This window comes from Halosolutus sp. YCN4 (assembly GCF_059736495.1).
In genome coordinates this window covers 167,520-222,609 of the sequence record NZ_JCASSM010000006.1, presented here as the reverse complement: position 1 = coordinate 222,609, position 55,090 = coordinate 167,520, and the positions used below count along the sequence as shown (strand labels likewise).

The 55,090-nt window shown below is 65.6% G+C and carries 53 protein-coding genes and 2 pseudogenes; 26 read left to right on the top strand and 29 right to left on the bottom strand.

Going from position 1 to position 55,090, the window contains the following annotated elements; translation table 11 throughout:
* Positions 1-838 precede the first annotated feature (838 nt).
* Positions 839-1,519 (bottom strand): DUF7546 family protein, encoded by a 681-nt coding sequence (locus AC6I6X_RS20580; protein WP_497932434.1) that lies wholly within the window; start codon positions 1,517-1,519, stop codon positions 839-841.
* Between the two features lie 108 nt (positions 1,520-1,627).
* Complete coding sequence (locus AC6I6X_RS20575; RefSeq protein ID WP_497932433.1) at positions 1,628-2,263, bottom strand: metal-dependent hydrolase; 636 nt, start codon at positions 2,261-2,263, stop codon at positions 1,628-1,630.
* Positions 2,264-2,658: 395 nt separating this feature from the next.
* On the opposite strand from AC6I6X_RS20575, the gene AC6I6X_RS20570 reads away from it, so the two are divergent.
* The 6 genes from AC6I6X_RS20570 (at position 2,659) to AC6I6X_RS20545 (ending at position 7,094) form a co-directional block, all read left to right on the top strand.
* A complete protein-coding gene (locus AC6I6X_RS20570) occupies positions 2,659-3,738 on the top strand; it encodes an ABC transporter ATP-binding protein (RefSeq protein WP_497932432.1) in 1,080 nt (359 codons plus the stop codon).
* Positions 3,735-4,583, top strand: a complete 849-nt coding sequence (locus AC6I6X_RS20565) for an ABC transporter permease (protein WP_497932431.1) — start codon at positions 3,735-3,737, stop codon at positions 4,581-4,583. Before AC6I6X_RS20570 ends, AC6I6X_RS20565 begins: the two co-directional genes overlap by 4 nt.
* Positions 4,584-4,639: 56 nt before the next feature.
* Positions 4,640-4,855, top strand: coding sequence for a hypothetical protein (locus tag AC6I6X_RS20560; protein WP_497932430.1), 216 nt, complete (start codon positions 4,640-4,642; stop codon positions 4,853-4,855).
* 111 nt (positions 4,856-4,966) lie between these two features.
* The gene (gene hisD, locus AC6I6X_RS20555) at positions 4,967-6,253 is read left to right on the top strand and encodes a histidinol dehydrogenase (RefSeq protein WP_497932429.1); all 1,287 of its coding nucleotides are present in this window, start codon (positions 4,967-4,969) and stop codon (positions 6,251-6,253) included.
* A gap of 98 nt (positions 6,254-6,351) precedes the next feature.
* Positions 6,352-6,567, top strand: a complete 216-nt coding sequence (locus AC6I6X_RS20550; protein ID WP_250142356.1) for a hypothetical protein — start codon at positions 6,352-6,354, stop codon at positions 6,565-6,567.
* A 152-nt stretch (positions 6,568-6,719) separates the two neighbouring features.
* Positions 6,720-7,094, top strand: coding sequence for a HesB/IscA family protein (locus AC6I6X_RS20545; protein WP_497932428.1), 375 nt, complete (start codon positions 6,720-6,722; stop codon positions 7,092-7,094).
* Positions 7,095-7,268: 174 nt separating this feature from the next.
* Here the strand turns inward: AC6I6X_RS20545 and AC6I6X_RS20540 are convergent, their stop codons facing one another.
* The 4 genes from AC6I6X_RS20540 to AC6I6X_RS20525 all read right to left on the bottom strand — a co-directional run bounded on the left by AC6I6X_RS20540 (position 7,269) and on the right by AC6I6X_RS20525 (position 9,877).
* Positions 7,269-7,469: a dodecin gene (locus tag AC6I6X_RS20540; protein WP_265111664.1), complete on the bottom strand. Its 201-nt coding sequence runs from the start codon at positions 7,467-7,469 to the stop codon at positions 7,269-7,271.
* Between the two features lie 81 nt (positions 7,470-7,550).
* Positions 7,551-8,210, bottom strand: coding sequence for a DUF2238 domain-containing protein (locus tag AC6I6X_RS20535; RefSeq protein ID WP_497932427.1), 660 nt, complete (start codon positions 8,208-8,210; stop codon positions 7,551-7,553).
* A complete protein-coding gene (locus AC6I6X_RS20530) occupies positions 8,203-8,820 on the bottom strand; it encodes a hypothetical protein (protein ID WP_497932426.1) in 618 nt (205 codons plus the stop codon). The genes AC6I6X_RS20535 and AC6I6X_RS20530 overlap by 8 nt, the downstream gene beginning before the upstream one ends.
* 76 nt (positions 8,821-8,896) lie before the next feature.
* Positions 8,897-9,877 carry a metal-dependent hydrolase gene (locus AC6I6X_RS20525; RefSeq protein ID WP_497932425.1) on the bottom strand — a complete coding sequence of 327 codons (981 nt, stop codon included), beginning with the start codon at positions 9,875-9,877 and terminating at the stop codon, positions 8,897-8,899.
* A gap of 186 nt (positions 9,878-10,063) precedes the next feature.
* On the opposite strand from AC6I6X_RS20525, the gene AC6I6X_RS20520 reads away from it, so the two are divergent.
* Positions 10,064-11,275 carry a pyridoxal-phosphate-dependent aminotransferase family protein gene (locus tag AC6I6X_RS20520; protein ID WP_497932424.1) on the top strand — a complete coding sequence of 404 codons (1,212 nt, stop codon included), beginning with the start codon at positions 10,064-10,066 and terminating at the stop codon, positions 11,273-11,275.
* A gap of 13 nt (positions 11,276-11,288) precedes the next feature.
* On the opposite strand, the gene AC6I6X_RS20515 is transcribed toward AC6I6X_RS20520, so the two are convergent.
* The gene (locus AC6I6X_RS20515) at positions 11,289-11,594 is read right to left on the bottom strand and encodes a DUF7116 family protein (protein ID WP_497932438.1); all 306 of its coding nucleotides are present in this window, start codon (positions 11,592-11,594) and stop codon (positions 11,289-11,291) included.
* A gap of 190 nt (positions 11,595-11,784) precedes the next feature.
* A complete protein-coding gene (locus AC6I6X_RS20510) occupies positions 11,785-12,024 on the bottom strand; it encodes a DUF5816 domain-containing protein (RefSeq protein WP_497932423.1) in 240 nt (79 codons plus the stop codon).
* 149 nt (positions 12,025-12,173) lie between these two features.
* Here AC6I6X_RS20510 and AC6I6X_RS20505 point away from each other — a divergent pair, with 149 nt between their 5' ends.
* The gene (locus tag AC6I6X_RS20505) at positions 12,174-12,584 is read left to right on the top strand and encodes a universal stress protein (protein WP_497932422.1); all 411 of its coding nucleotides are present in this window, start codon (positions 12,174-12,176) and stop codon (positions 12,582-12,584) included.
* Positions 12,585-12,595: 11 nt separating this feature from the next.
* Here the strand turns inward: AC6I6X_RS20505 and AC6I6X_RS20500 are convergent, their stop codons facing one another.
* Positions 12,596-13,036, bottom strand: a complete 441-nt coding sequence (locus AC6I6X_RS20500; RefSeq protein ID WP_497932421.1) for a universal stress protein — start codon at positions 13,034-13,036, stop codon at positions 12,596-12,598.
* Between the two features lie 84 nt (positions 13,037-13,120).
* Complete coding sequence (locus AC6I6X_RS20495) at positions 13,121-14,107, bottom strand: mechanosensitive ion channel family protein (RefSeq protein WP_497932420.1); 987 nt, start codon at positions 14,105-14,107, stop codon at positions 13,121-13,123.
* A gap of 129 nt (positions 14,108-14,236) precedes the next feature.
* Here AC6I6X_RS20495 and trmB point away from each other — a divergent pair, with 129 nt between their 5' ends.
* The 3 genes from trmB to AC6I6X_RS20480 all read left to right on the top strand — a co-directional run bounded on the left by trmB (position 14,237) and on the right by AC6I6X_RS20480 (position 16,849).
* Complete coding sequence (gene trmB / locus AC6I6X_RS20490; RefSeq protein ID WP_497932419.1) at positions 14,237-15,301, top strand: HTH-type sugar sensing transcriptional regulator TrmB; 1,065 nt, start codon at positions 14,237-14,239, stop codon at positions 15,299-15,301.
* Between the two features lie 503 nt (positions 15,302-15,804).
* Complete coding sequence (locus tag AC6I6X_RS20485; protein ID WP_497932418.1) at positions 15,805-16,389, top strand: DUF7344 domain-containing protein; 585 nt, start codon at positions 15,805-15,807, stop codon at positions 16,387-16,389.
* A gap of 322 nt (positions 16,390-16,711) precedes the next feature.
* On the top strand, positions 16,712-16,849 hold the full coding sequence (locus AC6I6X_RS20480; protein ID WP_497932417.1) for a hypothetical protein: 138 nt from the start codon (positions 16,712-16,714) through the stop codon (positions 16,847-16,849).
* A 127-nt stretch (positions 16,850-16,976) separates the two neighbouring features.
* Here AC6I6X_RS20480 and AC6I6X_RS20475 read toward each other — a convergent pair whose 3' ends face one another.
* Positions 16,977-19,232 carry a choice-of-anchor W domain-containing protein gene (locus tag AC6I6X_RS20475; RefSeq protein WP_497932416.1) on the bottom strand — a complete coding sequence of 752 codons (2,256 nt, stop codon included), beginning with the start codon at positions 19,230-19,232 and terminating at the stop codon, positions 16,977-16,979.
* A gap of 422 nt (positions 19,233-19,654) precedes the next feature.
* Between AC6I6X_RS20475 and AC6I6X_RS20470 the strand changes: the two genes are divergently transcribed.
* The 5 genes from AC6I6X_RS20470 to AC6I6X_RS20450 all read left to right on the top strand — a co-directional run bounded on the left by AC6I6X_RS20470 (position 19,655) and on the right by AC6I6X_RS20450 (position 25,659).
* Entirely contained in the window at positions 19,655-21,124 is a 1,470-nt protein-coding gene (locus AC6I6X_RS20470) for an extracellular solute-binding protein (protein WP_497932415.1), read from the top strand.
* Complete coding sequence (locus AC6I6X_RS20465) at positions 21,114-22,193, top strand: carbohydrate ABC transporter permease (RefSeq protein ID WP_497932414.1); 1,080 nt, start codon at positions 21,114-21,116, stop codon at positions 22,191-22,193. The genes AC6I6X_RS20470 and AC6I6X_RS20465 overlap by 11 nt, the downstream gene beginning before the upstream one ends.
* Positions 22,193-23,239, top strand: a complete 1,047-nt coding sequence (locus tag AC6I6X_RS20460) for a carbohydrate ABC transporter permease (protein ID WP_497932413.1) — start codon at positions 22,193-22,195, stop codon at positions 23,237-23,239. Before AC6I6X_RS20465 ends, AC6I6X_RS20460 begins: the two co-directional genes overlap by 1 nt.
* Before the next feature lie 13 nt (positions 23,240-23,252).
* Positions 23,253-24,440, top strand: coding sequence for an ABC transporter ATP-binding protein (locus tag AC6I6X_RS20455; protein ID WP_497932412.1), 1,188 nt, complete (start codon positions 23,253-23,255; stop codon positions 24,438-24,440).
* Positions 24,441-24,579: 139 nt separating this feature from the next.
* Positions 24,580-25,659: a Gfo/Idh/MocA family protein gene (locus AC6I6X_RS20450; RefSeq protein ID WP_497932411.1), complete on the top strand. Its 1,080-nt coding sequence runs from the start codon at positions 24,580-24,582 to the stop codon at positions 25,657-25,659.
* Between the two features lie 402 nt (positions 25,660-26,061).
* Here AC6I6X_RS20450 and AC6I6X_RS20445 read toward each other — a convergent pair.
* From AC6I6X_RS20445 to AC6I6X_RS20430, 4 genes and pseudogenes are all read right to left on the bottom strand, one after another.
* Positions 26,062-26,202, bottom strand: a pseudogene (locus tag AC6I6X_RS20445) (HalOD1 output domain-containing protein); the annotation flags it as partial.
* Positions 26,203-26,425: 223 nt separating this feature from the next.
* Positions 26,426-27,832, bottom strand: a complete 1,407-nt coding sequence (locus tag AC6I6X_RS20440) for a cryptochrome/photolyase family protein (protein ID WP_497932410.1) — start codon at positions 27,830-27,832, stop codon at positions 26,426-26,428.
* A 124-nt stretch (positions 27,833-27,956) separates the two neighbouring features.
* Positions 27,957-28,829 carry a phosphatase PAP2 family protein gene (locus AC6I6X_RS20435; RefSeq protein ID WP_497932409.1) on the bottom strand — a complete coding sequence of 291 codons (873 nt, stop codon included), beginning with the start codon at positions 28,827-28,829 and terminating at the stop codon, positions 27,957-27,959.
* An 81-nt stretch (positions 28,830-28,910) separates the two neighbouring features.
* Positions 28,911-30,656: an ABC transporter substrate-binding protein gene (locus AC6I6X_RS20430; RefSeq protein WP_497932408.1), complete on the bottom strand. Its 1,746-nt coding sequence runs from the start codon at positions 30,654-30,656 to the stop codon at positions 28,911-28,913.
* A gap of 351 nt (positions 30,657-31,007) precedes the next feature.
* Between AC6I6X_RS20430 and AC6I6X_RS20425 the strand changes: the two genes are divergently transcribed.
* The 3 genes from AC6I6X_RS20425 (at position 31,008) to AC6I6X_RS20415 (ending at position 34,519) form a co-directional block, all read left to right on the top strand.
* Complete coding sequence (locus tag AC6I6X_RS20425) at positions 31,008-32,165, top strand: tubulin/FtsZ family protein (RefSeq protein WP_497932407.1); 1,158 nt, start codon at positions 31,008-31,010, stop codon at positions 32,163-32,165.
* A gap of 236 nt (positions 32,166-32,401) precedes the next feature.
* The gene (locus AC6I6X_RS20420) at positions 32,402-33,412 is read left to right on the top strand and encodes a TIGR04024 family LLM class F420-dependent oxidoreductase (protein ID WP_497932406.1); all 1,011 of its coding nucleotides are present in this window, start codon (positions 32,402-32,404) and stop codon (positions 33,410-33,412) included.
* Positions 33,413-33,571: 159 nt separating this feature from the next.
* Positions 33,572-34,519 carry an MBL fold metallo-hydrolase gene (locus tag AC6I6X_RS20415; RefSeq protein ID WP_497932405.1) on the top strand — a complete coding sequence of 316 codons (948 nt, stop codon included), beginning with the start codon at positions 33,572-33,574 and terminating at the stop codon, positions 34,517-34,519.
* A 123-nt stretch (positions 34,520-34,642) separates the two neighbouring features.
* On the opposite strand, the gene AC6I6X_RS20410 is transcribed toward AC6I6X_RS20415, so the two are convergent.
* The 3 genes from AC6I6X_RS20410 to AC6I6X_RS20400 all read right to left on the bottom strand — a co-directional run bounded on the left by AC6I6X_RS20410 (position 34,643) and on the right by AC6I6X_RS20400 (position 38,131).
* A complete protein-coding gene (locus AC6I6X_RS20410; protein WP_497932404.1) occupies positions 34,643-35,341 on the bottom strand; it encodes a 6-hydroxymethylpterin diphosphokinase MptE-like protein in 699 nt (232 codons plus the stop codon).
* Positions 35,342-35,627: 286 nt separating this feature from the next.
* Positions 35,628-36,821: a dihydropteroate synthase gene (gene folP, locus AC6I6X_RS20405; protein WP_497932403.1), complete on the bottom strand. Its 1,194-nt coding sequence runs from the start codon at positions 36,819-36,821 to the stop codon at positions 35,628-35,630.
* Between the two features lie 80 nt (positions 36,822-36,901).
* Positions 36,902-38,131, bottom strand: a complete 1,230-nt coding sequence (locus AC6I6X_RS20400; RefSeq protein ID WP_497932402.1) for a Cdc6/Cdc18 family protein — start codon at positions 38,129-38,131, stop codon at positions 36,902-36,904.
* A gap of 1,114 nt (positions 38,132-39,245) precedes the next feature.
* Here AC6I6X_RS20400 and AC6I6X_RS20395 point away from each other — a divergent pair.
* Entirely contained in the window at positions 39,246-40,010 is a 765-nt protein-coding gene (locus tag AC6I6X_RS20395) for an RNA methyltransferase (RefSeq protein WP_497932401.1), read from the top strand.
* 126 nt (positions 40,011-40,136) lie between these two features.
* On the top strand, positions 40,137-41,180 hold the full coding sequence (locus AC6I6X_RS20390; protein WP_497932400.1) for a hypothetical protein: 1,044 nt from the start codon (positions 40,137-40,139) through the stop codon (positions 41,178-41,180).
* 27 nt (positions 41,181-41,207) lie between these two features.
* Here the strand turns inward: AC6I6X_RS20390 and AC6I6X_RS20385 are convergent, their stop codons facing one another.
* Together AC6I6X_RS20385 and AC6I6X_RS20380 are read right to left on the bottom strand one after the other, a co-directional pair.
* The gene (locus AC6I6X_RS20385) at positions 41,208-41,864 is read right to left on the bottom strand and encodes an HTH domain-containing protein (RefSeq protein WP_497932399.1); all 657 of its coding nucleotides are present in this window, start codon (positions 41,862-41,864) and stop codon (positions 41,208-41,210) included.
* A gap of 201 nt (positions 41,865-42,065) precedes the next feature.
* Entirely contained in the window at positions 42,066-43,193 is a 1,128-nt protein-coding gene (locus tag AC6I6X_RS20380) for a DMT family transporter (RefSeq protein ID WP_497932398.1), read from the bottom strand.
* 191 nt (positions 43,194-43,384) lie between these two features.
* Here AC6I6X_RS20380 and AC6I6X_RS20375 point away from each other — a divergent pair, with 191 nt between their 5' ends.
* The gene (locus AC6I6X_RS20375; RefSeq protein ID WP_497932397.1) at positions 43,385-43,867 is read left to right on the top strand and encodes an Lrp/AsnC family transcriptional regulator; all 483 of its coding nucleotides are present in this window, start codon (positions 43,385-43,387) and stop codon (positions 43,865-43,867) included.
* A 30-nt stretch (positions 43,868-43,897) separates the two neighbouring features.
* Here AC6I6X_RS20375 and gatE read toward each other — a convergent pair whose 3' ends face one another.
* The 8 genes and pseudogenes from gatE to btuC form a co-directional block, all read right to left on the bottom strand.
* Entirely contained in the window at positions 43,898-45,772 is a 1,875-nt protein-coding gene (gatE, locus tag AC6I6X_RS20370; RefSeq protein WP_497932396.1) for a Glu-tRNA(Gln) amidotransferase subunit GatE, read from the bottom strand.
* 136 nt (positions 45,773-45,908) lie between these two features.
* The gene (locus AC6I6X_RS20365; protein WP_497932395.1) at positions 45,909-46,511 is read right to left on the bottom strand and encodes a cupredoxin domain-containing protein; all 603 of its coding nucleotides are present in this window, start codon (positions 46,509-46,511) and stop codon (positions 45,909-45,911) included.
* A gap of 380 nt (positions 46,512-46,891) precedes the next feature.
* Positions 46,892-47,191, bottom strand: coding sequence for an amphi-Trp domain-containing protein (locus tag AC6I6X_RS20360; protein WP_497932394.1), 300 nt, complete (start codon positions 47,189-47,191; stop codon positions 46,892-46,894).
* A 48-nt stretch (positions 47,192-47,239) separates the two neighbouring features.
* Positions 47,240-48,172 (bottom strand): DUF7551 domain-containing protein, encoded by a 933-nt coding sequence (locus tag AC6I6X_RS20355; protein ID WP_497932393.1) that lies wholly within the window; start codon positions 48,170-48,172, stop codon positions 47,240-47,242.
* A gap of 205 nt (positions 48,173-48,377) precedes the next feature.
* A pseudogene (locus AC6I6X_RS20350) lies at positions 48,378-48,578 on the bottom strand (FAD-dependent monooxygenase); the annotation flags it as partial.
* Between the two features lie 2 nt (positions 48,579-48,580).
* Entirely contained in the window at positions 48,581-48,718 is a 138-nt protein-coding gene (locus AC6I6X_RS20345) for a hypothetical protein (protein WP_497932392.1), read from the bottom strand.
* A gap of 149 nt (positions 48,719-48,867) precedes the next feature.
* Positions 48,868-50,232 carry a heme ABC transporter ATP-binding protein gene (locus tag AC6I6X_RS20340; RefSeq protein WP_497932391.1) on the bottom strand — a complete coding sequence of 455 codons (1,365 nt, stop codon included), beginning with the start codon at positions 50,230-50,232 and terminating at the stop codon, positions 48,868-48,870.
* Positions 50,229-51,326 carry a vitamin B12 ABC transporter permease BtuC gene (gene btuC, locus AC6I6X_RS20335; protein ID WP_497932390.1) on the bottom strand — a complete coding sequence of 366 codons (1,098 nt, stop codon included), beginning with the start codon at positions 51,324-51,326 and terminating at the stop codon, positions 50,229-50,231. Before btuC ends, AC6I6X_RS20340 begins: the two co-directional genes overlap by 4 nt.
* 60 nt (positions 51,327-51,386) lie before the next feature.
* Here btuC and AC6I6X_RS20330 point away from each other — a divergent pair, with 60 nt between their 5' ends.
* From AC6I6X_RS20330 to AC6I6X_RS20315, 4 genes are all read left to right on the top strand, one after another.
* Entirely contained in the window at positions 51,387-52,490 is a 1,104-nt protein-coding gene (locus AC6I6X_RS20330; RefSeq protein ID WP_497932389.1) for a PGF-CTERM-anchored ABC transporter substrate-binding protein, read from the top strand.
* A gap of 60 nt (positions 52,491-52,550) precedes the next feature.
* Positions 52,551-52,832 carry a signal recognition particle subunit SRP19 gene (srp19, locus tag AC6I6X_RS20325; protein ID WP_497932388.1) on the top strand — a complete coding sequence of 94 codons (282 nt, stop codon included), beginning with the start codon at positions 52,551-52,553 and terminating at the stop codon, positions 52,830-52,832.
* 2 nt (positions 52,833-52,834) lie between these two features.
* Complete coding sequence (locus tag AC6I6X_RS20320) at positions 52,835-53,071, top strand: H/ACA ribonucleoprotein complex subunit GAR1 (RefSeq protein WP_497932387.1); 237 nt, start codon at positions 52,835-52,837, stop codon at positions 53,069-53,071.
* A gap of 98 nt (positions 53,072-53,169) precedes the next feature.
* The gene (locus AC6I6X_RS20315; RefSeq protein WP_497932386.1) at positions 53,170-54,249 is read left to right on the top strand and encodes a presenilin family intramembrane aspartyl protease PSH; all 1,080 of its coding nucleotides are present in this window, start codon (positions 53,170-53,172) and stop codon (positions 54,247-54,249) included.
* A gap of 54 nt (positions 54,250-54,303) precedes the next feature.
* Here AC6I6X_RS20315 and AC6I6X_RS20310 read toward each other — a convergent pair whose 3' ends face one another.
* Positions 54,304-54,996, bottom strand: a complete 693-nt coding sequence (locus tag AC6I6X_RS20310; protein WP_497932385.1) for a DUF6517 family protein — start codon at positions 54,994-54,996, stop codon at positions 54,304-54,306.
* Positions 54,997-55,090 lie beyond the last annotated feature (94 nt).

Below are 55,090 nucleotides of genomic sequence, written 5' to 3'. Positions count from 1 at the left end.
GTACTCCCAGTCGTAGACTGGGAGGGTCTGTTGGCGGTGAATGTAGTACACACTCACACAGTTGGGTCCACACGTTCGATGACACTGATCGGAATCGCCGACCGATCGGGCGTCACCGAACTGTCGAAGCTAACATCAGATCCCATCTGTACGGCGGACCGCAGGGGTAGGATCCTCATTTCCTTCGGACGCATTCGTAAGCCACGAGAGGTACTTAACCCCTTCGGAGCCGAACCGTCCGAGCGACGGAGCGCCGAACGCCCCGCCGATCACGCGTTTGTTGCGATCGTATCCAATTCCCTCGTACACTTAAGGGCAACGGATCGCTCCCGCGCCGGAAACCGCATCCGGCGTGGGATTTTGCGTACCCTTACGGACGCGCCCTGTGTATATAAGGGCGTCGTCTCGGAGCGCCGGCGAACCGGCGATGGTGGGTGCTGATCCGTGTCCCGAGCGGACGGATACGGTGCCTGCCTCCGCGCTGGAACACAGCCGGAGGGAACGTGGCGGCGTGGGCCACGTCGTTTGCATTCATTTCGAAGCTCGGGTGCATACATAAGGCCGTCGTCTCGCGAGCCGTCTGATCCACGTTGGTCATTCTCGCGATAGCGGTTCCCGTTCGGATGGGCGAAAGCGCTGCCGTCCCTCGAGTCGTCGGCGTTGCGTGTCCGATCGGTAACCAGCAGCGACGACTGGAGAGCGATTCGAAATGGACCGCGAATGCGACACGATCGAGGGAACCGACGGACCGATCCCAAACGGGGTGGGCGATCGATGGGCGCGAGAACCGACGGCACGACGCACGAAGAGGAGAGAGCAGTCTTGAGAGGAGAGCGGTTCACTCGAACGGTCGCCAGTACAGGAGCCCGACCGTCACCACGAACGCGATCGTCGAGAGTGCGTACGCCTGCGCGTAGACGGTCGTCGCGAGCGCCCCGGTGGCCCCGGCACCGCCGACGAGCGAGGCGAGGATCGGCCACGAACAGCTGATACAGGCGAAGAGTCCGAGAAGTCCGGACGCCGCGGCGTTGGACGCGTCCAGCACGGTGACGTAGACGAGGTACGCGAGCGTGACGTAGCCGACCAGGAGGTACGGGGTGAGCACGAGTTTCACCAGGTGGGTCGTGTAGAAGAACGCCGGCCCGTACCCGGGCGGCATGACGATCGTGTAGTCGAGCCCCAGGAGAGCCTGGGCGTGGGCCTCGGGATGACCCGCGAGCGGGAACAGGTCGTACAGGCCGCCGAAGTAGCCGAGCAGGGCGAAGTAGCCGACGGCGATCGTACCCGCGAGGAACTTCTGGCGATCGTTTGCGGACGGGACGGACGTATGCCAGAGGACCCAGCCGCTGAGGTTGAGCCAGACGAACGGGTAGACGTGAAAGAGCCCCAGGTGCGCGTTCCTCGCGCCCACGTAGGTGAGGAGCAACAGGGCCTCGAAAAGCAGGATTCCGGCCCAGACGACCGTCGACAGCGGACTCGGGCGCGGGAGCCGACGGGCGACGGTACCGAGGGAACTCACGGGTACCCACCCCGGGAACGTGTCGATCGACGACGAGCGCCTGCCATCGTGTCCGCCGTTGTACGGCGATCGCAAATAGCCTGTCGGCTCCGGCCGTACAGCGACGGGTTAGCGACGTCGAGGCGAGTCGGCTGGCGAACCCGAAACCCGTCTGTGGACCGCACGGGCGAACCGTTTGCCGCCGAGCAGGATCTCACGCAGGACGGGAACGCCGTCGGCGAGCCAGAGCAGAACGGCCAGTCCGGCGAGCCCCAGCTGGAATCGAAGGTAGGGCGAGAGGTCGCCCGCGAGGATCGATCCCTGGTAGTCTTCGAACAGCCGCAGGAACGTGTCGATAAACCCCGGCGGCCGCTGCTGTCCCGGGGAGTCGACCGATGCGACTGGCCAGAGCAGTATTTCGAGTTGGACGATCCTCGTCCCGAGGTAGTTGTAGAACACGTCCCCCGGGAGGTGTAACAGGTAGCCGAGTCCGAACGCGACGCCAGCACGCGGACGGCCCGCTACCCGAGCGATCAGTCCGGCAACGATCGCCAGCGGTACCGCGAAGAAGATCGAGTGCCCGATCGCGTACCCGGTCTCGAAGACGCCGAACTCCCACGCGAGGGGCTTGTCGACGACGTCCGGCAGCACGGAGGCGAAGACGACGGCAAAGGCCTCGAGTCCGCCCGGCGAGTCGCGATAGACGATCCGAACGAAGAGCGAGTAGCCGACGTAGCCAACGATCGCGTGTTCCCAGGGCCACATACGGGCGACGTGTCGCGAGTAGGGGAAAGTTATAGAGGACCTATGGCGGCCCGGGTTCTGGCGACGACTCTCCCGCGGCGGTTTCGTCGTGGTCCCGGGACGGCGTCCGGACCGGGCGGTAGTCCCGGACAAACGTCTCGCCAGTCGACGACGCTCGTCGAGCCGAATTCGGCCGGGATGGACGGTTCGCCGCGCCGGATCTCGTCACGGTAGGTGGTCGAGAGGTTCTGCACGAAAAACGGGGCGTACGGGAAGGTCGCGTCGACGCCGGGTTCGACGAGTGACGAGGGGGATGGAGTCGTGTTTCGGTCCGCCTTCTCCAGTGACTCGAGAATCGAAGTTACGCCACCCCCTCGAACGCGCTGGTTTATCCGCACCGCCGCCGTATCGATACTGTGACCGAGTACGCGATCGAGGCGCGCGACGTGGCGGTAACGTACGCGGACGGCACCGAGGCGGTCCGCGGCGTCGACCTGCTCGTCGAGCGTGGCGAGTTCTTCGGCTTCCTCGGCCCGAACGGGGCGGGGAAGACGACGATGATCAAAACCCTCGTCACGCTGTTGCGGCCGACCGCGGGGACGGTCCGAATAAACGGGTTCGACGCCCTCGAAACGCCGCGGAGCGTGCGCGCTACGGTGGGCTACATGGCCCAGGAGACCAGCATCGATCCGGAACTCACCGCCCGGGAGAACCTGCGCTACGCCTGTGACGCCTACGGCGTCACCCGATCGGAGCGAGCCGATCGGACCGACGAACTGCTCGACCTCGTGGACCTCACCGACGTGGGGTCCAAGGTGGCGGACGACTTCTCGGGCGGGATGAAAAAGCGCCTCGACGCCGCGACGGCGCTCGTTCACCGGCCGCCGCTGGTCTTCCTCGACGAGCCGACGACGGGACTCGATCCCGCCGCCCGGAACCGGCTCTGGGAGTACTTCCGGCGGATCAACGACGAGGGGACGACCGTCTTCCTGACGACGCAGTACCTCGAAGAGGCGGACCAGCTCTGCGATCGCCTCGCGGTGATCCAGAGCGGGGCCGTCGTCGCGGACGGCACGCCCGGGGGACTCAAACGTCGCGTCGGGGGCGAGATCCTCGACGTGCAACTCGCGGATCCGGCCCGGCGAGAGCGAGCCGTCGAAATCGCTCGTGACGGGGACCTGTTCGCAGCCGGGGCGACGGTCGAGCCGACGGACGGGGGACTGGCAGTGACCGCACGGGATGCCCGAACCAGCGGCACGGATCTCCTGGTCGCCCTTCGCGACGACGGGATCGACGTCGTGGGCTTCGACGTCCGGGCGCCGACGCTCGACGACGTCTTTCTCGCCGTCACCGGCGATCGAGAGGGTGAGCGGACCGAAATCGACGGTCGCGATGGCGCCCCCGAACCCGCCGAATCGCGGCCGGTCGGTGACGGCGGTTCGAACGGACCGGATGAGCAGCGCGACTCGGGCGACCGTGACGGAGGGCACCGATGAGCACCCCGTCGACGACGATCGATCGCGCCGGCGGCGGGTTCGCGAGCGACGTGCGGGTGACGTTCGTCCGGTGGACGATCAAGTCCGTCCGGAACCCGTTCGTGCTCGTGGTCTCGCTCGTCCAGCCGATCATCTTCCTCGTCCTGTTCACGCAGGTGTTCGGCGGCGTCGCGACGGCCGCGCTCGAGGGGATCAGTTACGAGACCTACCTCGTGCCGGCGATCGTGATCCAGGTCGCGCTGGTCGCGGCCGCGACGTCGGGGATCGGACTGGTCAACGACATCGAGAACGGGATGTTCGAGAAGACGCTCGTCAGCCCGATGAACCGGACGGCCGTCTTCCTCGGCAAGACCCTCGCAGAGGTCGTCCGCATCGTAGTCCAGGTGGTCATCGTGCTCGGACTGGGCGTCCTGCTGGGTGCGGAGATCGAGACCGGCGTCCCCGGCGCGATCGGAATCGTGGCCATCTGCGTGCTCTTCTCGGTCTGGTTCACCGCGTTCTCGAACGTGCTCGCGGTCGTCACTCGCGACGAGGAGTCGACGATCATCGGCGCGAACCTGCTCCAGTTGCCCCTGCTGTTCGTCTCGAGCGCGTTCCTCCCGCTCTCGGCGTTGCCCGACTGGATCCAGACGATCGCGGCCGTCAACCCGATCACCTACGGCGTCGACGCGACCCGTGCGGTGATGCTCGGCGAGGACACCATGACCGTCGTCGAGGTGACCCGTTTCGGAGGGATGTGGGACACCCTGGTCCCCGCACTCGCCGTCCTGCTCGCGCTGGCGATCGGGTTCGGCGGCGTCGCGATCTACGCGATCGGTCGTGCGGCGAGCGCGGACGTGCGGTGACCGCCGACTACCGGGTAACCGATACGATTTAGCGATCGGACGGGGAACGAACGGGTATGGACCGATCGGGATTCGTCAAACTCGCGGTCGTCGCACTCGGCCTCGTGATCCTGAGCTTCTTCGTCCGCGGATTCGGACAACTCCTCGTCGGTCGCCCCACCGCGGACCTGTTGCAGGCGCCGTTCGCGATCGTCGGCTTCCTCCTGCTCGTCTACCTCTTCGTCAGGGCGACCCTGGACGCCGTCGGGATTTGGGAGGTCGAGAACGCGTAATACGGTCTGCTGTACCGGTGCAACCGCCGGACGATCGCGGTTGCACCGGAACTGACGGACAGGAGTCCGTACAAGGAAACCGTTTTTCGCCGTCCGCCCGAACGTCGGGCTATGACACTCGACGTGCAGCCGATCGCCGACCTCGGGCCGGGCGACCGCGCCGCGTTCTTCGAGCGCGACGCCGGCATCGAGGCGGTCAGGGAGGACGTTCGCGGGATCGTCGATCGAGTTCGCGAGGAGGGCGACGTCGCCGTCCGCGAGTTCACCAGCGAGTTCGACGACGTCGAACTCGGGAGCATGGACATCGCGGACGCGTGCGAGCGCGCGTACGACGACCTCGATCCCGAACTGCGCGAGGCGATCGAGGCGGCCGCCGACAACGTCCGGGCGTTCCACGAGGCCCAACTGCCCGACGACTGGCGCGAGGAGTTCGGACCCGGGCGGGAACTCGGCCGACGGTTCCGCCCGATCGATCGCGTCGGCGTCTACGTTCCCGGCGGGTCGGCGGCCTACCCATCGAGTGCGATCATGGGCGTCGTCCCGGCGGTCGTCGCCGGCGTCGACCACGTGTCGGTGGTGACCCCGCCGGCCGACGAGCAGAATCCGGTCACGCTCGCGGCGATCCACGCCGCCGGGGCTGACGCGGTCTACAGCGTCGGCGGGGCGCAGGCGATCGCCGGCCTCGCGTACGGCACCGAGACGATCACGCGGGTCCAGAAGATCGTCGGCCCGGGCAACCGGTGGGTCACGGCCGCGAAGGCCGAGGTTCGCGGCGACGTCGAGATCGACTTCCTCGCGGGGCCGAGCGAAGTCGTCGTGATCGCGGACGGGACGGCCGACCCGGACCTCGTCGCTTCGGAACTCGTCGCACAGGCCGAACACGACCCGAACGCCTCGGTCGTCGCCGTCACCGGCGACGAGGCGACCGCCGAGGCGGTGGTCGAGGCCGTCGACGAGCAGGCGAGCGCACGTGAACGCGAAGACGTGATTCGAGAGGCGCTCGCGAACGAGGCCAGCGGCGTCCTCCTGGCCCGATCGATGAGCGAGGGGATCCTCTTCACCGAGGAGTACGCGCCGGAACACCTCGCGATCGTCGCCGACGACGACGAGTCGATCCTCGATCGAATCGACAGCGCGGGAAGCGTCTTCCTCGGCCCGAACACCCCCGTCGCGGCGGGCGACTACGCGAGCGGGACCAACCACGTCCTGCCGACCAACGGCGGCGCGCACGTCACCGGCGGCCTCTCGGTCGAGACGTTCCTGCGATCGACGACCGTCCAGCGACTCTCGGGCGAGGGACTGGCCGACATTGGCGAGACAATCACCACGCTCGCCGATGCCGAAGGACTTGAAGCCCACGCCCAAAGCGTCCGCAAACGACTCGAGAGCGACGGTTGAACGGTCGTAAGCCGTGGTTAACGCGAGTTCCGGTCGCCGAGAACAGGTCACCGAATCGCAAACTGGTTTTACGTAGCTGGGTCCCGGAGTACATACCGATGGAACCGCGTGAGGTCGATCCGACCGATGCACGCGTCCTCGAACGAAACTACGATTACGCACAGCGGAACGTCCGCCTCCTCGCGGTCTGGTACGACTGCGAACTCGAGCGGATGATCGAACTGTTGGCCGAAAACGACGTGACGCTGTCGGCCAACGACGAACGCATGTTCGGGACGTACTACCGATCGGTCCAGCGACGTTCGCGCGTCTAGGGCGAGTCCAGCGGCGGCCGGCGTCGAGCGGCGGGACGCCGCCGGCCGACGAGCGAGCGACGACGCGGGCGAACCGCGCGTCGATCGAGTCGGACGTCCGCGGAGCGTCCGGTGGCGTCACAGTTAACATCGTCGCGCCGGTAAGGGATGACATGAGCACGGACAGCGTGGACGGCGGGGAGGCGGAGACGCGCCCCGAGATCGAAGTCACGGCGGACGCCGCCGAACAGGCCCTCTCCCTGCTCGAGAAGGAAGGGCTCGACGACGGCGAGGCAGGGCTCCGCCTCTTCGTTCAGCAGGGTGGCTGTGCCGGCCTCTCCTACGGGATGCGGTTCGACGACGCGCCGGACGAGGACGACACGATCTACGAACACCACGACCTTCGCGTGTTCGTCGATCCGGCGAGCCTGAAGTACATCGAGGGCAGCGTTCTCGACTACGAGCACGGCCTCCAGGCCGAAGGGTTCCACGTCGAGAACCCCAACGTCGTCAGCGAGTGCGGCTGCGGCGAATCGTTCCGGACGTAACGGACTCGGCGCGTCCCGATCGCAGTCCCGGCGTCATCGACGGTTTTCCAACTTCGATCCGATCGCCAGCGGCCGCACTCGCCCGTCCAGTAGCCGACGGGGTCGACAAAAATCGATCGGTGTCACGCCGACGCGGGATCGATCGCCGCGACTGGTGTGGTGCGGCGGATCGACTCAGTCCTCGAGTTCGAACGCGACGGTGACCTCCGCCTGGTACTCCCGTTCGTCGACGCTCGCGATCTCGACCCCGAGTTCGTCGACCTCGATCCAGTAGACGTTCTGGAGCGTGTCCTCGGCCCGATCGATCGCGTCGTCGGCGGCGTCGTCGAAGCTCTCCGTGCTCGTCCCGATCAGTCTGATCTTTTTGAAGACCATATCCCGGGGAGCTACGCCACGTGACGACGTAAAGCTGGTCGTCGGTTTCGGTACGTGACACTGGGACGCGCCAGTCGGCGCTCAGTCCGCTCGCGATTCGAGCCGCTCGCGGATCGCGCCGGAGACGTCGGTGAGATAGGCCCCGCCCCACAGCGCGACGACGAGCCCCCCGATCGCGTCGAAGACGAGGTCCAGCATCGTGTCGGCGAGTCCGTACTGCGTAAGCACGGCGTCGGTCCCGAGCGCGTCCGCGGCGAGCGCGATGGCGAACTCGAGGACCTCCCAGAGGACGCCGAACGCGAGGACGAAAAGCAGGATGAACACGGCCACGAACCGTCGCGGGAGGACGACACCCTCGGCGTGCTCGTCGAGCGCCCGGACGGTCGCGTAGCCGACCGCCGCGACCAGCGACGCCGACAGCGCGTGCGTGACGTGATCCCACCACCAGACTTCACGGTAGAGGTTCGTCGCGGTACCGGGGAGGCCGACGGTGCCGAACGCGTGGAGGAACACGGCGGTGGTGATCCACAGCGTGAGCCGCGGATCCATCGGGATTCCGTAGTCGCGCTCGAGGATCGGCGGGAGCTGGGTCACGGCGAGCGCGACGGCGGTGTTGATGACGATGCCGCCGTTGCCCCGGTCGAGCCCGATAAACAGCATGCCGACGAGGCTCAGTTCCATGAGGTAGGAAAGCTGGCGCTGGCGCTCCCGGGACGGGAGCAGCGACTCGATGTTACGCATCGTCCACCTCCGCGATCGACGCCTCGTCGCCCGGCCGGTACTGCTCGAGGCGGCCGAGCCGCCTGAAGTACAGTTCGAACACGATGCCCGCGCCGAGGCCGACGATCGCGGAGTAGACGAACTCCCACATCACGTCGTCGTGGTCGGCCGGGAACGGGACCCCGAGGAGACCGGCGACGCTCCACCGGAGGAGCGCCCACAGTGCGGCGGCGGCCATCGTCGTGACGACGACGAAGACGACGGCGAAGCCGGGAGTCATCCGCACGGACGTGAAGGTCTGTAGTTCGACGGCCAGGACGAGCGCGATTGCGGCGACCGACAGGTACGACGCGAAGTGGCCCGTCAGCCGATCGGCCTCGAGGGCCAGCCCGAGGACCGGCAACGCCGCGAGCAACAGCACTTCCCACGGGAGCATCGCCAGCGGCGACCGGAACCGGAGAGGAGGCAACAGCGCCAGGATCGCGAGCGTCGCTGCGAACGTCGTCCAGAGGAGGCCGCCGATCACGAACTCGCCGACGCCGATGGCGGCGATCGCGACGACCAGCAGCCACGCGACGGCCGCGTTGTACCGGTCGTTCGCGATCAGTTCCTCGAGTGGGGTCCGGGACACGGTAGCCCGTACTGAGCGGGGTCACAAAAACGTGTGTTATCCGACGGAACGGGGCCGATGCGGACGAGAGTTCGACTCACGCGGGTCCGACGAACAGGTAGACGACGAGGTAGGCGACGAGCGCGATCGTCACGGCGGTCACGGACGTGAGCGCGATCTCGAGGACGCGATCGGCCGTCGAGGGGGCGAGACGACGCGACCGACCAGCGGCTGACGGTACGAGCGGGCCGACGCCGGAGAGGAGACCGACCCCCAGAATCGAGAAGACGAAGTGGTACGAGACGTCGAGGGTCGGCGGCGCGGCCGCGAGGGGCGCGACGGCGTAGGCCACGCCCACGGCGGCCCGTCGATCGACGGCCCCGACGAGCGAGCGATCGGTGAGCCGACAGCCAACCGCGAGGGCGAGCCAGACGACGGCGAGTTCGATCGCGAACGCGCCCAGAAGGTGGAGCGTCGGGTCCGCGTGGAGGACGACCCGAGAGGTGAAAAGCGGCGACGCGAACGGGTAGAGCCAGTCGGGCGGCGATCCGGTCACGAGGTCCCCCCACGGGTGCGACCACAGTCCCCACAGCGCCGCCAGCGCGATCGTCTGCGGCGAGAACGAGGTCGATCGGCTCGCGGCGACGGCGACGAGGGAACCGCTGACAGCGAACAGTCCCATCACGAACGCGGCCAGCGGTCCGTGGGCGAACGCGACGGCGAGCACCGCGAAGAGCAGGCCGACTCCGACGGCGCGAGCGAGCGGCGCGCGACCCGAGCCCCGGACCGCGAGCAGGCCGAACGCCGGCGCGGCGATCGCGCCGACGACCAGCGAGTGCGTGACCGATCGGTGGACGGCCCGGCTCGCGTCCCAGAACGCCGTCGAGGCGGCGAACACGCCGTCCGCGGCGTTCCAGGTAGCGAGTCCGACGAGCGCGTACGCGACGTCGACGTCCGGAACGGTCGCGAACGCGCCCGCGACGGCGCCGGCGGCGAGGGCTCGGCGCCGATCCCAGCCTCGCCAGTCGGCGACCAGCGCCGCGATGACGAACGCGAACAGTGCGTGACCGACGAACACGACGTATCGGCTACGTGATGAGTGCTCTTAAGCGGCTCGCAACCCCGACAGTCGGGACCGGCGATGAGTCGCCCCCGTGACAGATCCGGGCCCGACCGAATCGGGCCGGATCGGACCAGCCAGTTCACCGATCGGTAATTCGCCGCTGCCGGTACATCTTTGCGAGTGGCCGGCGAGCACACGGGCATGGCTCAGAAACCGTCGAACGAGACGGCTCGCGCGCCATCAGTCGGCGAACTGACACCGCCCGATCGGACCCTGATGGGGCCGGGGCCGAGCGACGTCAATCCCCGCGTCCTGCGGGCGATGAGCACGCCGCTCGTGGGCCACCTCGACCCCTCGTTCGTCGAGATCATGGACGAAGTACAGGACCTGCTCCGGTACACCTTCCGGACCGACAACCGGTGGACCATCCCGGTTTCGGGGACCGGGTCGGCCGCGATGGAGGCGGCGATCGGCAACGTCGTCGAACCGGGCGACACGATGCTCGTCCCGACGAACGGCTACTTCGGCGGTCGGATGGCCTCGATGGCTCGCCGGGCAGGTGGCAAGGTCGTCGAGGTATCGGCGCCGTGGGGCGAACCGCTCGATCCGGCCGACGTCTCCGACGCGCTCGCCGAACACGATCCCGACGTCTTCGGATTCGTCCACGCCGAGACGAGTACGGGCGTGCTCCAGCCGAACGTGCCCGAACTGACCGCCGCGGCCCACGACCACGACGCGCTGGTGATCGCCGACAGCGTCACCTCCCTCGGTGGAGTCGAGTTGCGGGTCGACGAGTGGGACATCGACGTGGCCTACTCGGGCCCGCAGAAGTGTCTCTCCTGTCCGCCCGGTGCCAGCCCGCTCACGCTCTCGGACGAGGCGATGGACAAGGTCCTCACGCGCGAAGAAGATCCCCGATCGTGGTACCTCGATCTCTCCCTGCTCGAGGGCTACTGGGGCGACGATCGCTCGTACCACCACACCGCGCCGATCACGAACGTCTACGCGATCCGGGAGGCGCTTCGACTCGTCGCGGAAGAGGGCATCGAAGCGCGCTGGGATCGCCACGAACGCCTGGCCGGCGCGCTGAAAGCCGGCGTCGAGGCGATGGGCCTCGAGATGAACGCCCCCGACGAGTACTGGCTTCCGAGCCTGAACGCCGTCCGGGTGCCCGACGGCGTCGACGACGGCGCGGTCTGTGGCGAGTTGCTCGATCGATACGACCTCGAGATCGCGAGCGGTCTCGGCGACCTCGACGGCGAGATCTTCCGGATCGGCTGTATGGGCCACTCCGCGCGGCCGGAGAACGTCATCTACGTGGTGACGGCGCTCGGCGACGTGCTGGAGGACATGGGTGCGGGCGTCGACCCCGGTGCTGGTGTGACGGCGACCAGACGCGCGCTAAAAGAGTGATCGATCGCAGTTCTCAGGCCGAGACGCGCGGTCCCGGCGGGGCCCGTTCGACCTGATAGTCCTCCCCGTCGGCGACGATGATCGCCCACTCGTAGTTCGGGTTCACGCTTGTGAGCCGCTGCTCGAGGTCGTCTGCGTCTTCGGGTCGAGCCACGAAACAGTGGAACTGCCCCGATCCGGACGGAAGCGATCCGTTCTCGAGGACTGTGTTGACGTGCACGACTTTCCACTCTCGTTCGGCTCGAAACTCCGGGCCGTCCCCTTCGACGGTGTAGCCCAACTCTGCGAAAATCGACCTGGCCTGCTCGACGAGTCGCATGTTAACAGGACCCATTCTTCTAGACACACGTGGCCATCCACTATAAACGTTAGTACGTAACAAGATATCGCCGCTTCGACCGAACGATCGGACAGACAGCGCGGGAGTTACGTAAACTATCGGAACGATTCCGGGCGATCGTTGAGCACCGGCCGGCGGGGCAGCGAGGCGTCGCACCCGATCGGGACGATCACTCGTGGGCGGCGTCCCACTCGGTCGGCTTGCGGAAATTGCCACACCGGTTGCACTTGATCCGTCCCATCGAGTCCATCGCGTTGTCGAAACTCTCGCAGTTCGTGCAGAACCAGCCGTATCGACGATCGGCGTCACGAGACTCGTAGGCGACGAAGAACGGCCCTTCTGACCCCTTGACGCCGTCGGTTTCGGACACGTAGACCGTCGACTCGTCTTCGGTCGTCCGCGGTTGCATGGACGGTCGTAGCGGCGCGGACGGTAAAGGCGTGTCTTTCTACCGGTGAGTCACGATTTACCGGGCCGCGGGCGTGGTGTGAGGGGTTTTACCAGGGTCGGACGGGATAACTGAAAAGTTTACCCGGCCGGGAATCGTTCGCTATCGTGATGACGCTGGTCGTGGTCCCCGTTCGGTATCCGTTGACAAAGCACTCACGTCGGACGCTCGAGCGGGCGATCGAAGTCGCCCGCGAGCGAGACGCGGCGTTGACGATCCTGCACGTCGATCTCTACCAGAACGGGCGAAAAGTCCGCCGAACGGACCTGAAAACCGCCGTCGAGGAGACGTTCGGCCCGATCGAGAGCGCCAGGTACGTCGTCCGGACGGGGTTTCTCGTCGAGGAGAGCATTCTCGAGGAGGTCGCAGCCGAGGAGGCCGACGTCGTCGTCATCGGCAGGCGACAGGCGAGTCGGCTGCGGCGAATCTTCCAGCGATTCACGGACAATCCGGACATCGATCGCTACCTGCGCGATCACCTCGACTGTGACGTGATCACCGTCGAGAGCGCGGCGGCGTAGCCTCGACCCGATCAGTCCGCACCTGCCCCGCGGACCACGAACACCGGTATCGACGCGTTGTCGACGACCCGCTCGGAAACGCTTCCGAGCGAGGTCACCTTCTCCCGCGGACTCTTGCCCCTGGTCCCGATGACGATCAGGTCGATTCCCGTCTCGTCAGCGTAGTCCAGAATCGCCTTCGAGGGGGTCCCCTCCCGGACCTCGCTGACGGTGTCGAGGCCCTCCGCCGCCGCGCGGTCCTCGACGGCCGCGACCGCCTCCCGTCCCTCCGCTTCCAGGCTCCGTTCGAGATCCGATCCCGCGTCGTCCGTCGCCGCCGCCGTGATCCGGCTGTCCACCACGTACAGCGCGTGAACCGTCGCGTCGTTGTCCGCCGCGATCGGCAGTCCGTGTGCGAGCGTCTCGGGCACCGTGTCACTGCCGTCGGTCGGAATGAGAACGTCGTCGTACATCCGTCCGCGGCTACGCATCCGACCCCTATCAAAATACCTTCGTCACGGCGGGCGCGCTCGACGGTGGGCGCGCTCCGCCTCCACTCACTCTCCTTCTCCGGAGCCGTCACCCGCCTCGATCGAACTCCCGGCGGGGACCCGGTCCGATCGATCCTCGCCGACGGCGACCTGTGCGACGCCGCTGGTGTCGTCGAAGACGTGGTGCCGGCGCGGGTAGGCGAACTCGACGTCGCGATCCGCGAATCGCTCCCTGACCGCCGTGTGAACGGCCGATCGCGCGAGGGACTGCTTGTACGGCTGGTTGAGCCAGAAGTACAGTTCGAGCAGGACCCCGCTGTCAGCGTACCCGGAGATGGTACAGATGGGGGCCGCGGCGTAGCGGGCGCTCCCGATCCGGATGTCCGGGCCGCCGGAGATGACCGCGTCGACCGATCGGGCGGCCCGCTCGGCCTGCTGGCGCGCGACCTCGATGTCGCTCTCGTAGGTTACCTCGAACTCGACCGAGAGGCGCGTCCGTTCGTCTTCCGCGGAGTAGTTGATGACGTCGCGGGTCTGGATCTCGGCGTTCGGAACGACGATGAACGTGTTCTGGAGGGTGAAGATCTTCGTGTACCGCATCGTGATGTCCTCGACGAAGCCGACGTGGCCCTGGTCGGCGACCTCGATCATGTCGCCGATCTCGTAGGGCCGATCCGCGAGGACGAACAGCCCGTTGATGTAGTTGCCGACCAGCGGCGCGAGCACGATCGCGATCACGGCCGAAATGACGGTCACCGAGAGGAAGATTTCGGTGCCGCCGACGCCCAGGATTCTAAGCGCGACGACGAGCGCGGTGACCAGAACCGCCGCCTTGACCCCACGTAACACGGTTCGGGTCACGCTCGGGCGTTCGATCCGCTGGGCGACCGTTCGCCCGGCGATCCGGACGACGACCTTCGAGAGATACCAGCCAACCACGAGAACGATCGCGGCGAGAACGAGATCCATCACCGGGTCGGGGACGTCGATGGGGAGGATACCCTCAACTTCCTCCGTCGCGTTGCTCGCGTTCGTCTGGACGACCCCTCGCATGGCAACACACTCAGGCCGGTCGTGGATAAGCGTTCTGACCCGCGATCGCCGTTCGACAACGCGATTTCGAAAATGCGTGTTACTCGATGCATAATAAATCATTTATCCATCGGGAGCGTTTCGTCGCGTATGGCACCAGACGAGCTTCGCTCGACCGTCGAGCGCGTCGGGGACCGGTTCAACCTCGGCGAGTACGAGATCGACGCTTACCTCACCGTCCTGGAACAGGGCCAGCTCACGGCGAGCGAGATCGCGGATCGCACCGACATTCCACAACCGCGGGTCTACGACACCGTCCGCAGCCTGAGCGATCGCGGCCTCGTCGAACTGCGCGAATCCCGGCCGATGAAGGTGGTCGCGCTCGATCCCGGCGAGGCCTTCGACGACGTCCAGAACTCGCTGGAGCAGATGATCGACGAACTCGAGGCCCGCTACACAGCGCCGGCCCGGGACACCGAGGCCGTCTCGCTCGTGAAGTCCCGATCGACGATCCTGCGGTACCTGGAGGAGGTCATCGACGCCGCAGAGTACGAACTCTCGCTGTCGCTGACGCCCGATCTGCTCACCCGCTTCGAGGAGGAACTCCGGGCCGCCGTCGACGCCGGCGTGAGCGTCGACCTGATCGTGACGCCGGCCGCCGAGGCCCCCGATCCGGCGTCGTTCGACTACCGCGAGGTGGCGACGACGGCGCGCGCGCGCCGCGGGATCACTACGCCGGTCGTGGCCGTCGCCGACGGGAACTACTCCGTGTACGCGACCCAGGACGCCCTCCGCGACGACCAGGACCGGTACGGCGTCATCTTCAACCGTTCCGCGCTCGGCTTCCTGGTCTCGGGCTTCTTCGGGACCGTGCTCTGGACGACGGCCGAACGGACCCTCGGCGAGGACGGCAGCGCCAGAACCTATCCGCGCAAGTACGCCTCGATCCGCCGCTGCGTGAAAGACATCATCGACGACGGCGGCGAGTTCTACGCGACCATCGAGGGCCGGGACGTCGCCGTCGGCGGCCAGCGGATCGTCCGCGGACGCGTCGTCGACGTCTCGTTCGAGGTCAGCGAGGAAGTCGCCGCCCTCACCATGGAGAGCGAGGACGGCGAGGAGGTCACGATCGGGGGCCGCGTCGCCGCGCTCGAGGACGTCGAAGCCCACGAGATCCACATCGGTCGCCACGAACCGCCGGCGATCGAGAACTGAGACGATCCGCTGGACCGCGTTCCCGGGACAATCGCGACCCGTCCGGTGGTCGTGACTGAACCGATAGACAGCGATCCGTACGAGGCGATCGACGTTCCGACGCCCCGACTCGCCGATGGTGCCACCGCGGCGCGCCGGAGAACGGCCCGGCCGACGGGGTCACGTTCTCGCATCCGATCGGGTGACCGGTCGGTGGGCACGACTCTGCTCCGGCAGGAACGACGACGGACTTCTACGCGACGGATATGGACCGCATACCGATTTCTAGTGGTGCGCTACGAGTAGTTTCTCGTGAACATATCGCGCATAACAATTAGTGGATTTCGTGCACGTCGTCATAGAATCGTGCTATCCAGTACCTGTACAGCGAGATCAGCCGCTGTGGCGGACGCTCCACCCAGGGGGTACGGACGGGTCGGAGCGAACGGCGGCACGCGGTGGGCGAACAGCCGGTGTCGATCCGGACGAGATGCCAGGACGGACCGGGCGAGAGGTGATCCACCGTGAGCAGCACGGCGACCCCGACCGGCGAGCGACCGGGCACGATCCCGTCCAGTCCTCGCGTCGACGACGGCAGCGGGGACGACGTCGAACCGCTCTCCCAGGACGTCGCCTTCGAGATGCTGAGTTGCCGGCGTCGGCGAGACGTCCTCCACTACCTCCGGCAGAACGGCGGGAGCGCGGAACTGCGCCCGCTCTCGCGCCAGATCGCCGCCTGGGAGAACGACGAACCGATCGAGGCCGTGACCTACAAGGAGCGATCGCGCGTCTACACCGCCCTCCGACAGGCGCACCTCCCGAAGATGGACAGCTACGGGATCGTCGAGTTCGACGCCGATCGGGGGACCGTCGCACTGACCGGCCGGGCGAGCGACCTCGACGTCTACCTGGATGTGAACTCCCGCGGTGAGGTCAGCTGGAGCACGTACTATGTCGTTCTCGGCGGCTTCTCGATCGCGTTCGCCGCTCTTATTTTGCTTACCTCCTTCCCGTTCGGTCTCCTGCCGACCGGAGCCGGCCTCCTGATCGTCGGCCTGCTCTATCTCGGATCGGCGATCGCACACCGGCGCTACGAACGTCAGACGTAGGTCGGTAGCGGCACCCAGTCGCCGCAAGAACGCTCCGCGTCAATCAGGAAATCCAGATACCGACTGTTGTTTTCAACAGTCGTAAATATCTATTGCTTTATATTTCAAGCCGACGAACGAACGGATCTCTCGAAGAAAACGAAACAAACAGTTCTTGTACCCACGTTTGCCGACACATCGTCCAGAAAACCAGGAATGATAACTCAACAAGCCACATAACATGGGATACTTCGTCGATGCAGGTGGTTCGAGTAGCCAGGCCCACCACTGACAGATTGTGACTGGTCGCTGATCGCTTCACGAACGACACAAAAGGAGGGTGGTGATCTTCAAGACAAACTCACCAGCGGTTATGATGTTGTTCTTGCTCTCTGCCTTGTCGTTGAGAAGCGCCATCACCGGTACCGACGACTGCGACGCCCGCGCCGATGCCGCCGAGGCCGGCGAGAATCTTGCGTGACGCGAGTCAAAAGTTGTCATCAGTCATCGTTGTTCGCCCTCATTGGGGGAGGGCCAACCGGCATAGTCAAACCGCAGCGGTCGGGTGGCCGGCCCCGGCGTGGACGGGTCTGATTCGGGCCGGGCGGTTACTCGAAGACGACGTCGAACGCGACGCCTTCTTGGCTGCCGGGATAGTCGTCCTGAAGGGTCACGGTCGCCTCACCGCTGAGTTGGAAGGACGTTGAACCGTCGAGGTCTGTGTTCACCAAGAGGTGCTTGATCTCTCGACCGTCACCGTCGTTCGTTGCTGTGACACTCGTCGGGCCGTCTAACGAGACCGGGCTTCCGCCGACGGAAAGGCTGTCGATAGACGCCTCGACAGTCGCCTCGTCGGCTTTCCCCTGGATTGCCATGCGGCCGTCCGGCTGCGGGTCGTCGAGGGTGTCGCTGAGGTCGTTCCCGTCGAACGTGAACGTGAGTTCGTCGCTGCTCTCGTCGTAGGAGACCGACCAGTCGACGGTGTTCCCACTCGTCCACACGTAGTTCTCCGACTCGAATTCACCAGAGGTGCCGGGTTCGTCACCGACAGCCAGCTCCCATGTACCGGAGGAACTGTTGTTCCCGTACCGGGCGCGAGCACCGCCGCTGATTGATCCATCGCCGTTGAAGTCGCGTTCTACTTTCGCGAAGCCGTCGCCGGTTTCGGTCGTAGTTTCCTCGAAGTCGTCACACGGCTTGGCCTTGAAGTCGAAGTTGGCCTGAAGCTTGCTCTTCTTCTCAAGGTTCACGTGCTTGGGGATCCACCATTCGAAGCCGATGTATCCCGTGTTCGAGTTCTCGATGCACCAGTCGTCCTCGTCGTGATCGTCGCAGACGCCGAACGTGAAGCCGGTCATGGGACGACGCCCACCGTCTTTGTGATCGTCGTTATCGTCACAATCGCAATCGTCGTCGTGGTCGTGGTAGCGCGGCGCGAGCGCAGTGCCCGATCGCGCGCGATCGTAGACGTTCAGCTTGGACGTCTCGTCGCCGCCGGCGACCTCGAGCCGGCAGATCGGCAGGTTGCTCTTCCACTTGAATCCGACGATCTTCCCCTTCTTGTTCTTGATGACCTTCTTTATCTTGACGTAGAGGTCGGGAAGGGGACTGTCCTCGTTCATCGCCCAGTAGCCGACGCCGGGGACGTGCAACTTGGTGCCGTCGCGGAGGTTCTGGATCTTGTGGACCTTCGGCTTCTTGACGTGCTTTTTGATGTTGTCGTCGGTGATCCAGTCGGGCGTGTACGCGTCGTGGCCCATCCCGTCGTTGTCGATCTTCTTTCGCGGGTACGCGTAGTAGTTGATCCCCTCCTCGTCGAACGGAGAGGCGACGTACGGATCGCCCGAAATCTTGACGCCGTTCTCGAGTTTGCGGAGCACCTTCTTGAGCGATCCCTGGGCGATGATCGGTTCGTAGCCCTGGTAGACGTTGTCACCGCGCTTAACGCCGTTGACATCGTTGCCGCCGCCGTTCTTACAGTAGAAGAACGTGAAGTTACTGATTCCGAATCGCAGTTGACCATCCGGCCCCGCTCCAAAGGGTGCATACGCAGTGCCGGACGTCTCGCAGTCGTACTCGTTCACTTCGGTGGTCCCACCGCCGAAGATGTTGACCGCGCAGATCTCGACGTTGCTCTCCCACTCGAATCCGACGAGTTCTTCGTCTGCAGTACCCTCCTCTTTGAGCACAAGTCCGGTGATCTCGATTTCGATGTCTCCACCGAGGAACTCGAGTGTATCGTCCACCTCGAGGTTCTGTACGCTGTTAGCGTCTCCATCGGAAATCTCATCGATGTTGTCATCGTCGACCTTCTCAAGTTCGACGCATTTCCCACCTGGACCGTTGTTGGGAGGGGTTGACCCGTCGTACTCGTCGTACCAGACGCGCGCCTTGGCTTTGTGCAGGAGCTTCTTGTGAGCGTTGACGTCGGACGCTTTGAGCTTGACCTTCCCCGGGTAGTCACAGAGGTGGTAACTGAGCGTCACCTCGCCACCGTAGCCCGGCTTGAGACCGTGGAAGTTGAGCAACGGATCGCCGGGATCGGTGTAATCGTTGTCAGTTCGCAGGTCAGAGCTGAGGGGATCGTCGACGTCGATGAGGGCGTTATCACCCTCACAGTAGTTGACCTCACGGTCCTGCATTCCGTCGTCGTCCGTGTCGGGCAACGCGTCGATCGGCGTTCGATCGCCCTTCTTTCCGAACGACTCCTGCCAGTCGATCGCGACTGGGAAATCGTATTTGCCGTTACTGTTGTTCTCGCCCGCGGCGACGCCATACGCGCCGAACGCGGTACCGATACCGGTCGCGCCGATGCCCGCGAGCACGTTGCGTCGCGTGATGTGTCGGTTAGTGTCCTTCGACATCCTTTCTCCGCGTGCCCGGGCATCCCCCGGGAGTCACGCAAGAGTTGATGACCGGAGATGTGAATGTATATATACACAACCAGATGGACCCGGAAAGAGCGTTTGGCGTCTCGGCCCGATCGGCTAGGCGCCCGATTCCGATCGCTATGGACCGACTGTGTGACGGGTAGCGGCCGCAAAATGCGTGGCAATTGCTGGAAGGCTAGGGCTACGGAGACCGATCGTGAGTCGATCGACGGACGACGGTTGCGCGGCGATCGATCGCGACTATCGGCGTCGCAAAGCAGGCGAGACACGGGGAAGACCCGATCACGGACCGCATAAATCGGCGATTACACTAGCACGGTTTCCCGACTGTCCACATTGTTTACATTCGTGCAAGCCAGACAATTAAGACGCTGAGTGTCGTGTTTTCGCGTCGGATGGGACCACATAGCACAGGACGTGACGACCGTCCAGGGGTGTCCCGCCGGACGTTCGTGGCCGCAACGGGGACGTCCGCGACGCTGGGCGCGACGGCGATCGCCGGCTGCGTCGGTCGCGGACAGCAATCGAACACCGTCGTGATGACCGCCGCGACCGACGTCGAGGGGATCATGTACAGCGACGGCGACGGCCCTTCCGTCCAGCAGGCGCTGTGGGACGCCGGCCTCGACGAAGACATCCGCGTCGACGTCCAGACCGTCGTCAGCGATTCCGCAACACGGATGCAGACGACCCAGTCGGCGCTCGAGGCGGGTCGCGCCCCGCCCGACATCCACCTGATGGACAGCGGCTGGACGGTTCCGTTCATCCTTCGGAACCAGACGGTCAACCTGAGCGAGAACCTCTCGGACGACGTGCTCCAGCATGTCAACGAGGACTACCTCGAAGCGATCCTCGAAACGGCGCGTCATCCCGAGTCCGGGGATCTCCACGCGCTGCCGATGTTCCCCGATCTGGGGTTCACGTTGTACCGGCAGGACCTTATCGAGGACGCCGGATACAATACCAGCGGCTGGGGAACGGATCCACCGAGCTGGGAGGAGTTCGCGAACGCAGTCAGCGACGCGAGGGACCAGGCCGGCCTCGACTACGGGTACACGACGCAGGCGGCCGCCTACGAGGGGCTATCCTGCTGTACGTTCAACGAGGTGATGACCTCCTGGGGAGGGGCCTACTTCGGCGGCTCAGAGAACCTGTTCACCGCCGGCGAGCGACCGGTCACCGTCAACGAGCAACCGGTCATCGACGCGATCCGGATGATGCGCTCGTTCATCGAGGGCGAGAGCGAGAATGCGCTCGACGGGTACGCCCAGATCTGTCCGTCACCGATCGTCCAGTGGACGGAACAGGAATCGCTCAGTCCGTTCGCGGCCGGGAACGCCGTCTCGAACCGCAACTGGTCGTACGCGATCGCGGAGACGGGAACCGAGGAGGCCTTCGGTGAGGACCTCGGCGTGATGACGAGACCGTACGCAGTCTCCGAAGAGGAAGCCGAGTACGGGGGCACCGGCGGCACCGCTGCGGCGCTCGGCGGCTGGAACCTCGCCGTGAGTCCGTTCTCGGAACGCCAGGAGGAAGCGCTGCAAGTCCTCGAGGCGTTCAGTCACGAGGAAGTAATGCTCACCATCTTCGAACTCGCGGGATTCCTCCCGCCGAACCTCGATCTGGTCGGGGAGGCCAATCCGGACGACGTCGGCCCCGTCGCTCGCTACGGGGACGTGGTTAATTCGGCCAGCGAGAACGCGATCCCACGGCCGGCGACCGACCTCTGGCCCGAACAATCGGCGCTGATCTATCAGGGGATCAACGCGGCGTACCGCGGCGCGAAAGCGCCCGAATCGGCGATGAACGATCTCGCGGAAGAGCTCGAGCAGAGCGAAGCGGAGGTGCAATCGAATGGTAACTGATACCGACGACAGCCCGGTGACCGACGACGAAATGGTTACAGACGGTGGAACGCTGGCCGGCGGCGAAGCAGGGACGGCCAGAGGCCGTGAGCGGACGGGCAACGCCGTCATCAACTGGATGGAGAACCTGAGCGAGGCGGCCTACGCGTACCTGCTGTTGCTCCCCGCGTTCGCGCTGCTGGCACTGATCGCGTTCTACCCGCTGCTTCGGACGTTCGTCATCTCGTTGCGCGCCGACCAGACGCGCGGGATGGATCCGCTCGGTGCGTTCGTCGGGATCGAAAACTACGTCGACATCCTCACCGGGAACGCGCGGCTGGCTCGGCAGTTCCTCGACGTGGGGCTGACGTCGTCGTTTCCCTTTATCGAACTCGGCACTCCGTTCTTCCAGCAGGCCTTGTTCGTCACGCTCGCGTTCGCAGTTATCAGCGTCGTCATGGAGACGGTGATCGGGTTCGGGCAAGCCTACGTGCTCGACCAGGACTTCCGGGGCCGACGCTGGGTCCGCGTGGCGATCATCCTCCCGTGGGCGGTGCCGATCGTCATCCAGGGGATGATCTTCTTCCTGCTGTTCCAGCCGACGGTCGGATTCGGCTCCGACCTGTTCCAGAGCCTCGGCATCTTCAGCGGAACGCCGCTGGCCAACAGCCGGGACGCCTTCATCATCATCCTCGTGGCCGACATCTGGAAATCGTCGGCGTTCATGGCGCTGCTGATCCTCGCCGGACTCCAGAGCGTCGATCGGAGTCTGTACGACGTCGCGCGCGTGGCCGGCGCGTCACCGTGGCAGCGGTTCAAACTGATCACGCTCCCGCTCGTGATGCCGGCCCTGCTGGTCGCGATGCTGTTCCGAACGATGGACGCGATGCGCGTGTTCGGGTTGATCGAATCCACCGCCGGGTGTACGACCGTGCCGTCGTTGAGTTGCCTCGTCGTCGAGGCGATGTTCGGCGGGACGCGCATCTACGCGACGGCTGCCGCCGTGGCGTTCGCGACGGCGCTAGTGATCGGCCTGATCATCGGCGTGTACGTCCTGCTCTTCCGCGATACCGAAGGAGGGCCGTACTAATGACCGATCCGAACGACACCACCGACAGCGCGAACGACACCGGAGGTATCGACGACGAACAGGACGACGCCCCACGAGATCCGACCCTCCGCCGGCCCGACGGCGGCACCACGGTTCTCGAGGACGATCGCGACGCGGAACTCGATCGCGGTCCGCTCCAGCAGTGGGTAGCAGACTCCATCTCCCATCCGGAACGGGTCTACCGGGCGATGTTCTACGTCGCGGCGATCTTCTTCCTGTTCACGACGCTGTTCCCGTTCTACTGGCTGCTCATGGTCGCGCTGACGCCGGAGGGACAGCTTCAGGACATCATCTTTACGCCCAACGGGTTCAATCCCGGCGCGTTCGTCGAGGTCTTCGAGGTCATTCCGTTCCACATCTATATGTTCAACAGCTTCGTGATCGCGCTGGCCTCGACGATCGTCGTCCTGGTCATCGCCAGCCTCGCTGGCTACGCGTTCGGTCGTCTCGAGTTCCCCGGTCGAACGCCGCTCATGCTACTCGTGCTGGTGATTTCGTTCTTCCCGCCGGCGGCCTTCTTCATCCCCCTGAACGACCTGTTCAACACCACGTTCGGTATCCTCAGGCCGATCACCGGCGACGGCACGCTCTACAACACCCCCTTCGCGCTCGTGACGCCGCTGTCGGCGATCTTCATGCCGCTCGCGATCTTCATTCTCACGACGTTCTATTCCCAGATCCCGGACGGACTCGAGGATGCGGCTCGCGTCGAGGGAACGACTCGACTCGGCGCGCTGTTCCGGGTCATCATCCCGTTGTCGGCACCCGGCGTCGCAACAGCCGGCGTGTTGACCTTTATCGCCGTCTACAACGAGTTCTTCTTCTCGTTCCTGATGACGGACGGCCAGCCCGAGAACTGGGCACCGATTCTCGACGGCATTCTCGCCTATCAGGGACAGTACCAGGTGTTGTACAACCTCATGGCCGCCGCGAGCATCATCGGGGTGATCCCCGTCGCGATTCTCGTCGTCGTGGCCCAGGAAAAGATCGTCAGCGGACTCACCGCAGGCGCACTCAAAGAATAAGGAAATCACAATCATGGCACGAGTACGACTCGAGAACATCACGAAACGCTACGATGACGTCACCGCGGTCGACGACGTGAGCATGGAGATCGAAGACGGCGAGTTCGTCACCTTCGTCGGGCCGTCGGGCTGTGGGAAGTCGACGACCATGGAGACCGTCGCCGGGCTAACCCAGCCGACCGAAGGTCAGGTCTACATCGGCGACGACGACGTCACGAACCTCGCGCCGAAGGACCGGGGGGTCGCGATGGTCTTCCAGAACATCGCCCTGTTCCCCCACATGGACGTCTTCGAGAATATCTCCTTCGGCCTTCGTCTCCGCAAGTACGACGACGACGAGGTCCGCCGCCGCGTCGAACAGGCCGCCGACATCGTCCAGCTAGAGGGCATGCTCGATCGCATGCCCGACGAGATGTCCGGTGGCCAGCGCCAGCGGGTCGCGATCGCACGTGCGATCGTCCGGAATCCCGACGTCTTCCTGATGGACGAGCCGCTGGCGAACCTCGACGCGAAGCTGCGCGTCCACATGCGTACCGAACTCCAGCGGCTCCACCGAGAACTCGGGACGACGATCATCTACGTCACCCACGACCAGGCCGAGGCGATGACGATGTCGAACCGGATCGCCGTCCTGAACGAAGGGCGACTCCAGCAACTCGCGGCCCCGCTGGTCTGCTACAACGAACCGGCGAATCTGTTCGTCGCTGGCTTCATCGGGTCGCCCTCGATGAACTTCGTCGAAGGCGAACTCGTCGAGGAGGGTCTCCTGACGAACAACTTCACCGTGGATCTCGATCCGGGTCGGGTTCCGGGAGCGACGGTCGGCGACGCCATCACCCTCGGAATCAGGCCGGAAGACGTTCACATGGTCCAGTACGCGGATTCGCTCGAGTCGTCGACGGATCCGATCGACGCCCGGACCGACGTCCTCGAACCGATGGGCGACGAGGTCTTCGTCTACCTGTTGCTCTCCGAGGCCGCGGCGGGGTCGATGGAGGAAGATCCCGCGACGTCGCCCAACCAGTTGCTGATGAGCGTCACCCCCGATACGGACATCGAAGCGGACCAGGAGATCGAGGTCGTCCTCGACCGATCGAAGATTCACCTCTTCGATTCGGAAAGCGGCGACGCGCTGGTCCACGGGATCACCGACTTCCCCGAGCGAGAGCCCGGGACCACCCCCACCGAGGCGGATAGCTGATCGATCGACACCGCCCTGGCTCCCACCGGCCCCAAATTCGGTCGGCGACGGACCAAAGGCGATCGAGCACCAACGTTCGGTATAGCGGTTACAGGTGTATCGAGTCGAAACGAGCCACCACTGCCCACGGAGACCGCCGATGACACTCGATCGATCAGACACGAACGTTGGAATCGTCGGCCTCGGCAACATCGGCCAGTACCACGCCGAACGGCTCCGCGACCTCGACGTGTCGCTGGCCGGAGGAATGGACGTCGCCGCCGAGGCACGAACGCACTTCGCCCGTCGATACGACGTCGAAGTCTACGAAGATCACACCGAACTGTACGATCTCGTCGACGCCGTCATCATCACGACGCCGAACAAGTACCACGAACAGTACGCCATCGACGCCTTCGAGCGAAATCTCCACGTCCTCCTCGAGAAACCGCTCGCACACTCGATCGAGAGCGCCGAGCGAATCGCCGACGCGGCGGCGGACTCCACGGGCTTCTGCATGGTCGGGTTCAACAACCGGTTCGCGAACACGGTCCAGATCGTCAAGAACCGGATCGATCGGGGTGATCTCGGCGAAGTCGGCCACATCGAGGCGAACTACGTCCGCCGACGGGGGATTCCGGGCCGCGGCTCGTGGTTCACCCGCAGGGAGATCGCCGGCGGGGGCGCGCTCATCGACCTCGGCGTCCACGCGATCGACCTCGCGTTGTACCTGCTCGAGTATCCGAACGTGATAGAGGTAAACGGCGTGACGCGGGGCGAGTTCGGCGATCGCGAGGAGTACGCGTATCTCGACATGTGGGCGGACGATGCCGGCCCCGGCAGCTTCGACGTGGACGACTCGGCGACGGCGTTCGTCCGCTGTGAGGGCAACCGGACGATCGCCCTCGAGGTCGCGTGGGCGACGAACCGGCCGGCGGACCACGAGTTCTTCGTTCGGGGGACCGAGTCGGCCGCCCGGTTCGATCTGCTCGAGGGGGACCTCTCCTTTCACTCCGCGAGCAAGGTTGGCCCCGACCACCTCGAGGACACGACTATCGAAACCAGGCACAACGACACCCACTCGGACGAGCAGAAAGCCTTCATCGACGCGATCACCAGCGACGCGTACGAGAACGAGGCCGCCAGCGACAGCATCGCGCGAGCGCTGAAAGTCCAGCGGGTCATCGACGCGATTTACCAGTCCAGCGAGGAGGAACGAACGGTCTCGCTCCGGGAGTAGCGACCACCTACCCCGGTCGTAGCCGAGAAAGTGCCGAAAAAACGACTGGTATACGAGGATGACCGTTCCGGTATGGACTCTGTAACAAATTGTGATATCCGAAACTGTCGTACCATGACAGATCGATCTCGATCGTCCGGCCGGTCGGTCCGCGCCGCGGTCGCAGGATTGTTCGGCGGTCGGAGTCGGACGGTTGTCGTCGAGTGTCGCCGGTGTGGGACGTCGGTCGACCGTGGCGTACAGACGTGCCCGACCTGCAACTGTGACGACATCGTTACGTACACGATCCAGTGAAAGGGACGGGGCGACGCCGACGCGATCCGGCTTCCATCGCGGCTCGTCACTCCCCGATCGGATCCCCGCGAAAGACTCGCCTCCGGTCGTCGGGTCGGATACCTCGACGTGTCCGTCGCTGTAGACGGTGATCTCGGACCCCTCGTGCTCCAGGACGACGCGCGTGTCGGCGGCGTTCCGTGACGCCGGCCCCCCGGACGCGATCGGTCGAAACAGGGCGTCGAGCGCCTCCGGGTCGACGACGTGCAGGTGCGCAACCGGTCTAGAATTGCGTACGTCCCTTCAGAGTACCCCGTCCACGTCTCCCGCTTCGATGTCGCCGAGCCAGGCTATCGTCGAGGCGGTCGGCGGGATGGGATCGACGTGACCGATGCGTGCCGCTGGCCTACGAACCGTTACGCGTACTGGCAGACGAGAACGAGTCACCGGCGATCCTGGCCCCGGTACGTTCGTGCCGGGGAGTCGGTGCTCGCTACTCCGGATCGTCCGCACGCGCCCGCTCGAACGCCTCGATCGCTCGCTCCCGTCGATCGGCGTGGTCGACGATCGGTGCCGGGTACGCGGGTGCGATCCGCTCGCGGTCGGCGGGCGTCTGCTCGTGCCAGTCGTGGATCTCGTCCGGGGTCGCATCGGCGAGTTCGGGGACGTACGTCGTGACGTACTCGGCGTCGGGATCGTAGTCCCGACCCTGTTTCATCGGGTTGAACACCCGGAAGTACGGCTGGGCGTCCATCCCCGTCGAGGCGGCCCACTGCCAGCCCCCGACGTCGCTGGCCGTGTCGTGGTCCGCCAGTTTCCGACGGTACCAGTCGTAGCCCGCGCGCCAGTCGATCAGCAGGTCCTTGGTCAAAAACGACGCGACGATCATTCGGACGCGGTTGTGGACCCATCCCTCCTCGCGAAGCTGGCGCATCCCGGCGTCGACGATCGGATACCCCGTTTCGCCGACCTTCCAGGCGGCGAGTTCGTCCGGGTCGTTGCGCCAGGGAATCGCGGCCGCGTAGCCGCTGTAGTTCTCGGTGACGATGGCCGGGTTGTACGCGAGCACGTGCGCGTAGAACTCCCGCCACGCGAGCTGGCGCTGGAACGCCTCGACGCTCGCTGCCCTTTCGGGCGATCCGGCTCGATCGGCCGCCCGCTCGGTGGCCGCGTAGACGGCCCGCGGCCCGATCGTCCCCCACTTGAAGTGGGGCGAGAGCCGCGATGTCGCGCCGGCGGCCGGATAGTCGCGCTCCTCCGTGTACCGGTAGATCGGGTCCGAACAGAACGCGGCGACGCGCTCGCGGGCCCGCTCTTGCGTGACGGTCGGCGGGGACGCCTCGGGTTCGTCGAACCCAAGTTCGTCCATCGACGGCAGCGGTTCCCCCGAGACGTCGGCGAGGTCGCCCGCATCCGGCGGCTCGATCGGGGCGGTCTTCTCGCGGTCCTTCCATTTCTTCCAGAAGTACGAGAACACCGAGTAGTGCTCGCCCTGATTCGGCGAGATCGATCCCGGTTCGTGGTGAATGGCGTCGTGGACCGTCTCGACCGCGACCCCGTCGTCCTCGAGTGCGGCCGTGACCGCCCGGTCCCGATCGCGGGCGAGACCGCTGTAATCCTCGTTCCAGACGACGGCCGATGCGTCGTACTCGGCTGCGAGAGCGGGAACGACTGCGCTGGCCTCCCCGCGGACGACGAGGACGTCACCGCCCCGCTCACGGTACCACGCTCTGAGTCCCGCGAGCGCATCGAGCAGACAGCGGACGCGGACCGGCGATGCGTGCTCGAGAACGGTGGGATCGAGGGCGAAACACGGTACGATCCGGTCGTTGCCCGCGGCGCGGGCCAGTCCGCGGTTGTCCCGGGCCCGAAGATCGCGGCGGTGCCAGTGGAGGATCACAGTCGTCGATGACGGTCGGAGCGGTGAAAATATGCAGGTACCGGCGACCGGCGAGCGGCCGTCGGGGGTCGGCCCGGCAATCAGCGAGAGGCGGTATCGGTCGTCTCCCGCTCCGAGCGAGGGGTCAGCCGTCGGGTTTGCCGCTCGTCTCGAACGTCGTCACGAGGAACTCCCGTACCGACGCGAGGATCCCCTTGACGGTGTAATTGCGGCCGACGTAGACGCTGACGTACGCGAGAATCGTCCCCGCGACCACGTCAGAGAACCAGTGAATACCGAGATACATAGTCGACAGGGAGACGCTGATCGCGAAGAACCCGGCGATCGGAACCCAGAGCAGGTACTTCTCGCGCGTGTGCCACGCGACGAAAAAGACCGTCATCGACAGCGACGTGTGTAACGAGGGGAAAACGTTGGTGTTCTGGTTGACCTGGTTGGTGAGGTGTCTGGCCTGAGGGAACGACTCGTAGAGCAGGCCGTCGAACAGGAGTGGATCGACGTTTCGCGGCCCGTACGCCAGAAACAGGACGTAACACACCAGTCCGATCGCGTAGTTCGCAGTAAACGCGAGCACCAGCATCGAGAGGGAATCCATCTCGTCGAGCGCGAAGTACGCGATCAGCGGGAACAGGAGCAAGAACGCGTAGCCGTAGATGTAGCTGAAGACGAAAAACGAGGTGAGGAAGTCGGTCTGGAACGACTGGAGGAACGCGACCGGAGTCGTCCCGAACACCGCTCGTTCGAGGTCGAATAGGTACGGCGTGATGTTGGTCCCGAGGACTCGTCGCTCGAGTCGATGGACGACGTCCCGCGTCGACCACCGGACGAACAGCACGACGACGAGCGCGACGAACGGGAGCGCACAGGCCTCGATACGCCACCGGAACCCACGCAACGCTGTCACGAGCCGCCGTGGACCGACGATGACCAGTGCCGCGGTCCCGAGCATCGTCGCCACGACGAACGTCAGTTCGAGAACGACTCCGGCCAGCGACATCGGGAATTCGGTTACAACTACACGGCTGATACCATTAATAGCGACCGGTTGTCTCCGACCACCGTCGCAGACGTCGCTCGGTCACTCGATCAATCGGTCGTTCTCGTACCGGTAGCCCACGTCCTCGAACAGCGATTGGACGCGAGGGACCGACAGTTCGCCGTCGGTTCCGGGGAACATCAGCATCGTTGGTTCCTCTTCGTGTACCCACTCCCCGTCGGCGAACCCGAACAGCGAACTGTACGTGGTCGCGGGGTCGGCCCTGCCGTCGAAGTACTCCGTGACGGCGTACTCGCGATCGATCAGCCGCGAGAGGATCCGGCGGAAGTGCGGATTGCTGAGCTGTGGATGCTGGACGTTGTAGCCGATCATGTAGAAGCCGTCGGTACGTCCGACTATCGCCGCGACGTCCGAGGCGGAACGGATGGTTTCGGCGTGCTCCGGCGGGACGTTGCTCACGGTGACGTCGATTCCTCCGTCGACGAGCGTCTCGACCATCGAACCGGGGTTCGGTGCGATCTGGAACCGGATGCCGTCGAACTGGGAGAAGTCCTCGAACGCGTCCGGTCGATCGTCCGTCCGCCGGCGGAAGACGTGGTCCTCGAACGGAGAGAGGACGAGTTCGGTGTCGGCCGTCGATTCCTCGAAGGCGAACAGGCCGGATCCGATCGGTTCCTCGTTGTCGGTCACGAGGGCCTCGGTCTGTCGCTCCGCGACGGCCGTCGATCGATCGGCCCAGATGTGTTCCGGCAACACCGGGGCGGTAAAGGCCCGGGTGGCGACGGGCCGGACGGTATCACCGAACGAGAAGCGGAGGGTCCGCACATCGACGGTCGTGACGTCGTCGACGAGCGACAGTCGGTCCCGATATCGAGGAGCCGGAACGCCGCCATCGATCGCACCTCGCGACGTATCGTTGAGAAATTCGACCGTAAACGCCACGTCCGCCGCATCGAGGTCGGTCCCGTCGTGCCAGACCAGCCCGTCGCGGAGTCTGACCTCCGCCTCCAGGGGCCCCGTTTCGTCCCAGTCGATCGATTCCGCGAGCCACGGGATGACCTCGTCCTCCCGGCGACGCACGAGCGGGTCGTAAATCAGTTCCAGCAGGCCGTCGATCCGGTTGCGATCGACGACGATCGGATTCAGCCGCTGGGTGAGGTCCTCGCCGTAGACGCCCACCTCGAGCGGTCGATCGTCGACCCAGGCGTTCTCCTCGCGACCCATGATATCGACGTACTCGAGGAGCGACCGGGGTGGACGCGACACGTCGAGCGTCCGTCGACAGCCGCCATACCGATACGGGTACGCGACGACGGTGTACGGCGCCGTGGTTTCGAGATACTCGAAGAGTTCCCGGAGCGTCTCCCGCCGCTCCGATACGCCGGACTGTCGTTGCGCCTCGAGGTGCTCGTCGGCCGTCACGTCGGAGAAGTTGAACGGGTTCTGCCACCCTCGTTCGCTGACGTACCTTGAGTGTAACAGGCCGCGAACGGCGTCGTATTCGTCGAATCCGGGATGTTTCAGGACGAACACGTCGTAGTCGTTCTGCAAGAGTACGTCGCGGTAGAGGTCCGCCTTCGCGATCGGTTCGTGCGTCGTGGCTATACCTGCCGCCCGGAAGTTCTCCCGGAGCTGGCTCAGGATCTTGGCCGCGACGACGTCGTCGTCCGTCGGGGCCGACTTGATCGTGAGCGACACCTGTTCCGGACCGTCGTTTTCCGCCTGGGACCAGAACCGTTCCGTACACCCGGCGAGGGCACTGGCTCCTGCCGCACTCGTTCCTGCGACCAGCTCTCGTCGCGTCACCGGCGGCCCTCCGTCCTCCATGTGGCCCGTCAGTAAGCAACCACGGTGTATAGGACTTACTCTCGAAGCGACATCTCGATCGGGGCCGACCAGTTCGACGGACCACCGATCGATCGACGCGGAACGCCGGCCTCGGTACTGGTTCGGATTGGTACTAGTATAAATCATACGAATAAAATACTATCGTTGATTCGTGTATCTCGCGTTTGGATGACCATATAGAATCGAAGACAGTCTTTTCTAGACGTATATGATCGGCATAACAATACTCGCTACCGGCAACGGCACAGTCGTGGCATTCGTTCACACGCCAGCGATCGCGATCGGTCCTCGCTGATCGACTGGCCGGGTGAACGGCCACGGAAGACAGCTATGAAACTCGCACTCATCGGCTTTGGGCAAGCAGGCGGGAAGGTCGTGGACGAGTTCCTGGCGTTCGACAGCAGAATCGGCGGCGGGTTCGTCGAATCGGCGATCGCGGTCAACTCCGCGACGACCGATCTGCAGGGACTCGAGCACGTCTCGCGGGAGAACCGCGTGCTCATCGGACAGGCCCGCGTCAAAGGCCACGGCGTCGGGGCCGACAACGAACTCGGCTCCCGGGTCGCAGAGGAAGACATCGACGAGATACAGGGCGCGATCGATCGGATCTCCGTCCACGAAATCGACGCGTTCCTGATCGTCGCCGGCATGGGCGGCGGGACGGGGTCGGGCGGCGCACCAGTGCTCGCGAAACACCTCAAGCGGATCTACACCCAACCGATCTACGGCCTGGGTATCCTCCCTGGAACCGACGAGGGAGGTATCTACACCCTCAACGCGGCCCGATCGTTCCAGACGTTCGTCCGCGAGGTCGACAACCTGCTGGTCTTCGACAACGACGTCTGGCGCAGCGCCGGCGAATCGGTCGAGAGCGGCTACGGGCGGATCAACGAGGAAATCGTCGAACGGTTCGGGCTGCTGTTCGCCGCGGGCGAGGTCCAGCATGGCGACCACGTGGCGGAGAGCGTCGTCGACTCCTCGGAGATCATCAATACCCTCTCGAACGGCATCTCGACGATCGGCTACGCCCGCGAGACGGTCGACGCGGGCGACGGACTCCTCTCGTCGTTTACCGGAAGCAGTGGCTTCGACGAGGGTGATTCGGTCAACCGGATGACGAGTCTCGTCCGGAAGGCGACGCTGGGTCGACTCACGCTGCCCTGTGACGTTTCGAGCGCCGATCGCGGCCTCGTCGTCGCGACCGGCCCGCCTAAGCATCTCAACCGCAAGGGCGTCGAGCGCGGCCGCCAGTGGCTCGAGGACGAGACGGCGAGCATGGAGATCCGCGGCGGCGACTTCCCGATTCCTGACCGCCGGGAGGTCGGCGCGATTGTCCTCCTCTCTGGCGTCACGGACGTCCCGCGAGTCGACCAGCTCCAGCAGGTCGCGATCGAGGCCCAGGAGACGACCGAGCAGGTCCGCGCGTCCGCCCAGAAGGACTTCGAGACGTTGATCGACACCGGTGGCGAACTCGACGCGCTCTTCTAGCGCCCGCCGTCGAGGTTTCGGTGGGGTCCTGGTACCCCGATGGAAGCATCCCGACTGCGATGCCGGCGCAGTCGTTCGATACCGAGGTAGCGTCGGCTATCCACACCCGATCGTATCAGACAACTTTAAGAGCGTTGGTTGAGTGTCCCCGAACGTGAACCGCTCACACGGTCCGTCCGATCGGCCGTCGTCGCTCCTGTGAGACCGACCGTCGCGGTTCGACAGCGTGATCGTCCATGTCAGATCGAAGTCTCCACCTGCCAGTCGCAGCACAGCCGAGCGTCGAATCACTCACCGCCCTCGCCCAGCTCGGCGAGGATCGCGGGTACGAGTACGCCTGGCTCCCCGAGACGTGGGGCCGGGACGCCGTCACCGTCCTCACGGACATCGCCCGCGAGACCGACGAGATCGGTCTCGGACCGAGCATCGTCAACGTCTACTCGCGGTCGCCCGCTCTGCTGGGCCAGACCGCGACGACGCTCCAGGAGGTCGCCGACGGGCGCCTGCGGATGGGGATCGCCCCCAGCGGCCCGGCGGTCATCGAGGGCTGGCACGGCGTCGACTTCGATCGGCCGCTCCGGCGGACCCGCGAGTACATCGAGATCATGCGCACGGTCATGTCCGGAGAGACGCTGAACTACGACGGCGACGTCTTCTCGCTGGCGGGTTTTCGCCTGCGGTGTGACCCGCCCGAAGAGCGCGTTCCGATCGACGCCGCCGGGATGGGGCCGAAGTCCGTCGAACTCGCCGGCCGGTTCGCCGACGGCTGGCACGCGACCGTCTTCACCCCCGACGGACTCGCGGAGCGCCTCGACGACCTGCGCCGCGGGATGGAACTCGGCGATCGCGATCCCGACGACGTCCGCGTCACGCTCTCGATGACCGCCTGTGCCCTCGAGGACGGCGATCGGGCCCGCGAACTCGCGCGCCAGCACCTCGCGTTCTACGTCGGTGCGATGGGGACCTACTACCGCGAATCGCTCTCGCGACAGGGCTACGAGGACGAGGCCCACGAGATCGCCGCGGCCTGGGCGAGCGGCGACCAGGAGGAGGCCCTCGCCGCCATCTCTGACGACCTGCTCGACGATCTCGGTGCCGCCGGCACGCCCGAGCGCGCCCGCGAAGAACTCCGCAAGTTCGAAGACATCGAGGGCGTCGACGACGTCGCGATCGGCTTCCCGCGCGGCGCCTCACGCGAAGAGATCGAATCGACGATCGAAGCGTTCGCGCCCGGCGACGGGGCCTAGTCCCTCGTTACGGGCGGCCGCGAACGGGCCGAGCGTCCCGAAGGAGACGACCGGCACCGTGACGACGAGTCGTCGTTCGGAGCGAGAGGCCGAACTGGGAGGATCGAGCGGAACGGGGCAACCGGGAGACTGACGGTGATCGGTAGGCCACGTCGGGGCATGGCGGACGTCGATCGGATCGCGATCGGGGACGGTTCACCCGAGGGAACCAACAGCGCCTACGTCGTCGGCGACCGCGCGGTCGTCGATCCCGGGCCGCCGACCGACGATGCCTGGGCGGCCCTCCGCGAGGGGCTCGATCGAGTCGGCGTCGCCATCGACGACCTCGAGTACGTCCTCGTCACGCACTGGCACGTCGATCACGCCGGCCTCGCACCGCGCCTGGCCGGAGCGGCCGATGCGACGATCGCGATGGGTTCCGACGATGCACCACTGGTCGCAGACTACGCGATCGAACGCGAGCGGCGACTCGAACGCGACGCCGAGACGATGCACCGACTGGGCGTCCCGGACGACGTCGTCGACGGCGTCATTGACGGAGATGCGCGGTCACCGATGCCGAACGCCGTCACGGTCGAACCGCTCGCGGACGGGGATCGCGTCGCCGGAATCGAGGCGCTCTCGACGCCCGGGCACACGCTCGGCCACACCGCGTACGCGATCGACGACGTTCTGCTGGTCGGCGACGCGATCCTCCCGACGTACACGCCGAACGTTGGCGGGAGCGACACCCGGACGCTCTCGACGCAGCGGGAGGGAACGACTGCCGAGTACGACCCGCTCGCGGCGTTTCGCGAGACGCTCGATCGGCTGTCGAACCGGCCCGAGACGCTGCGTCCCGGGCACGGAACGAGGCTGGATCCGGATCGGATCGACGAGATTCGTACCCACCACCGGGACCGATCGCGACGAGTTCTCGCGGCGCTCGAGACGACCGACCCGTATCCGGCGACGCCGTGGAAACTCGCCCGGGACCTGTTCGGCGACCTCACGGGGATCCACGCCAAGTTCGGGGTCGGCGAGGCCGCCGCACACCTCCGATCGCTCGACCGCGACGGAACGGTCGAACGAGTGACGATCGATCCGGAGCGATACGAACCCCGCTGAAACCGATCAGTCTCGATGTTTGCGGGCAGTCGATCGCCGGATCCCGCTGGTCCCCGAGTCAATCGATTGCTAGTTCCCGCTGGTCCCCGAGTTGATCAGCCACCAGTCTCCGCTGGTCCCGAATCAGTCGATCGGGAGCGCCGTCGTCTCCACGTCGCTCCGCCGGCCGTCGAGCACGTCGAACCGATCGCCCCGACGGTGCTCGAGCCAGTAGAGGAGTCGTTCGGCCCACGCGAGTTTCTTCCGCTTGACCGGGCCGACCGCGGGATCGTCGAGGTCCCAGCCGACGAAGACGAGCCGATCGGCCCCGAGGTGGTCCGCCAGAAATGCGGCTCGATCGCCGTCCGTGAACCCTCCGAAGTTCCGGACCGGTCCCGCGGGTTTGGCCTGCGTCGTCGGCAGGACGTACTCGTCCGCACAGTCGGGGACGACCGACCGGACGGCCGGAACGTTATCGCCGTGGGCGTGAACCCCGACCGGCGTTCCGCGCCGGGTAAATCGACGTACCGTCTCCGGATTTTTGTCGAGATCGGTGACCAGACAGTCGACGTCGACCCCCGCCGCCTCGAGGACGTCGGCCGCCGTCGACGCGGCGACGACGACGTCTGCGTCGGCGGCTCGAGTCCGGGCCCGATCGGACTCGATCGACGGCCCGGCACCCGCGATCGCGACGGTTGCGTCGCGAACGGCCGACAGGTGAGCGAGATCGAACGGCTCCGTCAGGGACGCGAGGACGTCCCGTGCGCGTTCGTCGCCCGAGCGATCGTAGCCGAAGTCGCGACGGATCGCCTCGTAGACGGGTTCCCACTCGTGGAACTCCATGGTCGTGCTGGGTGCCGGAGCTACATGTGTCTGGGTGGTCGCCCTGCGTTCGGTAGCCGGCCCGGGTCCGGACGACTCGGCGTCGGCCCGGATCGATGGCGCGCTGACGCTACCGAACACCGAGATCGGGGAGGTCGCCGATCGACGACGACGGCGTCGTCACTGGTCGACGTAACACTACAATAATTCCGTGTTGTGGGCCGGGGGTCGCCTCCAAAGTACCCCTACCCGGGAGGCCGCCCGGCGTCCACTCACACATTTTGATGCATCAGGTATAAGCTTTCTCTTAACGCAAGACCGATTCGAGTGCCAACCCGATCGCCCCGAGACCGCTCTCTCCGTTCCGGATCCGGGAACTGACGTCGGAAACCGCCGTCGTCGAACCGGCGAGAAGTACGGCATCGTCGTCGACGGCGTACGCGACCGCGCCGTGTTCGGGAGCGACCTCGGTCAGTTGCCGTCGCGCTTCGGGCGCGAGTCCATCGATTTCGAGCAGTTGCCTCCCCCACTCGTCCGCCAGCGAGGGATCGACGTCGTACTCCGCGAGTTGGCGTCGGAGATCGCGACCCGAGTGGACGTCGAGCTGTGCGATCGAGACGCCGTCGGCCGTCGCGCGCCGACGCTCCGTGAACGCGTCGCCGATCAGCGCGGCGTCGCGGGTTTCCGCCACGTCGTGGGTCCGGATCACGTGCGCCCCGCGCTCGACGGCCATCGACGTCGCCGCCAGACTGACCGGCAGGCGCTCCGCTGTCTCGCGATCGGCGAACTCGCCGAGGAAGTTCTTCCGGTTGATCGAGACCAGCATCGGCTGGCCGAGCGCGCGAAACTCACGGAGCCTACGGAACGTCTCGCGATCGTCCGCGAGGGTCTGGGCTTCGCTCCAGCCGCCGAACGCCGGGTCGACGATCGTCTTGTCCGTGAGCCCGTGCTGTTTCAGCGCCTCGTAGACCTGATCGACGTAGTCGGCCTGCCGGGCCCACGTTTGCGACTTGCGATCGGCCCACGGCGTCTCCTCGACCGCCCCCGGCCGCTCGATGTCCGGCGGACTCGCCATCTTCGCGACCGCGGCGTCGTGGTCCTCACAGACCGTCGGCATCTCGGGATCGGCGAAGCCCGCGATGTCGTTGACCATGTCGAACCCCTGTGCCAGTGCTTCGTCGGCGACCTCGGCGTAGCGCGTCTCGATCGAGTAAACCGCGTCGCCCGAGACGCTCTCGATCGTCTCCAGGGCGAGGTGAAGCCGATCGAGTTCCTCCTCGGCGGAGAGGACGTCGAACCGTTTGTTCGCGGACTCGAGTCCGACGTCCACGATGTCGGCGCCCTCGGCGATCAGTTCCTCGTCGACGTACCGGGCGGCCTCGCCCGGATCGTCGTAGACGCTGGGATCGTACGGCGACTCCTCGCTGACGTTCAACACGCCCATGATCCGGGTCGGATGCTCGTCACCGATCCCCAGTCCGGCCGCGTCGACGCTGTTCATACGTTCGCTGGGGTGGGAAGACAAAAAGGTACCGCGGTTCCGGCGAACCGGGTCGGTACGAACGATCGTGGTCGGCCGCGCTACCCGTCTTCTTTCAGGACCGCCAGCCGCGAATCGCGCAACAGTACCTTCTTGACGATCGAGGGGTTCTCGAGGAGACGGTGTTTCGCGTGCGCGCCGCGCCCGCGTCCGCGACCCTCGCGCTCGGACTGGATCACGTTGAGGAAGTTCTGCTCCTGGAGGATCTCCTGGACGCGTCGTTCCGAGAGCACGTCGAAGTCGAGTTGGCGGGCGATCTCCTTGTACTGGTTGTAGATGATCTTCGTCGGGAACTCCTTCTCCGTGCTGTTCTCGGTGAGCAGGGTCAGCGAGTAGAGGATCGCCTTGGCCTGCTGGGGCGAGCCCTCGATCAGTTCGTTGAACCGATCCGCCTCGGTCTTCTCTTTCGCGTCGCGGACGTGATCGGCAGTGACCCGCGTGTCGGCTTGCTTCTTCGCGATCCGGCCGGCGTTCCGGAGGATGTCGATCGCCTTGCGCGCGTCGCCGTGTTCCTGGGCGGCGAGGGCGGCCGTGAGCGGGATCACGTCGTCGGAGAGCACGCCGTCGTGGAACGCGTCCCGTCGTTTCTCGAGAATTTCGACGAGTTGATTCGCGTCGTACGGCGAGAAGACGAGTTCGTCCCGCGAGAGGCTCGACTTGACCCGTTCGGAGAGGTGGTCCGGGAAGTCGATCTTGTTCGAGATGCCGATGATCCCGATACTCGAGTCCGAGATCCGGCGATTCTCGCCCGCCCGGGAGAGCTTTCGGAGCACCTCGTCGTCCTCGAGCATGTCGATCTCGTCGAGGATGACGATCGTGACGTCGGTACAGCCGTCGACTGCTTCCCAGAGCCGTTTGTAGTAGTCGCCGGTACCGAGGCCGCGATCGGGGACGGTGACCCCGCTCCGTTCGGGTTCGTTGACGATCTGGGCGATCGTCTTGACGATCGATGCTTCCGTGTTCTGTTCCCCACAGTCGATGAAGGCGTACTTGACCGTGACGTCGTCGTGCTGGGCTTCCGTGATCACTCGCTGGGTAACCGACCGGGAGATGAGCGACTTGCCGGTACCGGTTTTCCCGAAGATGAACAGGTGGTTGGGTTCGCTCCCGAAGATCGCCGGATTCAGGGCGTCCGCTACCCGTTGCATCTGCTCGTCGCGCCCGACGATCCGGTCCGGACCGGGGAGATGCGTGATCTCGAGCAATCGCTCGTCGGCAAAGACCGGATCGTCGTACCGGAAGAGTGGATCACGATCGTCGTTCGCGGACATTGCAGTACCCGCACCCTTTCAACTGAACTGAAATAAATGTATGGAGATCGATCGCGGGTGTAAATCTGAACGTAGAGCGGCTAAAGGTCGTGGTAGAGGTGTTAGAACTAGCATTTCGGCCTGTCGCCACCCTCGCGTTTCTAAGGGCGTCCGTATCGTCCTACCGACTCGACCGATCGGAAGGGGTGTCGATCGTCGTCTCGACCGAGCGGAAGGAGCGCCGGACCGATATCGATCGGGCCGTTTCGATCGTCTCGCACGGTCACCGACACCCCCCTCGCGGATGTAACTGTTGGCGTATCGATCGGATTCGACGATCGTTCTACCGTGTTCCGGGTGAGTCGGCGTCTGCGACATGGAGCGTGAAATCCACGTCGACCAGGCGAAAAACCCCTGAGGAGACTCCGATCCGGGCACTCCGGATTCCGGGTACCCCACGCACACCCCCGTCGCGGATGTAACGCCGAACGGGTGGGTGGCCGACCGATCGAACCGTCGATTTCGACCGCGACGCTCGACCGTCGACCCGATCTTTCATCCGCGACGGAGGTGTGTAGCCATACAGACCCCCCACACGAATGTAGCCTTACAAACGCGACGGGGGTGTGTCCCCGTGTCATCCCGGAGGTTGCTGCCGTACGGACTGATCAGACGTCCGTCTGACGGAGTTTCGATTCGATCGCAATCCGGAATGCGTTCTGCCCCTCGTTTCGACGTCGCTTCGTGACCCGTTCAAATCTAGCCGCATTCAAACCCATCCGTTCTGATTCTGCGGGGTCCTGGCCCAGATATTCCTGGTCCAGATATAGTTCTAACACTAGTTTCTGATTTCTAATACTAGTTTCTAATAGCAGTTCTAGTTTCTAGTTAGTTCTAGTCTCTAGTTACTATTCATCTAGAGAAGTAACCTCGAAGACCATCCACGTACACTTCTCTCTGATCCCATTCGATCTCTGTATCCAGAACACTTTCCCCCACTGTCGAACCTGGATGACGGACCGCATCGAACGCGTCACTTTTGCTTCCACAGTCGCTACCACCGGTATGAGCGGTTCGACGGGACTCCGTACAGTCACCAGCTATCAGGATCGATCGACGTCTCGACGGCCCACCCATGACTGACGAGCAGTCCGCCCGCGAGTCGTCGACCGGGCGAACGCCGCCGGCAGTCGCCGTAGTAGACGCGGAAACGCCCGGCAACGTGGGCACGATCGCTCGGGCGATGAAGAACTTCGGTTTCGAGGACCTGCTCCTCGTCGACCCGCCGGAACTCGATCCCGACGGCGATGCCTACGGCTTCGCCGGGCACGCTCGCGAGGACGTCCTCCCGAACGCCACCGAGCTCAGTTTCGATCGCCTCGTCGAGTCGTATCACACGATCGGCTGTACCGCCGTGACGAACGAGGACGATCGGCGTCACGTTCGCTTCCCCTACTCGACGCCCGCCGACCTCGCGGAGCGACTGCCGCGGGTCGAGGGACCGACCGCGCTCGTCTTCGGGCGCGAACGAGTCGGACTCATCAACGAGGAACTCGCCCGGATCGACGAACTCTGTTCGATCCCGGCCAGTCCCGAGTATCCCGTCCTCAACCTCGGGCAGGCCGCGACGGTGACGCTGTACGAACTCCGATCGCTCACCCTGGACGACGACACCCAGTTGCCGGACGTCGAGCGCGTTCGCGCTCCCGAACCGACCGTTGATCGCCTCTACGACCAGTGGGCGGATCTGCTCGCCGAAATCAACCATCCCGAGGAGAAACGCGAGAAGACGATGCGCATGCTCCGGCGCGTCTACGGTCGTGCCGACCTGACCGAACGGGAAGCCAACACGCTGCTCGGCCTCCTGCGACGCGCGACCGAACGCCCGGCCGATCGGTAACCGACTCACACGTTCACTTACTGGCACTTCCACTGACCCGTACGTTCCACTCCACTGTCAGGTGACGACCTGCCCCCGTCGCGATAGCCACCACAGTAATGTAGCACCGGCCATCACTGATACGGGATGTCAGAGGTTTACCGACGGAAGGCCCTGCACCTCCTCGGCGCTGGGGCCGGAACGGCGCTTCTCGCCGGCTGTTCGGAGTCGAGCGACGAGACCGAGACCGATCCTGACGACGCGTCCTCCGGCGACGACCAACCGGCCGGCGAACTACCGTCGTACGCGTCGATCCTCCCCGAAATCGACGATCGACAGTACTTCTACGGGGCGATCGATCAGGCGACGATCGCTGCGCTTCGCGACGACGAGGGGCCCGAAGACGGCGCGGAACCGACCGATCCGTTGCTCAGCAACCCGATGGCGTTCACGTTCAACTACTATCTGTTCGGGTTGAGCCAACTGGCCGAGTCGACGAGTTTCGAACCCTACCGGCAGAACGACCGGACCGACGACGGGAACGGGGGGTTCGTCTTCGTCGACGGCGTGTACGCGCTCAAGGGGACGTACGCGTTCGACGGCTTCAGTACCGATCTCGAGGACGCCGGCTACGACGTCGAAACCGACGCGGAGACGTACGCCGTGTACACCGATCCCGACAGCGGCGAAGTCGTCGGCGTCAGCGATGAGGTGTTCGCCGTTAGCTATCCGAACGCGAACGACCCCGACTTCGACCCGATCAGGTCGGTCGAACGGTTCGTCGCGACGGCGGCCGGCGACCGCGAGCCGAAACACGAAACAGACGACGAGTTCGAATCACTCGTCCGTGCCGGCGAGAACGACGGTATCGCCGTCTGTCTGTACACGACGGACGACGAGTTCGACGAGGAAACGCTCTCGAACGAGACGTCTGACGACGGGAGCGATGGACCCACCTTCGACTTTACGGCCTTCACCGGGGCCGCCGGCGTTCAGCAACGACTGTCGATCACCGAGGACGACGTCGCCGCCCGGGCCACGTCCACCGTCGTCTACAGCAGCGACGATCGCGTCGACGAGACGCGCCTCGAGTCGGAACTCGGGACGGACGCCGACACCTCATCGGTCGATCGGGACGGGACCAGCGTGACGGTCACCGCCGACTACGCCGGTGAGATCGTCGACGAGTGAGGAATCGACCGGTTCTCTCCTGAACGACTACTGGGACGGCGCTTCGCGCGTTGCGATCCGGCGGACCGACGTCTCGTCCGGCTTCGAGTGGGACACGTACTGACCGGTCTCCGAGACGGTTCCGACCCAGCCACAGTCCGGACACGAGTACAGTCCCTGTCCGTCGATCAGTGAGCCGTCACAGGTCGGGCAGCCACCCGAATTCGTCTCCTCGACGTGCGCGTCTCCCTCGATCGGTGTCGGCAGGTCGCTGGTCCGGAGCGACGCGATCGCCTCGTCCGTCGTGTACGTCTCGTCGCCCGCCGAGTGGGGGAACACTCCCACCAGTTCGTCGTCGGCGTACACCTCGAGACACAGCAGGGGCGTCACGAGCAACTCCTTCGTCTCACCGGTCACCTGCGAGGTGGTCGTCCGCTGTCTGAACGGCGGTTCGACGCTCACGCCTTGCCGTTCGGCCCACCCGGTGAGGCGATCGTACGTCTCGAGGACCTCCTGGTGGGGAGTCGATTCCGACAGGGCGACTTCCTTGGGCCAACTCCGAAGCAACAGGTCGTCGATCGTTCCTTCGGATTCGCAGGCCTGGAGCGTCTCGACCTGTCTATCGACCGGTTCCAGGAGCAACGGCGCGCGCACGTGGCACACGGTCGTGACGTCAGTTTCGGTCGTGGGTGTCGGTGCTGTCATCGGTTGTGTAAGCGGGCCACGTTGGCTCATATAAATGTTAGTGGGAATTCCTCCCACGCGGTAGCGTCGCATTCGACCTCCGTCGACGGCGGTGTCACAGGGTTCCGTTCTTCCCCTGGAGACGGAGCGACGTCCGATCCCAATCCTGGCACAGCCAGCGTCCTCCCCGAATCGATCGGGAGCCGCGACGCGGAGACGTGGTCACTCGGTCGATGACTCTGCGCTTGCGTCGGCCCGCAGGTCCGGTGTCCGCTCGGGGGGCTGCGGTTCCGCGCTCGCATCGGCCCGTAGGTCCGGATCCGTCTCGGCCGTCGGTCCGGCGTCGTCTCGTTCGACGCCGCCGTCCGCTCTCGGCTCGTGTCGACGGGCCGCGATCGGCGTCCGACCCGGCGTGGTATCCGTCTCGAACCGCGATCGAACCACCCGCCGGAGCGCGTTCCGCTTGACGATCACGAACCCGGCGAGGATCGTTCCCAGCCCGACGATCGTTAGCGCGTCCACGACGAAGTCGAGGACGAGCCAGCTGACGCCCATCGCGACGACCGGTTCGGCGTACCCGACGAGCGAGACCTGCGTCGCGCCGGTCCGATCGAGCAACTCGAAGTAGAGGAAGAACGCGAACACGCTGGAGACGAGCGTGAGATAGCCAAAGGAGAGCAGTGCCGTCGTCGTCACCTCGATCCCGGCGAGGCGTTCGCCGCGAAGCGGTGCCCAGACCAGTAACAGCCCGCCGCCGACGAGCATCGCCCACGCCTGGAGCGTCTCGATCGGCAACCCGGACTCGATCGGACGGACGAGCACCGTCCCCAGTGCGAACGCGGCGGCGCCGGCGAACACGAGGGTCGCGCCGACGACGGCACCGCTTCCCAGCGGCGCCGACCAGGGTTGTGCGACGGCGGCGACGCCGAGCAGTCCGAGCACGAACCCGACGATTCCGACGGGCGTGAGCCGTTCGGCGGGAAGCGCGACCCCGGCGAACGCCGCCGTGAGGATCGGCGCCGTGCTGACGATCGTTGCGGCGACCGCTCCCGCGACGTACAGTTCGCCGACGTACAACAACCCGTGATAGAGCGCGATGACGAACGTTCCGGCGACGCCGACGGCGAGCCACTCGGTTCGTCCGCTCGGCCACGCCCGATCGGCCACGACGGCCGCGTACCCGAAGACGAGCACGCCGGCGATCGCGTACCGAAAGCCGGCGAACAACAGCGGCGGCACGTACTCCAGCCCGATCTCGATCGCGACGAACGACGTTCCCCAGCACAGCGCCAGAATCGAAAAGAGCACTGCATTCTGGTATCTCCCTCCAACGGATCCATCAGTTCTCATGAGCGGTTCGGAATTTGCAGTCGTATTTAGATTCTTCTACAATGGGACGGCGATTGTCGGATGCAGAATCATACATATGAACTGTATTCAAACGAGCCGCTACGATCACCACGTTCGTTGTAGATATCTACAACTATATGGTCGACTTCCGAAGCACACATATCGCCATCGGTCCGATTCGAACCCGGACTATGGACGACCGCGATGTGCGCCTCCTGAAAGCGATCGCCGAACTCGAGACGGGGAGTCCCGAACGCCTCCACGAGGCGACCGGCATTCCGATCTCGACGATTCACTACCGACTGAACAACCTTCGCGAGGCAGGCGTCATCGCGAACGATCGGTACGACGTCGATCTCGAGGAACTCGGCCTCGGTGTGACCGTCATCGTCGAGGTACACGCGGACTACCAGGGATCGTACGAGCGGTTCGCCGATCGGCTTCGTTCCGTCGAGGGGGTGACGAACGTCTACTTCACGATGGGCGAGACGGACTTCATCGTGATCGCCCGGTTGAGCGGGAGCGACATGGTCGAACGACTCATCGCCGAGTTCGAGGAACTCGAGGGGGTCGATCGGACGGACTCGACGTTCGTCATCTCGGCGGTCGAAGAACGGGACGCGCTCCAGAGCTACAGCCTCGAGACGTTGCTCGAGGAACTGGTCGACGAGTGAGACGGGCTGACGGCGACCCGATCGTCGCTGTCAGGCTCGCTTCTGGATCTCTTCCCGCAGGAGCTGGCTCACGAGGTCCCCGTCGGCCTTCCCGCGGAGCGCGCCCATGCACTCGCCCATGAGCCCCGAGAACGCCTGCATGCCCTCTTCCTCGACCTGCGCCTCGTTACGCTCGACGACCTCGACGACGGCGTCGCGGACCTCCTCCTCGTCGGCGCCGCCGAGTCCGGCTTCCTCGGCCGCTTCCTCGGCGGTCCGGTCCGGCTCCGCGGCCAGTTCCGCAAGCAGGTCCGTCACGCCCTCGTTCGGCAGGTCGCCCTCCTCGACCATGCCGAGGACCGCCGCGAGGTGGTCCTCGGTGAGGGTCTCGACGGGAACGTCGTCCCGTCGCAGTTCGGTCAGCGTCGACTCGAGCGTCGTCGCGGCCAGCGTCGGGTCGATTCCGTCGGCCACCACGTCCTCGAACAGCGGCATGTACCCGCCGTAGGCGACCTGTTCGGCCAGTCCCGCGTCGAGATCGTACTCCGCCTGGTAGCGATCGACTTTCTCGGTCAGCAGTTCGGGTTCCGGGACGTCGCTCGGGTCGGGTTCGACCGGCGGCACGTCCGTCTCGGGGTACATCCGCGCCGCGCCCGGAAGCGGGCGCAGATAGCGGGTCGTTCCGTCGTCGTTCGCGCCGCGGGTCTCCTCGGGGACGCCCTCGATCGCCGTCCCGGCCCGATCGGCGACGGCGTCGATCGCCGACTCGGCCGTGTCGGTGTCGTCGGCGACGATGGCGACGGCGTCCTCGGACCCGGCACCGACGGCCTCGCGAAGCGCTTCGACCTCCGCTTCCGTGACGCCGTAGGCGGGCAGTTCGTCCGTGTGGAAGATCCCGCCCGCGCCGTGGCGCTTCGCGTGATCGGAGAACTCGGTGCCCAGGCGACGATCGGGGGCGATCTCCCGGCCCACCAGGCCGTCGAACCCGTAGAGGGGGACGGCCATTACCGACCCACCCGAGTTCAGCGCGCCGCTGATCACGCCGCTCTCGGTGTCTTCGAAGACGGCGGTCACGTCCTGTGGGTCGCCAACCGATGCCTCGCGCTCGGTCAGTTCGTCGGCGACGTCGACGAGTTCTGCCTGCCGGCCGACCTCGTTTCGCACGATGTCGTCGATGTCGTCGAGGCTCTGGACGCCCTTGATCTCGACCCGTGCGCCCTCCGCGATCGAGACGTTGACGTCCTGGCGAATCGTACCGAGGCCGCGCTTTACCTTCCCGGTCGAGCGCAGCAGCATGCCGATCCGTTCGGCCGCTTCGAGAGCCTGCTCGGGCGTCGAGATGTCCGGGCGCGTTCCGATCTCAACCAGCGGGATGCCGAGTCGATCGAGGCTGTAGCGAACGCCCGCGTCCGTCTCCGCGACCCGCTGGGCGCTCTCCTCCTCGAGCATCAGGTCCTCGATCCCGACCGCTCCTTCGCTCGTTTCGATCGCGCCGTCGGTGGCGATCAGCGTCGATCGCTGGAAACCGGACGTGTTCGAGCCGTCGACGACGATCTTGCGCATGACGTGGGCCTGGTCGATCGGGGCCATGTCCATCAACTGGGCGATCTCGAGGGCCGTCTCGAGGGCCTCGTCGTCGAGTCGATGTGGCGGTTCGTCGTCCTCTTCGACGAGACAGGTGGTGTCGTACGCGAGGTACTCGAACTCCCGATCGACCCGGCTCTCCTCGACGGCGGCGGCGTCGAGTTCGCCCAGTTCGCTCCGGGTGGGATGGAGGTAGCGCGAGAAGGATCGCACTGACTCCTCGGGTTCGCGGAGTTCGGTCGGACAGTTACAGAACAGTTTCGTCGCCGTATCCAGTTGCTGGTGGATTTCCAGCCCGGCGACGAGTCCGAGTGCCTCGTAATCGTACTCGGTGTCGGTCATTGTCGGGGACTCGGAGGTCGAGGGGTAAAAAACCGTCCAGTCCGGGCCGACCCGTCGCGGTCAGCGATCTCGCCGATCGACGAACCGCAAGCTACCGCGCTCGTCCACCGGACGCCGGTGGGACCGATCGTCCGGATCAGTAGCCCGTATCGCCACCGTCCGAGTCGTCGCCGTCGTCAGTCGTGCCGCCGTTCTCGGAGTCGTCACCGCCATCGTCTCCGTCGCCACCTCCGCTACCGTCGCCGTCTCCGCTATCGTCTCCGCTACCGTCCACGGAGAGGTCGAACCCTTCGCCGAGTTCGACGTCGCCGCGCATCGACTCCGGATGGAACTGGCAGTAGTACTCGGCGGCGTCCTCGCTCGCCTCGAACGTCATCGAAACGGCCTCGCCCGCCGTCTCCGACGCATCCGACGTCTCGAGTTCCTCGCCGTCCTCGGATTCGACGACCAGTTCGTGCTCGACGCCGTCGACGTTGATCCAGACGAGTTCGTACTCTTCGCCCTCCTCGAGATCCAGCGTCGGATTCTCTTCGCCCTCGATCGCCTCGGGCGCGACGCCGTACCAGTACTCGATTCGTCCGGCCAGGATGATCGGCAATCGATCGGTTCCCTCCCCGTTCGCGTCGTCCCCGGTATCCTCGTCCTCCTGGGCGGCCACCGCGGACGATAGCCCCGCGGCTGCGGTCGTTGCACCGATGAACCTGAGCGCCGTTCGTCGTGACCAGTGTGTCTCGCTCATCGACCCGCGGAACGTCTAGGACGGAGAAAAAGACCCGTACCCGTTTCCTCGGACAGAGTGTGATTTGCCGGTGAAACGAAACTACGGATCGCTCGGATCTCGGTCTGACGATCGCTACAACCTCTCCAACCGGCGATTACGCCCGCGCCGATCGGTGCGAGAAACCTCGATCACGCCCGAAATTCGATATAGCAATAATTGGTTTACGAGTTCGGTATCGGACACGGTCGCCCGCGCCGGTATCTACAGATAATTGATATTTGAACCCGCCCGATCGCCGATTTCGGGGTCGGATGCGCGGTCGCCGATCGCCGCGACGATCGGCTCCCGGCGACGTACACGCGCCGTCCGATCGTCTACCGGATTCTGGTACGTCCTCTCTACCGGACCTCGGGTGCCTTATCGTCGGTTCGTCCCGGGAGCTGGAGCTCGATCTCCAGTTCCGGTTCCCCGACGCCGTCGAAGTCGATCTCCAGTTCGACCGGGGTCCCGAAGGCGAACGGGAGTTCCCACTCGTCGGTGCCGATCGTCAGTTCGTCGCCGTCTCGCAGTCGTTCGCCCAGTTCGATCAGGAACGCGCCGGCCTCGTCCGCGTCGAGTCGGTACTCCTGTTCGAACTTGCGGCCGGCCCGGATCGTCGTTCGCTCGTCGTCCGCCGACGGCTGCTCTGGATCAGTCATCGTACCGCTATACGACGCCGATAGTTACCTCGATTCCGGTCGGACCGATCACGCGCGATCGGGCGCTCGGACGCAGACGAGTCCTCGGGGGCGGTCGGACTCCGTCGCGGTGATCCGCAGTCGCCACGTGGCGGGCGAGTCTCGATCGACCCGTTCGGCCTCGGTGATCGCGAGCGATCGCGTCGACACCCGGGCGAAAAGGCTGACGACGATCGGGAGGGTCACCAGGCGTTCGTCGGGTCCTCCAAGCGGATATCCGTCGAGTCGAACCGACCAGGAGCGCCGACCGGGGCCGAAATCGCCCGGTGATTGCGTCACGCGTGCGGACTCGAGCAGGCCGACGGACTGGAGCACTGCGAGCGTCGTGACGAGTGGGGCAGGGTCGTCACCGTCGTCCGGGTCGATCGGCAGGGCATCCGCCGCCGTGGCGAGGAGCGATGCCTGTTCTTCGGAGTCCAGACGTGCGTCGAGTTCCGCCGCGATGCTGTCGAGCAGTCGCAGGCAGAGTTCGTCGGGATGGTCGATCGTTTCGGCGACGTCGAGGTACGTGTCCATGACGGCGTTCTCGAGGCCGACGTGCGACGAGTCGGCGATGGCCTCGAAGACGACGCCGGCGACGATGTGGCAGAAGTCGATCGCGCCTCGCGTCTCGGCCCCTTCGGCGGGGAACGGTCCTCCCTGCCGATCGCCGGCCGCGCCGGACCCGCCCTCCCCCTGAATTTCGGTCGATCGGGCGTCTACCGCCTCCTCGCAAACGATCACGTCGTACGTGGGGACCGACGGGTCGTACCGGCGAAGTACCGCGCGATACTGTTCGGTCGCCTGCGCGGCGGCCCGGGCGACCGCACGGGTCTCGAAGTACAACCCGTCAGCGGGGACCGGCCGATCACCCGTCCGCCCGCAGACGAGGTAGTAGCGGCCGGCCTCGCCGGCGAGCGACTCGATGTGGTCGCGGATGTCGGTGAGCATCGTTCCGATCATGACCGTCGCGTCCCCCTCCCGATCGGTCCGGGACCGAGCGTGCCGGTCCGATCGCCCGTCGCCGTCTCGGTTCGGCTGATCGCGTTCGATTCGTCACGCTCGATGACGCCGGAGAGCGAGCGCGTAACTGGTGAACGAACAGACATGGCTACTCCTGGTGGCTCGAGGGTGCGTTCCGTTCCCGGGTGCCGATCTCCTCACAGTACTCGCAGACGTCCTCGTCGTCGATCCCTGCGGGAAACCCGGGGTAGTTCTCGAGGTACGCACACCTCCTGAGCGAGGACGGGCCGCGATCGAAGACGGTCGTTTCGAGCCCCGCTCGGGCGGTGAAGACGCCGGCCGAACAGCCCGCGGGCCCACCGCCGACGATCGCGACGTCGACGTCCGCTGCCGGTTCGGCGGCCATACTTACGCGCCTCCGGTGACGATGTCCGCGACCCGCTGGCGATCGAACAGAATATTCTCGTCGAACGCCTTCGGAGAGCGGTACCTGATCGCGTCTCTTCGCGGCAACGGACACGCACGCGTCGCGCAAGCGATTGCCATACGATTTAGGCTTGCCTAAATATTTATAGCGCTTTCGGATTTTAGGCAGGCCTAAACCATAGCGCTGTAGCTGGCGGTATCGGGACTAGATCGTTCGAGTCGGATGCAGCCGGTGGCTTCGACGGGCGGCCTCGAGAACAGCGACTCCGTCAGCTGTCGGTCGATTCCACCGAGGCGGATTCCGTCGACTCCGCTCGATCGTCGTCGGCCGTCCGTCGCTCCGAGTCCGTCTCGCCGCCCGGGCCGGGACCCGAGGCCAGCACTTCGAGTATCCGATCGGGCGACGCCTCGACGGCCCGGCGGCGCACCTCCTCGTACCGGTCTCGAGCACCCGATCCCGCGAAGTTCCGCTCGGCGAACGGGCGGGTTTCGACGAGGACGAGCGACTCACACTCGAGCACGCGATCGAGGAGTACCTGGTTCCCCGCCCCGATTTCGACGTCTGCGAGGACGATGGCCTCTTGATCGGAAAGCGCCCGATCGAGCGCGTCCCGGTCCGTCCGCGACAGCGGGGCGAACGGTTCGACGTCGATGGAGTCGAGTCCGAACTGGGCGGCCGTCTCGGCGGCCGTCGATCCGCTCGAAACGGGGCCGAGGCTCGCTTCCACGTCCGCGGCGTCGAGGCGCGCGAGAATCGCCGACGCGGTCGCCCCGGAACCGAGCACGTGCACGCCGTCCGGGAGCGATCCGGGGTTCTCGTCGGGAAGCGCCGTCACCGACGTCGTTCCGGTCACCGGGTTCGACGTCACCGCCGCGTTCGCGTCGAAGGCCGTCCGCAACGCCTCAGCCGAGAGCACTTCGGTCGGCGACCCGGACCGGTGGACCGTCCCGTCCGCGAGCATCACGAGGCGATCGCAGTACCGCGCGGCCAGGTTCAGGTCGTGGATGGCCGCGATCACGGTCCGGCCCTCGTCGACCAGTTCGCGGACCAGTTCGAGGGTCTCGATCGCGTGATTGACGTCGAGACTCGCGGTCGGTTCGTCGAGCAACAGGACCGGCGTTGCCTGGGCGATCGCCCGCGCGAGGATCACTCGCTGTCGCTCGCCGCCGCTGACCGCCTCGATCCCGCGATCGGCGAACTGGGCCGTTCGCGTCCGCTCGAGAGCGTCGTCGACGACGGCTCGATCGTCCGCGTCGGGCGGCGCGAACCGCGATCTGTAAGGGTGGCGGCCCATCTCGACGACGTCGCGGACGGAAAAGGAAAACGACAGGGTCGTCTCCTGGGGCACGACCGCGACCCGGCGACTTGATTCCCGGGCGGAGAGGTCGTGGGCGTCGTCGCCGCCGATCGCGACGGTCCCCCGATCGGGCGCGATCGCCCCGCTGATCGTCCGGAGCAGCGTCGTCTTCCCGGCCCCGTTCGGGCCGACCAGTCCGACGAGTTCCCCCGGCGTAGCCGAGAGCGAGGCGTCTTCGAGAACGGGAAGGTCGCCGAACGAAATCGCGACGTTCGAGACCTCGACGGCGGTACTCGCGTCACCGATGGTGTCGTCGGGATCCGGTCCGTCCGTCACAGCGAATGCACCTCCCGGCGGGTCAGCAGGAACAGGAAGAACGGGGCCCCGAGCGCCGCCGTGACGATCCCGACCGGGACTTCGGCCGGGCCGGTGCGGGCGATCGTATCGGTCGCGACGAGAAAGGAGGCCCCAGCGAGCGCGCTGGTCGGCAACAGGATCCGGTGATCCGGGCCGACGATCAGCCGCATCATGTGCGGGACGACGAGGCCGACGAAGCCGATGACGCCCGCGACGGCGACGCCCGCCGCCGTCACGATACTCGCGATCGCGAGCAGGAGGAACTTCGTCCGCTCGACGTCGACGCCGAGGTGGTAGGCGTCCTCTTCGCCGAGCAGGAGGACGTTCAGGTCACGGGTGAACGCCCCGAGGACGAGGACGCCGACGATCGCCACCGGCAGCGCGAAGCCGACGTCGCCCCAGGAACTGTTGTTGAGGTGCCCCATCATCCAGATCACGGCCTGTCTGAGGCTCTCCCCGCTGTGGACGAGCATGTAGGAGATGAGCGCCCCGAGAAACGCCTGGATGGCGACGCCGGCGAGCAACAGGGTCGCGACGGGGGTCCGGCCGCCCTCGGTGGCGATCGCGTAGACGAGAAACGCGGTCACGAGCGCGCCGACGAACGCGGAGAGGTGGAGGCTCCCGAAGGGGACGAGGAGGGGAAACGCGATCGCGGCGACGGCACCGGCGGCGGCACCCGACGAGACGCCGATGATCGACGGGTCGGCGAGCGGGTTCCGGAAGAATCCCTGCATCACCGTCCCGGCGGCGGCCAGCGCGAACCCGACCGTCGCCGCGAGCGCGATCCGCGGCAGGCGCACGTCGGCGACGATGATCTGGTGGGTCTCGGGGACGTCGAACGAGAAGACGGGGACGTACTGGACGTCCGGTGCCGGAACGATGACGCCGAGTCCGGGGATGGTCACGCTTCCCGCCGTCACGCCCGAGGGGACGACGACCGCGTTCAAAATGGCCATCGCGACCGTCAGCGGGTCGATCCTGACCGGTCCGAGGGCGGCGCTCCCGACGACGACGGCGACGAGCAACGCGGCGAGGCCCGCAGACCACGACGCGGTTCGGACCGGGCGCGCCATATACTGCAACCTCGATTGGGTTAGACAAATATTTGTTGAAGACCCACCACTTATCGGACGATGCGACAGAAACTCGTTATCCTCATCACCGCGGTACTCACCCTCTCGCTTCTCGCGCCCGCCGTGGCGGGGAGCGACGCGGGCGGCGCCTCCGGCGCGGCCCAGGCGGAGTGTGAGTATCCGATCGAACTGACCGACGCGACGGGCGAACAGATCACGCTCGAAGAACCGCCCGAATCCGTCGTCGCCCTGCAGGCGAGCGACGCACAGACGGTGTTCGAAATCGGAGCGGAAGATCGACTCGACGGCATGCCGTACAGTCCCGCGACGAGCGGCCTCGACCGCGGCGACCGGGCCGACGTCGGCGACGGCTTTCAGATCAACACCGAACGGGTGATCGACCTCGACCCGGACGTCGTGCTCGCGGCGAACATCACGGCCGAGGAAGACATCGAGACGCTCCGGGACGCCGGGTTGACCGTCTACCACTTCGAGGCGGCGAACTCGATCGACGACGTGCGGGACAACGTCGTCCGGACGGGCGAACTCACCGGCGAGTGTGCGGGCGCGACCGAGACCGTCGACTGGATGGACGAGCAACTCGAGATCGTCGAGACCGCCGTCGAAGACGTCGATCGACCGCTCGTCTACTACGCGATGGGCGAGGACGGCACGACCGCAGGCACCGAATCCTTCATCCACGAGGTGCTGACGACGGCCGGCGTCGAGGACCTCGCCGAACGGGCCGGAATCACGTTCTACCAGCAACTCAGTAGCGAAACGATCGTCGATGAGGATCCCGAGTGGATCATCCACCCGGACGACAGGGACGAACCGCCGATCCCCGAGGCGGCGGAAGCGACGACTGCTTACCAGAACGACAACATCGTCACCGTCGACGCCAACCAGATCAGCCAGCCCGCACCGCAGGTCGTCTACGCCGTCGTGGACATCGTCGAGGCGATCCATCCTGACGCCTACGAGGAGGCGAGCGCAGAGCTAGAGGAGTCAGACGAAGACGATCAAACCAACGAGACGGACGCGAACGGCGATGACGAAAGCAACGATGAAAGCGACGACGCGAGCGAGTCGATCCCTGGTTTCGGCGCACCCGCCGCCGTCGCCGCACTTCTCGGCGGCGCATTCCTGCTCCGTCGTCGATAACCCCGAACTCATCGTCTCGTTTTGAAAAGTGTTTACTCGTCGGCCTGCCGAGGTGATCCTATGGTCGAGAACGTCATCTGGCCCGCCTATCTCGATGCGAACCTCTCGCGGGCCGAGGGACGCCGCGTGTCCCAGGATCTGGCAGTCGAAGAGCCGACGGTCGACGAGATCGCGAAAGCCGTCCAGCAGATCGGGTACGACGCCACGATCGAGCGGGACAAGGCCTACTCGCGGGAACACTGGGCCGATCGCGGCCGCGTCGTGGTCCGCGGCGCGGACGACTCGACGAAGAACGATCTCGTCCAGGCCGTCGCGGCGTACGTCGTCGCGATGCGGGAGTAGCGATGCGCCGGATCGGACAGGTCGTCCGCACCGCACAGGGCCTCGCGATCCTCCGGGCGGAGGACGGCGACGACGACGGCCGCGACGTGATCGGGACGATGGTCCTCGACGAGTCGCTCGACGACGTCGGCCGCGTCGTCGACGTCTTCGGCCCCGTCGATCGGCCCTACCTGGCGGTGACGCCCGACGACGACGTTCACCTGCCGTCGCTGGTCGGGTCGACGCTGTACGCGCGCTAGCCCGGGACCACTTTGGAGGCCGTCGCGATCGGTCGACACGCGTCCGGGATCGATCGCCAACGAAAACACCCATACGACCGGCCTTCGAACCCCGGTGCATGAACGATCGGACGCGGGTCCTCCTCGCCGTCGGGCTGACGGTCCTGCTGTTTCTCGGCGTCCAGTTGGGCGCGCTAGCGCTGACCGAACCGTTCGACGAGTCCGACCGGCAGGCCGTCGAGGACCCCGACAACCCGACGAACAGCGTCGTCTACTTCGCGATCATTCTCGTCGCGACCGGGTTCATGCTCGCGGCGTTCAAGTTCGACCTCCAGTGGCTCATCCGACTCCTGATCGTCGGCGTCAGCGTGATGCTCGCCTGGTTCGTCTTCGTCGAGTTGGTTCCGCCGGTCGTGTCCGTCGGCGGGACCAACGTCCTCGCCGGCCTCGCGGCGATCGGCGTCGGTGCGGGCCTGCTGTTCTACCCGGAGTGGTACGTCATCGACACGGCCGGGGTCCTGATGGGGGCCGGCGCCGCCGCCCTCTTCGGGATCAGTTTCGGCCTCCTGCCCGCCATCCTGTTGCTCTCGGTGCTTGCCATCTACGACGCGATCAGCGTCTACGGCACCGAACACATGCTCGACCTGGCCGAGGGGGTGATGGACCTGAAGATTCCGGTCGTCCTCGTCGTCCCGACGACGCTCTCGTACTCGTATCTCGCCGCCGGGAGCACCGACGACGTGCTCGAAGACGGCGGTGACGAGTCGACCGAGACAACCGAGTCCGCCACCGATGCGGATGCCGCCACCGCTCCCGCCGACGGCCCGGCGTCTTCGGACGTCGGGACCGGGGCCGAAGACGGCGATCGCAACACCGAGGAGAACGACGCCCCAGCGGACGAACTGGAGCGCGACGCCCTCTTCATCGGTCTCGGCGACGCCGTCATTCCGACCATCATCGTCGTGAGCGCCGCGTACTTCCTCGACGCCGGAACGATCGCCGTCCCCGTGCTCGCGCTGAACTACGCGGCGCTGGGTGCGATCGTCGGGACGATCGCCGGCCTGCTCGTCCTCATGTACATGGTCCTCAAGGGTCGGCCCCACGCCGGACTGCCGCTCCTCAACGGCGGCGCGATCGGCGGCTACCTGCTCGGTGCCCTCGCGAGCGGCGTCCCGATCGTCACCGCGCTCGGGCTCTAGCGGAACGAAAAGCGCGTTCGAACCGGATCGCTGCTGTCGACTCGACCCTGCCGACTACTCGTCTGCCGGTTCGACGTCGGCGTCGACGTCGTCGCCGTGTTCCAGGCCGCGGATCATCGTGTCGATCCGCGCTTCCTCGTCCGCGACCGGCAGGTTGTAGTCGTCCGGGTAGACGCCGACGATAACGAGGTGGTCCTCGCCGTGCTCCGGTTGTGCGACGTCGAGGAAGACGTCGATTCTCCCCTGTCCCAGAAACCTCGCTTCCCCCTCGAACGTCTCGACGGCGATCGACTGCCCCAGTCCGTCGACGGAGCGGTCGCCGACCGATCCGTCGATCGAGAGCGCCTCGTACTGGTTCTGGACGAGTTCGACGATCTCGGCGTTCGACATGTCGCCGACGGGGTTGAAGTCCTTCCCGGCGACGCGCACCTGCGGGGTCGTGATGACGGCGAACACGCCGGCCTCCGCGTTCCCGACGTCGAGGACGGACAGGGGCGTCTCGATCGTTCGGGTGTACTCGCTGACGTAGTTCGTCACCTCGACGTTCTCGTCGGTCCGGGGGACGTCTCTCGTCTCGACCCGTTCGACGGTTCCCTGGTACTCGTAGCCGGCCTCGGCGGCCGCGTTGGCCTCGACGATCGCCGGCGACGCCGAAAACGCGGTGGCGTCGTCGAGAAAGCCGAGACAGCCAGCCGAGGCGGCTCCGATTCCGGACGCGAGCGCGGCGACGAACGGTCGTCGATTCATCCTGTCCGAGAGGATCCCGCTCGTCACTATAAGTTTCGTGGAACGGACCCGTTGTGCGTCACATCGACCGGCAGAAGCGAGACGCCATCACCAA

Excerpts from the sequence above, each read along its gene's own strand:
- AC6I6X_RS20465 (WP_497932414.1), top strand. The coding sequence starts at position 21,114 with ATGGTAACTGATACCGACGACAGCCCGGTGACCGACGACGAAATGGTT.
- AC6I6X_RS20430 (WP_497932408.1), bottom strand. The coding sequence starts at position 30,656 with ATGGAGGACGGAGGGCCGCCGGTGACGCGACGAGAGCTGGTCGCAGGA.
- AC6I6X_RS20420 (WP_497932406.1), top strand. The coding sequence starts at position 32,402 with ATGTCAGATCGAAGTCTCCACCTGCCAGTCGCAGCACAGCCGAGCGTC.
- btuC (WP_497932390.1), bottom strand. The coding sequence starts at position 51,326 with ATGGCGCGCCCGGTCCGAACCGCGTCGTGGTCTGCGGGCCTCGCCGCG.
- AC6I6X_RS20365 (WP_497932395.1), bottom strand. The coding sequence starts at position 46,511 with ATGAGCGAGACACACTGGTCACGACGAACGGCGCTCAGGTTCATCGGT.
- AC6I6X_RS20540 (WP_265111664.1), bottom strand. The coding sequence starts at position 7,469 with ATGGTCTTCAAAAAGATCAGACTGATCGGGACGAGCACGGAGAGCTTC.
- AC6I6X_RS20455 (WP_497932412.1), top strand. The coding sequence starts at position 23,253 with ATGGCACGAGTACGACTCGAGAACATCACGAAACGCTACGATGACGTC.
- AC6I6X_RS20550 (WP_250142356.1), top strand. The coding sequence starts at position 6,352 with ATGGAACCGCGTGAGGTCGATCCGACCGATGCACGCGTCCTCGAACGA.
- AC6I6X_RS20500 (WP_497932421.1), bottom strand. The coding sequence starts at position 13,036 with ATGTACGACGACGTTCTCATTCCGACCGACGGCAGTGACACGGTGCCC.
- AC6I6X_RS20385 (WP_497932399.1), bottom strand. The coding sequence starts at position 41,864 with ATGACAGCACCGACACCCACGACCGAAACTGACGTCACGACCGTGTGC.
- AC6I6X_RS20320 (WP_497932387.1), top strand. The coding sequence starts at position 52,835 with ATGCGCCGGATCGGACAGGTCGTCCGCACCGCACAGGGCCTCGCGATC.
- AC6I6X_RS20355 (WP_497932393.1), bottom strand. The coding sequence starts at position 48,172 with ATGATCGGAACGATGCTCACCGACATCCGCGACCACATCGAGTCGCTC.
- AC6I6X_RS20410 (WP_497932404.1), bottom strand. The coding sequence starts at position 35,341 with ATGGAGTTCCACGAGTGGGAACCCGTCTACGAGGCGATCCGTCGCGAC.
- AC6I6X_RS20380 (WP_497932398.1), bottom strand. The coding sequence starts at position 43,193 with ATGAGAACTGATGGATCCGTTGGAGGGAGATACCAGAATGCAGTGCTC.
- folP (WP_497932403.1), bottom strand. The coding sequence starts at position 36,821 with ATGAACAGCGTCGACGCGGCCGGACTGGGGATCGGTGACGAGCATCCG.
- AC6I6X_RS20435 (WP_497932409.1), bottom strand. The coding sequence starts at position 28,829 with ATGTCGCTGGCCGGAGTCGTTCTCGAACTGACGTTCGTCGTGGCGACG.
- AC6I6X_RS20395 (WP_497932401.1), top strand. The coding sequence starts at position 39,246 with ATGACTGACGAGCAGTCCGCCCGCGAGTCGTCGACCGGGCGAACGCCG.
- AC6I6X_RS20520 (WP_497932424.1), top strand. The coding sequence starts at position 10,064 with ATGGCTCAGAAACCGTCGAACGAGACGGCTCGCGCGCCATCAGTCGGC.
- AC6I6X_RS20415 (WP_497932405.1), top strand. The coding sequence starts at position 33,572 with ATGGCGGACGTCGATCGGATCGCGATCGGGGACGGTTCACCCGAGGGA.
- AC6I6X_RS20345 (WP_497932392.1), bottom strand. The coding sequence starts at position 48,718 with ATGGCAATCGCTTGCGCGACGCGTGCGTGTCCGTTGCCGCGAAGAGAC.
- AC6I6X_RS20565 (WP_497932431.1), top strand. The coding sequence starts at position 3,735 with ATGAGCACCCCGTCGACGACGATCGATCGCGCCGGCGGCGGGTTCGCG.
- AC6I6X_RS20510 (WP_497932423.1), bottom strand. The coding sequence starts at position 12,024 with ATGCAACCGCGGACGACCGAAGACGAGTCGACGGTCTACGTGTCCGAA.
- AC6I6X_RS20425 (WP_497932407.1), top strand. The coding sequence starts at position 31,008 with ATGAAACTCGCACTCATCGGCTTTGGGCAAGCAGGCGGGAAGGTCGTG.
- AC6I6X_RS20400 (WP_497932402.1), bottom strand. The coding sequence starts at position 38,131 with ATGTCCGCGAACGACGATCGTGATCCACTCTTCCGGTACGACGATCCG.
- gatE (WP_497932396.1), bottom strand. The coding sequence starts at position 45,772 with ATGACCGACACCGAGTACGATTACGAGGCACTCGGACTCGTCGCCGGG.
- AC6I6X_RS20505 (WP_497932422.1), top strand. The coding sequence starts at position 12,174 with ATGACGCTGGTCGTGGTCCCCGTTCGGTATCCGTTGACAAAGCACTCA.
- trmB (WP_497932419.1), top strand. The coding sequence starts at position 14,237 with ATGGCACCAGACGAGCTTCGCTCGACCGTCGAGCGCGTCGGGGACCGG.
- AC6I6X_RS20560 (WP_497932430.1), top strand. The coding sequence starts at position 4,640 with ATGGACCGATCGGGATTCGTCAAACTCGCGGTCGTCGCACTCGGCCTC.
- AC6I6X_RS20450 (WP_497932411.1), top strand. The coding sequence starts at position 24,580 with ATGACACTCGATCGATCAGACACGAACGTTGGAATCGTCGGCCTCGGC.
- AC6I6X_RS20360 (WP_497932394.1), bottom strand. The coding sequence starts at position 47,191 with ATGACTGATCCAGAGCAGCCGTCGGCGGACGACGAGCGAACGACGATC.
- AC6I6X_RS20390 (WP_497932400.1), top strand. The coding sequence starts at position 40,137 with ATGTCAGAGGTTTACCGACGGAAGGCCCTGCACCTCCTCGGCGCTGGG.
- AC6I6X_RS20375 (WP_497932397.1), top strand. The coding sequence starts at position 43,385 with ATGGACGACCGCGATGTGCGCCTCCTGAAAGCGATCGCCGAACTCGAG.
- AC6I6X_RS20475 (WP_497932416.1), bottom strand. The coding sequence starts at position 19,232 with ATGTCGAAGGACACTAACCGACACATCACGCGACGCAACGTGCTCGCG.
- AC6I6X_RS20495 (WP_497932420.1), bottom strand. The coding sequence starts at position 14,107 with ATGCGAGGGGTCGTCCAGACGAACGCGAGCAACGCGACGGAGGAAGTT.
- AC6I6X_RS20535 (WP_497932427.1), bottom strand. The coding sequence starts at position 8,210 with ATGCGTAACATCGAGTCGCTGCTCCCGTCCCGGGAGCGCCAGCGCCAG.
- AC6I6X_RS20315 (WP_497932386.1), top strand. The coding sequence starts at position 53,170 with ATGAACGATCGGACGCGGGTCCTCCTCGCCGTCGGGCTGACGGTCCTG.
- AC6I6X_RS20330 (WP_497932389.1), top strand. The coding sequence starts at position 51,387 with ATGCGACAGAAACTCGTTATCCTCATCACCGCGGTACTCACCCTCTCG.
- AC6I6X_RS20515 (WP_497932438.1), bottom strand. The coding sequence starts at position 11,594 with ATGCGACTCGTCGAGCAGGCCAGGTCGATTTTCGCAGAGTTGGGCTAC.
- AC6I6X_RS20470 (WP_497932415.1), top strand. The coding sequence starts at position 19,655 with ATGGGACCACATAGCACAGGACGTGACGACCGTCCAGGGGTGTCCCGC.
- AC6I6X_RS20310 (WP_497932385.1), bottom strand. The coding sequence starts at position 54,996 with ATGAATCGACGACCGTTCGTCGCCGCGCTCGCGTCCGGAATCGGAGCC.
- srp19 (WP_497932388.1), top strand. The coding sequence starts at position 52,551 with ATGGTCGAGAACGTCATCTGGCCCGCCTATCTCGATGCGAACCTCTCG.
- AC6I6X_RS20460 (WP_497932413.1), top strand. The coding sequence starts at position 22,193 with ATGACCGATCCGAACGACACCACCGACAGCGCGAACGACACCGGAGGT.
- hisD (WP_497932429.1), top strand. The coding sequence starts at position 4,967 with ATGACACTCGACGTGCAGCCGATCGCCGACCTCGGGCCGGGCGACCGC.
- AC6I6X_RS20545 (WP_497932428.1), top strand. The coding sequence starts at position 6,720 with ATGAGCACGGACAGCGTGGACGGCGGGGAGGCGGAGACGCGCCCCGAG.
- AC6I6X_RS20575 (WP_497932433.1), bottom strand. The coding sequence starts at position 2,263 with ATGTGGCCCTGGGAACACGCGATCGTTGGCTACGTCGGCTACTCGCTC.